This window comes from Bradyrhizobium canariense (assembly GCF_019402665.1).
GTDB classification, from domain to species: domain Bacteria; phylum Pseudomonadota; class Alphaproteobacteria; order Rhizobiales; family Xanthobacteraceae; genus Bradyrhizobium; species Bradyrhizobium canariense.
On the sequence record NZ_VSST01000037.1, the window covers coordinates 229,070 to 284,915 of the forward strand.

The following is a 55,846-nucleotide window of genomic DNA, read 5'->3' on the forward strand; positions in this document are numbered from 1 at the left end:
GCGGCCGCGTCACTCGCGCTCGCGCTCATTGCGGCCTCGGCCTCCACTGCATCGGCCCAGAAGAAATACGATACCGGCGCGACCGATACCGAGATCAAGATCGGCAACATCATGCCCTACAGCGGACCGGCCTCCGCCTACGGCATCATCGGACGGACGGAAGCGGCCTATTTCAAGAAGATCAACGACGAAGGCGGCATCAACGGCCGCAAGATCAACTTCATCAGCTACGATGACGCCTACTCGCCGCCGAAGACGGTGGAGCAGGCGCGCAAGCTGGTCGAGAGCGACGAGGTGCTGTTCATCTTCAACTCGCTCGGCACGCCGCCGAACTCCGCGATTCACAAATACATGAACTCGAAGAAGGTGCCGCAGCTCTTCGTCGCGACCGGCGCCACCAAGTGGAACGACCCGAAGGATTTCCCCTGGACCATGGGCTGGCAGCCCAATTACCAGAGCGAGACGCAGATCTACGCGAAATGGCTGCTCAAGAACAAGCCGGATGCCAAGATCGCCGTGCTGTTCCAAAACGACGATTACGGCAAGGATTATCTCAAGGGCCTGAAGGACGGCCTCGGCGCCAAGGCCGCGTCGATGATCGTCATGGAGGAGAGCTACGAGACCTCCGAGCCGACCATCGACAACCACATCGTCAAGCTGAAATCGACCGGTGCCGACGTCTTCATGAACATCACGACGCCGAAATTCGCGGCGCAGGCAATCAAGAAGAATGCCGAGATCGGCTGGAAGCCGCTGCACTTCCTCAACAACGTCTCGGCGTCCGTCGGCAGCGTGCTCAAGCCCGCCGGGTTCGAGAACTCGCAGGACATCATCTCCGCCGACTACCTGAAGGACATTTCGGATCCGGCGTGGAACAGCGATCCCGGCATGAAGGACTTCGTCGCGTTCATGAACAAGTACTTTCCGGACGGCGACAAGCTCGACCACGGCACCATCGTCGGCTACGGCGTGGCGCAGACCCTGGTCCAAGTCCTCAAGCAGTGCGGCGACGATCTCACGCGCGCGAACGTCATGAAGCAGGCCGCCAGCCTGAAGAACTTCCGCACCGAAGTGCTGCTGCCGGGCGTGCAGATCAACACCTCTCCGACCGACTTCGCGCCGATCAGCCAGCTCCAGCTCGAGAAGTTCAAGGGCGACAAGTGGGAGCTGTTCGGTGACGTGATCAGCGCCGACGTCGGCGGCTAACCGCCTGATACCCACGACGATGAAAACCCCCTGCGAACCATCGCAGGGGGTTTTTGCTTGCGCGTCGATTATGATCACGCGATTGCACAATCGAATGATGGTGAAGCCGGCTTACGCTTTGGCGCATGATGCGGTAGGCAGGTGAGCGGCGCGTTTGCCGCCAGTCTTTCCTGTCCGCTCAAGGCCCTTCGTCATGTCCGATCGACGCCCCCTGCTCCGCGCGCTCTACGACGCCGCCGTTGCCGCCGCTCATCCGAGCACGATTCTGGCGCCGCACCTGCGGCCCGCGCCAAGGGGACGCGTGATCTGTCTCGCCGCCGGCAAGGGCGCGGCCGCGATGGCCGCCGCCGCCGAGCGGCATTATCTCGACGCGCTCGGGCTCGCACCGGAACGCCTGGTCGGCATTGCCACCACGCGCCACGGCTACGGCGTGCCGACCCGCCGCATCCGCGTGGTCGAGGCCGGTCATCCCGTGCCTGACGAAGCCGGCCTGAAGGGCGCGGCCGATACGCTCGCGCTCGCAGCCGAGGCAGGGCCGGACGATTTGCTCCTGGTGCTGCTCACCGGCGGCGGCTCCGCGAACTGGATCGCGCCCGTGGACGGCATCAGCTTCGCGCAGAAGCAGGCGGTCAACAAGGCGCTGCTTCGCTCCGGCGCGCCGATCGGCGAGATGAATGTCGTGCGCAAGCATCTGTCGCGGATCAAGGGTGGGCGGCTGGCGCGCGCGGGCAAAAATGCCGCCGAGATCGTGACGCTCGCGATCTCCGACGTGCCGCATGACGATCCCTCCGCGATCGCCTCCGGTCCGACCGTGCCCGATCCGACCACGCTCAATGATGCGCGCGCCATCGTCACCAAATACAAGCTCGATATCGACGATGCCGTCCGCCGCGCGCTGGATGACCCCGCCAACGAAAGCTGCAAGCCCGGTGATGCCGCCTTCGCGCGCGCGCATTTCGAATTGATCGCACGCCCGAAGCAATCGCTCGACGCCGCGGTGAAACTCGCGCAGGAGGCCGGTTACGAGACGATCGATCTCGGCGCCGACCTCGAAGGCGAGGCCCGCGACGTTGCCGCCGCTCATGCCAGGCTGGCGCTTCAGGCCCGTGCACAGGGCAAGCGCGTGGCGATCCTCTCCGGCGGCGAGCTCACGGTCACCGTGCGTGGCGATGGCCGCGGCGGCCCGAACCAGGAATACGCGCTGGCGCTCGCCGGCCTCTTGAAGGACACGCCTGACATCTCCGCGCTCGCCGGCGACACCGACGGCGCCGATGGCGGCGCCGGCCACCCCACCGACCCCGCCGGCGCGCTGATCGACGCGGCGACGTTCGCGAAGATGAGGGCGCAGGGGCTGCAGCCGCAGGCCTATCTCGACAACAACGATGCGACGACGTTCTTCGAGGCGACGGGCGACCTGTTGCTGCCGGGTCCCACGCTGACCAATGTGAACGATATCCGGGTGATCCTGGTCGACTGATCGGGCGGCATCGCCATCCCGCCGGCACCGCGCGCGGTTCGGCGGGACGACATGGTTAACGATCTCTGAATTCTTGTCGGCGTCCTCTTTTCCAGGGGGCGGGCATCGCCGCCCTTAACCTCGCGTTCGCCGCAGTTTCAGGAACATGTCCCGAAACTGGGCGAATTGTTGGGCTGATTCACCACCGCCTGCTCTAATCGCGTCGTTTCGGGGGCAAGGCGCATGGCGGAGAATGATCAGGAGGTCGCAAGCATTGATCCGCTCGTGCTCGGCGAGCTGCTCAAGTGCGCCGCCAATAATCTGTGGCTCGGGATCATCCTGTTCGGCAGCGACCGCAGGGTCATTTTCTGCAATCCGCGCTACCGCGAGATGTACGCGCTCTCGCCCGAGCAGGTGCACCCGGGCACGCCGATCAAGGACCTGATCCAGCATCGGCTCGAACTGGGCCTGAACATCGGCGGAGAAGCCGGCGCCTATGTCCGTGCCCGCACCGAGGGTTCGGTCGTCAGCGAGCAGACGGTTCAGCAGTTCGCCGACGGACGAATCATCGCCTACACCATCCATCCCCTGCCCGACGGCGGCGGCATGGCGACGCACGAGGACATTACAGAGCGCGAAGAGCTCAGTGCGCGGCTACAGGAACGCAATTTCCAGTTCGACATCGCGATCAACAACATGTCGCAGGGACTTTGCTTCTTCAGCGCCGACCATCGGCTGCTGGTCTGCAACACGCACTATATCGAAATGTACGGCCTGCCGCCCGACCGCGTTCGTCCGGGCACGCCACTCCAGGAGATCCTCGACCTGCGCTTCGAAGCCGGCAGCGTGCCGGCCATGACGCGCGAGGAATACGCCACATGGCGGACCGATGTCGCCACGTCGGCCGAGGCCATGGACAGCATCGTCGAGATGCGGAACGGGCGGACCTTCAAGATCAGGCACCGACCGATGCCCGATCTCGGATGGGTCGCGACCCACGAAGACATCACCGAGCAGCGCAAGGCGGAATTGCAGATCGCGCATATGGCGCACCACGACGCGCTGACGGACCTCGTCAATCGCGCCCTGCTCGGTCAGCGCCTCAAGCAGGCGCTCGAACAGGGTGGGATGTTCGCGATCCACCACATCGATCTCGACAAGTTCAAGGCCGTCAACGACACCCTTGGCCATCAGGCCGGCGACATCCTGCTGCAGGATGTCAGCCGCCGCCTCAAGCAGCTCGCCCGCGACAGCGATACCGTCGCGCGTATGGGTGGCGATGAATTCGTCATCCTCCAGTCGCCGATCTCCGATTCGAGCGAAGCGGACCTGCTGGCGCGCGATGTGGTCAGCACGCTGAGTGCTCCGTTCGGGCTCGACGGACACCAGGCTATTGTGGGCGCGAGCGTCGGGATCGCCATTGCGCCCGGCGACGGCTCGACGCCCGAGCAACTCCTGCACAATGCCGATCTGGCCCTGTATCGCGCGAAAAGCGACGGCCGCGGCATGCACTGCTTCTTCGAACCGGCCATGGGCGAAGAGGCGCAAAGCCGCCGCGCGCTGGAGCAGGACCTGCACAACGGCCTTGCCGCCGGCGAGTTCGAACTGCACTACCAGCCGGTCGTGAAGACCGACGGCGGCGAGATCAGCGGCTTCGAAGCCTTGATCCGGTGGCGACATCCACGACGCGGACTGGTCGCGCCGAACAGCTTTATCCCGCTTGCGGAAGAGATCGGCCTGATCGTGCCGATCGGTGAGTGGGTGATCCGGCAGGCCTGTGCCACTGCAAGCCGGTGGCCGGACCATCTGCACGTCGCCGTCAATATCTCGGCGGTGCAATTCCGCCAGCCGGGCCTGACCGAGGTGATCGTCGGCACCCTGGCGGCCTCTGGCCTCGATCCGCGGCGGCTGGAGATCGAGATCACGGAAAGCGTTTTGCTGCAGGACAGGCATGGGACGCTGACGACGCTGCACCAGCTCCGGGCACTCGGCATCAAGGTCGCCATGGACGATTTCGGCACCGGTTATTCGTCATTGACCTATCTGCAATGCTTCCCCTTCGACAAGATCAAGATCGACCGGTCGTTCGTCAGCGGCGTGGAAAACAATGCGGCATCCCTCAGCATCGTGCGCGCGGTGGCGGCACTGGCGCGCGGGATGGGCATGACGACGACCGCGGAGGGCGTGGAGACCGAGGAGCAAAGGGATCGGATCGCAGCGGAGGGCTGCACCGAAATGCAGGGCTATCTGTTCAGCCCGCCCTTGCCCGCCGTGGAAATCGAGCGCCGTTTCCTGTCCGCGGAAGCACCTGCCATGCCCGACCGGTTCGCTGCGGCATAACCGCGGCCAGCCCGCCCGCGCTTCCGGGTTTGATGCCCGGTCGCCGGGGCAATCAACCGTCAAAACTCGTTGGCGATCTTCGAGAGCATCCCGAGCAGGGCTGCGCGGTTGGACGGCCCGAGCACCTCGTTCAGCCGCGCCTCGTGCTTGGTGGCGACGAGCTTCTTGGCGCGGGCCAGCACGGCCTTGCCCTTGTCGGTCAGCACCAGGATGTGCGAGCGGCGGTCGTTGGTGGAGCGGATCCGCGCGCAAAGGTCGCGGCTCTCGAGATTGTCGAGCATCGCCACGAAGTTCGGGCGCAGGATGCCGAGGGTGGAGGCGATCTCGGTCTGGTTACGGCCGGGGTTTTTCTCGACCAGCAGCAGCACGGAGAACTGCGCCGGCGTGAGCTGGAGCGAGGCCATGCAGCGCAGGAAGTTCTCGAACACCTTGAGCTGTGCCCGCTTCAGGACATAGCCGAGCTGCTCCGAGAGCTCGCCGAGCTGGAGGGCTTCGCCAGGCCCGTCGGCCGCGTCCTTGCGGCCCTTGGCGGTCTCGGCGGGTTTTTCAGAGGACTTTTCAGCGGTTTTGGAAACGGTCATCGCCTCATGCTCGCAATCCCGTTAAGTTCGGGAGGATCGTTCGCCACTCTTGATGTTATATTTGATAATTGTTATGGACCATATCAAATATCGTCAGCGCTGTTCAATGGCTGTGAGCGGACCGTCCACCACAATCAGGGGACCGGTCCTGAATCTTTGAGGGGGAGCGTCCGGTCTTGAATACCACCATCATGCTGTTCCTGCTGCAGGACGGCATCACCAATGGCGCGATTTATGCGCTGCTCGGCCTGGCGCTGGTGCTGGTGTTCGCCGTCACCCGCGTCATCCTCATCCCGCAGGGCGAATTCGTCACCTATGGCGCGCTGACCTATGCCTCGCTGGCCGCGGGCCAGATGCCGGGTACGGCGAAACTCGCGTTCGCCCTGGGCCTTGGCGCCTTCGCGTTCGACCTGTTCGCCGCGCGCAAGGCGCTGCACGGGCGCCTGGTGCTGCGCAGCATCCTGACCAACATCGTGCTGCCGGCCATCGTGCTGGCGCTGACTGTCTACTACGCCGCTCAGAAGCCGCCGGTTGCGGTCTGCATCGCGCTGTCGCTGGTGATCGTGGCGATGATCGGCCTGTTTCTCTACCGCATCGCATTCCAGCCGCTGGCGCACACCTCCGTGCTGGTGCTGCTGATCGCCTCGGTGGGCGTCCATCTCGCACTTCAGGGTTTAGGCCTATTGTTCTTCGGCGCCGAAGGTCAGCGCGGACCTGCCGTACTGTCGGGATCTTTCACCACCGGCGCGCTGCGCTTCACAGGCCAGAGCATCACGGTCTACGGCATTACCATCGCCTTCATCGTCGGGCTGTGGCTGTTCTTCGGGCTGACACTCTACGGCAAGGCGCTGCGCGCGACCGCCGTGAACCGGCTCGGTGCCCGGCTCGTCGGCATCCGCACCACGCTATCCGGGCAGATCGCCTTCCTGCTGGCGTCCGTCATCGGCGCACTGTCGGGCATCATGATCGTGCCGATCACGACGCTCTATTACGACTCGGGCTTCCTGATCGGCCTGAAGGGCTTTGTCGCCGCGATCATCGGCGGGCTTGTCAGCTACCCCCTCACCGCGGTCGCGGCGCTGGTCGTCGGCATCGTCGAGGCGTTCTCGTCCTTCTATGCCTCCAACTACAAGGAGGTGATCGTTTTCATGCTCTTGATTCCCGTGCTGCTGCTGCGCTCGCTCGCAGCGCCTGCGGTCGAGGAAGAGAAGGACTGACGCCAAAATGCAGAGCCGGCTCCCCATCCTCATCTTCGCGCTGATTATGGCGGCGATCCCCTTTGTTCCGGGCATGCCCCCGTTCTGGATCGTGCTGCTCGACAATGTCGGCCTCACCGCCCTGGTCGCGATGGGCCTCGTGCTGCTGACCGGCGTCGGCGGCCTGACCTCGTTCGGACAAGCGGCCTTCGTTGGCTTCGGCGCCTACACCACCGCGGTGCTGTCAACGACCTACGGCATGTCGCCCTGGCTAACGCTCCCATTGTCGCTGCTGGTCAGCGGATTACTGGCGGTGCTGCTCGGCCTCGTCACGGTCCGTCTCTCTGGCCATTATCTGCCGCTCGGCACGCTCGCCTGGGGGCTCGGCTTGTTCTATCTCTTCAGCAAGCTCGAATTCCTGGGAAGAAACGACGGCATCTCGGCGATCCCGCCGCTGTCGATCGGCTCGTTCAAAATGCTCTCGCCCGGCTCGATCTACTACGCGATCTGGGTTGCCGTGATCCTCTCGGCGCTGCTCACGATGAACCTGCTGGACTCCCGCACCGGCCGCGCCATCCGCGCGCTCCGGCGCGGCCATGTCGCGGCCGAGGCGTTCGGCGTGCACACGCCGCGGGCGAAAATGCTGGTGTTCATCCATGCCGCCGTGCTCGCCGGCCTCTCCGGCTGGCTTTACGCCCATCTTCAGCGCGCGGTGAACCCGACGCCGTTCGGCGCGCAGGCCGGCATCGAGTATCTCTTCATCGCCGTGGTCGGCGGCGCCGGCTATGTCTGGGGTGGCGTCCTGGGCGCGGCGCTCGTCGTGGTCCTCAAGGAAGTGCTGCAGAGCTATCTGCCGCTGATCCTGCCCGGCTCCGGCCAGGTCGAGACCATCGTGTTCGGCATCATGCTGGTGGCGCTGCTTCAGCTCGCACCCGGCGGCGTCTGGCCCTGGCTGATGTCGTTCCTGCCCCAGCGCACCGGTGGCAAAAAGCCGGACACCTCGCTCAAGCTGGAGCAGCGCACCCGCTCCCCCGGCCAATCCAGCGTCCTGCTTCAGGTCGAGAAGGCCCGGAAGCAATTTGGCGGCGTGGTCGCGGTGAACAACGTCTCCTTCGACGTCCTGGCTCGCGAGATCGTCGCGCTGATCGGCCCCAACGGCGCCGGCAAGAGCACCACCTTCAACCTGATCACCGGCGTGCTGTCGGCCACCTCAGGCTCGATCTCCGTGCTCGGCAACAAGGTCGACAGGGCACCGCCGCAGGAGATCGTCAAGCTCGGCATCTCCCGCACCTTCCAGCACGTCAAGCTGGTGCCTGACATGACCGTGCTGGAGAACGTCGCGATCGGCGCCCATCTGCGCGGCCATTCGGGGCCGATCTCCTCGATGCTGCGGCTCGACCGCACTGATGAGGCAAAGCTGCTCGCCGAAGCCGCCCGCCAGATCGAGCGGGTCGGACTTGGCGAGCAGATGCATCAGCTCGCAGGCTCGCTTTCGCTGGGACAGCAACGGATCGTCGAGATCGCCCGTGCGTTGTGCGTCGATCCGATGCTGCTGCTGCTCGACGAGCCGGCCGCCGGCCTGCGCCACATGGAGAAGCAGCGGCTCGCGAGCCTCCTGCGGGAGCTGCGCGACGGCGGCATGAGCGTGCTGCTTGTCGAGCACGACATGGGCTTCGTCATGAACCTCGCCGACCGCATCGTGGTGCTCGATTTCGGCACCAAGATCGCAGAAGGAACGCCGGCCACGATCAAGACCAATCCCGAAGTGATCAAGGCCTATCTCGGAGTGGCGGCATGACCGCGCTGTTGTCCGTCGCCGACGCCCATGTCGCCTATGGCAAGGTCGAGGCCGTGCGCTCGGTCTCGCTCGAAGTCGGCCAGAACCAGATCGTCACCATCGTCGGCGCCAATGGCGCCGGCAAGACCACGCTGCTCTCCGCCATCATGGGCATCTTTCCGCTGAAGGGGCGCGTGGCATTCGCAGGTCAGGATCTGTCGCGACTCGACATCGAGGACCGCGTCGCCATGGGACTTGGCCTCGTTCCCGAGCACCGCGAATTGTTCGTGACCATGAATGTCGAGGACAATCTCGAGTTGGGGGCCTTCCGCATCGAGAGAAGCAAGGCGAAAGCCTCGATGGAGCGGGTCTACGCGCTGTTTCCGCGGCTCAAGGAACGGCGCAAGCAGCTCGCCGGCACGCTCTCCGGCGGCGAGCAGCAGATGCTCGCAATGGGCCGCGCCCTGATGGGCGAGCCCAAGCTCCTGATGCTGGACGAGCCGAGCCTCGGCCTCGCCCCGATCATCGTCGCCGACATTTTCCGCATCGTCACCGAACTGCGCGCCGCCGGCGTCTCCGTACTGCTGGTCGAGCAGAACGCGCAGGCCGCATTGAAGATCGCGGATCAGGCCTATGTCATGGAGCTCGGCGAGTTCGTGCTCAGCGGTAAGGCCAGCGACATTGCGGCGAACGAGCGCGTCGCCGCCAGCTATCTCGGCTTCCAGCACGAAGGCGCGAGCGGGCTGTAAGTTCGAGAAATTGCTGACGCCGCACGCGCTGTCTTCTTCCCTTCTCCCCTTGCGGGAGAAGGTGGCGCGAAGCGCCGGATGAGGGGTATCTATCTAAACGGAAAGTGCTTCATTCGTGGAGAGAGACCCCTCACCCGTCTCGTCGCTCCGCGACGAGCCACCCTCTCCCGCAAGGGGAGAGGGTGCACGCCGCAAGTCGCTCTAGCTTTCATTGGCAGGTAAGCTCAACTCGCGGCCTTCTCCCCCTTCAGCGCCGCGACCTCCGCCTCCAGCTCCGTGATTTTCGCATCTCTTGCCGCCAGCGCCGCTGCCACATCCGTCGCGTCGAACTTCTGCGGGATGTGCTGCGGGCAGTTCGTGTCCCACGCTTCGATCTTGAACAGGATCACCTGCTCCGGCCGGGCGCGATAGCCTTTCGGCATCAGCGATGTCGTCAGCGCCTCGTCGTCCTCGACCACCCGCGCCTCGCCCCAGATCTTCACCCGGCGGCGATGGGCGTAGTCCATCACGAAGATGTAGGCCTTGGGATTTTCGGACAGATTTCCCTGCGTGATGTATTGCCGATTGCCGGCGTAGTCCGTGAAAGCCAGCGTCTGCTTGTCCAGCACCTTCAAGAAGCCCTTCGGGCCGCCGCGATGCTGGATGTAGGGCTGTCCGTCGGCCGAGGCCGTGGCAAGATAAAAGCTGTTGGCGTCGGCCAGGAACGCCGCGAGGTTTTCATCGACCTCGGTGCGCCAGCCGCGCTGCTCGGCATGCGCATAGCCTTCGCGGGATCCCTTTCGGGTCTGGATCGACTTCACCGCCGGCGTGAATGCGACGTCGCTGGCATAGGTGTGAGTTGCCGTCATCGGACCATCTCCTGAAATCCCGGCGCATCCCTGCGTCTTCGCCACCTAAAATGGACTTTTCGCCGGCTAAAACAATCGGCCCGCTTGACACTTCATCATTGCGGTATATGCAACAATACCATGGATCGCCTCGAAGCCATGCATGTTTTCGTCACCGTCGCCGATTTGCACGGCTTCGCGCCGGCGGCACGAAAACTGCGGCTGTCCCCCTCCGCGGTGACGCGGCTGATCGCGGCGCTGGAGGAGCATCTCGGCGCGAGGCTGTTGCAGCGGACCACCCGTCAAGTGACCCTGACCGACGTCGGCACGCGCTATCTGGAGCGTGCGCGTCGCATCCTGGCCGATGTCGAGGAGGCCGACGGCTCGGCACGGGAGGAGCGCAACCGGCCGAGCGGGCGGCTGGTGGTGTCGGCGCCGGTCGGCTTCGGCCGGCTCCATGTCGGGCCTGTCATGACCGCCTACCTCAAGCGCTATCCCGAGGTCGCCTGCGAATTGCGGCTGTCCGACAACCTCGTCAATCTCGTGGAAGACGCCGTCGACGTCGCGGTGCGGATCGGCCATCTCGCCGACTCCTCGCTCGTCGCGCGCCAGGTCGGCGAGATGCGTCGGATCGTGGTGGCGACGTCGGGCTATCTGAAGCGCCATGGCGAACCGAAGACGCCGGAGGCACTGCTTACGCACCAGACCATCGCGTTCGGTCCATCCGCCAACTGGCGCTTCGTGCAGGACGGCCGCGACATCGAGGTGGCGCCGAACCCACGCTTCGCCAGCAACAGCGCCGACGCCGCCCTGCAATATGCCGAGGCCGGCGGCGGCGTGACCCGGGTGCTGGCCTATCAGGCCGCCGAGGGCTTGCGGCGCGGGCGGCTCAGAATCGTGTTGGCGAACTACGAGCAGCCGGCGCTGCCGATCCACATCGTCTACCCAACCTCGCGCCTGCTCTCCGCCAAGGTGCGCGCCTTCGTCGATCTCGTGGTGGAGACCGCGGAGTGGAAATTCGGGTAACAACTGTCATTCCGGGGCGGTCCGCAGGACCGAGCCCGGAATCTCGAGATTCCGGGCTCTCGCTTCGCGAGCCCCGGAATGACGACTACCCCTTTTTCGGCACGACGCGAAAGGTGCCGCTGGCGCGCGCGATCACGGCGCCGTCGGCCTTCGCGAGGCACTGCGCGAAACAGATCGTGCTGCCGGTCTTGATCGCCTCGCCCTCGACCGCGAGCCATTGGCCGATCTCGCCGGCGCCGACATAGTCGACCGACAGCGAGATCGTGACCAACGAGGTGGTCCAGCCGGTCGCCTGCGCGCAGCTGTAGCCCATGGCGGCATCGGCCAGCGCTGCGATCAATCCGCCATGGATCAGCCCGCGCGCGTTGGTGTGCGGTGTTGCGAGCCGCAATCCCACGGTGACGCCGTTGTCGGTCTTCCTGGAGTAAAGCGGCTCCCAGGGGTCGGTGAGCGGGGCTTTGCGGAAATGCGGCTCGAAGCCGGCGGGGATGTCGGTGCTGGTCATGTCCGTCTCGCGTTGGTGGCTGCCGCCATTGAACGCGAGGGACGTGACGGTTGCACCACCTACAAAGTTTTAAACGGAATTTGCGCGGGTGTTTGAAAGAAGTGGCGAGCACTCGTAGGGTGGGCAAAGGTGCGCAGCGCCGTGCCCACCATCTCGCGCGAAGACAACGCTGGTGGGCGCGCTTCGCTTTGCCCACCCTACAGCACCGTCCTAAAACGGCAGCCCCACATAGTTCTCCGACAGTGATGTCATCGCGGCTTGGGACTGCGTGACGTAGTCGAGCTCGGCGAGCTGGATGCGCGCCCCAATCGTACCGGTGTCCGGAAATTTGTGCAGCATCGAGGTCATCCACCAGGAGAACCGCACGGCTTTCCAGACCCGCGCCAGTGCCTTCGCCGAATAGGCGTCAATGCCGGCGCTGGATTTTTCGTCGTAGAACTCGCGAAATGCGCTCGACAGATAATGCGCATCGCTCGCGGCCAGATTCAGCCCCTTGGCGCCGGTCGGCGGCACGATATGGGCGGCATCACCGCACAGGAACAACTTGCCGAAACGCATCGGCTCGGCGACGAAGCTGCGCAGCGGCGCAATGCTCTTCTCGATCGAGGGGCCCGTGATCAGGCTGTCGGCGGCGTCCCGGTCGAGGCGGCGCTTGAGCTCGTCCCAGAATCGATCGTCCGGCCACTGGTCGACATGGTCGTCGAGCGCGCACTGCACATAGTAGCGGCTGCGCCTGGTCGAACGCATGGTGCACAGCGCAAAGCCGCGGACGTGGTTGGAATAGATCAGCTCGTGGCTGACCGGCGGCGTCTCGGAGAGGATGCCGAGCCAGCCGAACGGATAGATGCGCTCGAACTCCTCGATGGCCGAAGCCGGAACGCTGGCGCGGCTGACGCCGTGAAACCCGTCGCAGCCGGCGACGAAGTCGCAATCGATCGTGTGGGTGACGCCATCTTTCATGTAGGTTACGCGCGGGTGACCGCCGTCGAAATCGTGCGGTTGTACGTCCTTGGCCTCGTAGACCGAGGTGAGACCGGCGGCGTTGCGCGCATCCATCAGGTCGAGCGTGACCTCGGTCTGGCCGTAGATCATGACCGTCTTGCCGGTCGCAGCCTTCATGTCGATGCGGTGCCGGCGCCCCGAAAAGGCGAGCTCGATCCCTTCATGCACCAGCCCTTCGGCATGGGCCCGTGCGCCGGCGCCGATCTGGTCGAGCAGCGCGACTGTTCCCTCCTCCAGCAGTCCGGCACGGATGCGGCCGAGCACATAGTCCGGGCTCTGCCGCTCCAGAATGACATTGTCGATGCCATAGCGGTGCAGCAGTTGCCCAAGCAACAATCCAGCCGGCCCTGCCCCGATGATTGCGACTTTTGTCCGCAATACTTGCTCCTCCCGATCCGGTAGGCTTTCGGCGTGGCTCGCTTGTCGCAGCTGTCCGCACACGATAATTATATCATATAACGGTTGGGCAAAAAGGGAGTGCGCGGCGGCACGTCACGCCAGTTCCGGCTTGAACGCGCCGGCCAATTAGATAACATGTTAAATAACGAGACCGGGCCATCGAAGCCCGCCGTCAAAAGAGGGAGAGACGCGTGATGAGGAAAGCCTGTCTGGCGTTGCTGCTGGCAGCAAGCGTGAGCCCTGCGTTCGCGCAGGACAAGACCTTCGATTTGAAGATCTCGCATTGGGTGCCGGCCTCGCATCCGCTGCAGAAATCGCTCGAGGATTGGGCCGCCGCGGTCGAGAAGGATTCCGGCGGCACCATCAAGGGCAAGGTGTTTCCGGCCCAGCAGATGGGCAAGGCCTTCGACCATTACGACATGGCGCGCGACGGCATCGCCGATGTCACCTATGTCAATCCCGGCTACCAGCCCGGGCGCTTCCCGATCATCGGCGCCGGCGAATTGCCGTTCCTGATCTCGGATGCCAAGGGCGGCTCGATGGGGCTCGACGCCTGGTACCGCAAATACGCCGAAAAGGAGATGAAGGACGTTAAATACTGCCTCGCCTTCGTCCACTCACCCTCCTCGTTCCATTCCAAGACCAAGAAGATCGTGATGCCGGAGGATGTGAAGGGCCTGAAGATCCGCCCCGCCCACGCCACCATGGCGAACTTCGTCACCTCGCTCGGCGGCACCAATGTGCAGTCCTCCGCGCCTGAAGTGCGCGACATCATCGAGCGCGGCGTCGCCGACGGCGTCACCTTTCCCTGGGGCTCCCTCGTGCTGTTCGGCATCGACAAGGTGACAAAGTACGACATGGAGGCGCCGCTCTACACCACGACCTTCGTGTTCGTCATGAACAAGGACAAGTACAATGCGATGTCCGACAAGCAGAAGGCCGCGATCGACAAGAATTGCACGGTCGAGATGGCCGGTGTGGTCGGCGAGCACTGGGGCAAGTTCGAGGATGCCGGCATCGACAAGGTCAAGGCGGAGTCCAGCCACGAGGTCTACAAGCTGACGCCCGAGCAGACCGCCGCCTGGAAGAAAGCCGCCGAGCCCCTGGTGAAAACCTGGAGCGACGGCGCGAAGAAGACCGGCGCGGATCCGGACGCGGCGCTTAGCGAGCTGAAGGCATCGCTGAAGAAGTACAACGCGCTGGCGGAGTGACGCTGAATCGGAGCCGCAGACTCGCTGCACCTCTCCCGCTTGCGGGGGAGGTCGGCGCGAAGCGCCGGGTGGGGGCTCTCTCCACTCGGGGTCCGTTCATTGCGGCGACACCCCCACCCCAGCCCTCCCCCGCAAGCGGGAGAGGGAGCGCAGCATCGCTGTTGATGCAACTCGCACTCATCTCGAGCAGAAAGCTCCCATGAAGCGCAACTGGATGGATCGCGTTATCGATTCGATCGAATGGATCGCAGCCGCCTTCGTCGGCATTGTCGCGCTCGACATCTTTCTGTCGGTGCTGCTGCGCAACACGCTGAACTATGCGATCCCCGATAGTTTCGACATCGGCCGCATGCTGCTCGGCATCCTCATCTTCTGGGGCATCGCCGCGACCTCCTATCGCGGCACCCACATCACGGTCGATCTGGTCTGGGGCAATGTCGGGCCGCGCTACCAGCGCTGGATCGACGTGTTCGCGACACTGGTGCTGCTGTTCGTCGTGACGGTGCAGACCTGGACGCTGTTCGACAAGGTCCGCGGCACGTACAACGACAACGTCCAGACCTTCGACATGCACATGCCGACCTGGCCGTTCTTCGCGATCGCCTGGATCGGCGACGTCTCCGCCGTGCTGCTGATCGCGATCCGCACCTACCGGTTGATCTTCCATCCCGAAGAGATGCACGACCCCAAGCTGAAGGCGACGGAGTAATCATGAGCACCGATGCCGTCGCCGTTATCGGCTTCGTTTCCCTGTTCGCCCTGATGCTGCTGCGCGTGCCGGTCGGCATGGCCATGGGCCTCGTCGGCGTCTCCGGCTTCTCCTATCTCGTCGGCGCCACGCCGGCGCTGAAGCTGGTCGGCCAGACCTCCATGCGCACGGTGACCGACTACACCTTCGGCGTCATTCCGATGTTTCTGCTGATGGGCTCCTTCGTCAGCAATTCCGGCATGAGCCGCGAGCTATTCCGCGCCGCCAACGGCTTTGTCGGCCATTTGCGCGGCGGGCTCGGCATCGCCACCGTCGGTGCCTGCGGCGGCTTTGCCGCGATCTGCGGCTCCTCGGTCGCGACCGCAGCGACCTTCTCGGCGGTCGCTTACCCCGAGATGCGCCGTTTCGGCTACCCGCAGTCGTTTGCCACCGGCGTGATCGCGGCCGGCGGCACACTGGGCGCGATGCTGCCGCCCTCCACCGTGCTCGCCGTCTACGGCATCATCACCGAGCAGGACATCGGCAAGCTGTTCATCGCCGGCATCATCCCGGGCATTCTGGCGATGACCATGTACATGATCACGATCTTCCTGATCGGCTATTTCCGGCCGGACTTTCTGCCCAAGGGCAAGGTGCTGCCATGGCGCGAGCGCTTCGCCGGCCTGAAGGACATCTGGGCGCCGGTGCTGCTGTTCGTGTTCGTGATCGGCGGCCTTTACGGTCTGCCCTATTTGCCGCGCTTCGCGCCGACCGAAGCCGGCGGCGTCGGCGCTGCCGGCGCCTTCATCATCGGCGTGGCGACGGGCCGCCTCGACCGCGAGAAAATTCTGGCGTCGCTGCTGCAGGCGACGCGCACGGCGGCCGCCGTGTTCACCGTGCTGATCGGCGCCTTGATCTTCGGCTATTTCCTCACGGTGACGCAGACCCCGCAGAAGGTGACGGAATTCCTCACCGGCCTTGGCCTCGGCCCCTACGGCGTGCTGGCGCTGATCATGGTGATGTATCTCGTGCTCGGCTGCCTGATGGACGCCATGGCGATGATCATCCTCACCGTGCCGATCATTTTCCCCGTGATCATGCATCTCGGCTTCGACCCGATCTGGTTCGGCGTCATCATCGTCATGACGGTCGAGCTCGGCCTGATTCACCCGCCGGTGGGCATGAACGTCTTCGTCATCAAGAGCGTGGTGAAGGACGTTTCCTTCTCCACCATCTTCAAGGGGGTAATTCCGTTCGTGGCGACAGACCTCGTGCGCCTCGTGATCCTGATCGCCTTCCCGCTGCTGGCGACATGGCTGCCGACGCGGATGATGGCGCATTGAGGAGGCGAAGCGATGACCACGCCGGCGCTCGAAACCAGATACGTCTTCACCGTCACTGCACGTATCGGCGACGTCGTCACCGCCGGCGAGACCGGCATCGGCGTTCGCCGCATCATCCCGATCATCGGCGGCGAGGTCTCGGGCGCGATCACCGGCAAGGTGCTGCCGTTCGGCGCCGACTTCCAGACCATCCGCCCCAACGAGCTGATTGATCTCGAAGCGAAGTACGCTTTCCAAACCAACGACGGCGCCATCGTCTATGTCGAGAACAAGGGCATGCGCTTCGGCCCGGTCGAGCTGTTACAAAAGCTCAAGCGCGGCGAGCCGGTGGATCCTAAACTGATCTATTTCCGCACCGTGCCGAAGTTCGAGACCGGGCATGAGAAGTACCGCTGGCTGATGCAGCACATTTTTGTCGGTTCAGCGGCGCGGCATGCGGACCGCGTCGTGATCGACGTGCATCAGGTGATGTGAACGCGTGGCGCCGCACCAAGGGCCGGCTGGTCCATTGACATTGCCACTTATGTAGCGTATACGCTACAAATGCCGACGATCAAGAGAACCGACGAATTCTCTGACTGGCTTAGAAACCTGCGAGACCGGAGAGCGAAGGCAAAAATCCTGGCCCGGATCGATCGGCTGGCGCTCGGCAATCCCGGAGACGTTGCTCCGGTCGGAAGCGGCATCAGCGAAATGAGAGTTCACGAGGGCGCTGGATACCGGATCTACTACGTTGCCTGAGGCGAGGAGATCATCATTCTTCTTTGCGGTGGCGATAAAGGCTCTCAGCCAGGGGACATAGCGTTGGCAAAGAAGATCGCGAGCGAATTGGAGGTCTGAGCAATGGCAAAAGTGAAATCCTTTGATACTGCGGAGTACCTCGACAGTCCGGAGATGGTTGCGGCCTATCTCACCGAAGCCTTTGAATCCGACGATCCGTCCGCAATAACGATGGCAATCGGCGCCGTAGCGCGCTCTCAGGGCATGGGCGCCATTGCCGAAAAAGCCGGTCTATCCCGTGAGAACTTGTATCGCTCGCTTGGCGGCGAGGCCAAACCCGAATTCGGCACTGTGATAAAGGTTCTCCACGCCATGGGTATCAATCTTGTGGCGCAACCCCAAAGCGGAACCAAGGCGGCGTAGCGGCCGGATAGCATCGGCGTCGGTGATATTCATCCCAATCTTGCGCATCGGGCATTCGGGTACGGGCTCTGTACCCGGACTGTCGTCCCATTTCCGGACGATGCATCGGCTTCCCCGCTGCCAGCCGTATTGACTCCCCCTGAATTCGTTATACAACATAACTATTCTGACAAGGACGCAAATGACACAGGGAAACGCCGAGACCGCCGACGCGGGCGCCTCCGGGCTTTTGAAGATCGAGCGGGCGGACCGGGTTTTGACCGTCGGCCTCAATCGGCCGGCCAAGCGCAATGCGCTCAACGACGGCATCATCCTGGAAATCGGCGAGTGTTTTGCGTCCCTTCCCGAGGATATCGGCGCGGTCGTCATCCACGGCATCGGCGACCATTTTTCCAGCGGTCTCGACCTCTCCGAACTGACCGACCATGATGCCACCGGCGGCCTTCTCCATTCCCAGATGTGGCACCGGGTGTTCGACCGCATCCAGTACAGCCGCGTGCCCGTGATCGCGGCGCTCAGGGGCGCCGTGATCGGCGGCGGGCTGGAGCTCGCCTGCGCGGCGCATATCCGTGTCGCCGAACCGTCGACCTATTTCGCGCTGCCGGAGGGACAGCGCGGCATCTTCGTCGGTGGCGGCGGTTCGGTGCGCCTGCCGCGCCTGATCGGCGTCGCCAGGATGATGGACATGATGCTGACCGGCCGCGTCTATTCCGCGACCGAAGGCACCTCCTACGGCTTTGCGCAATATGTCACGGAAGCCGGCAACGGCCTCGGCAAGGCGATGGAGCTTGCGACCAAGGTCGCCTCCAACGCGCCGCTGACCAACTTCGCCGTGCTCCAGGCGCTGCCGATGATCGCGGAAGCCAATCCGCAGACCGGCCTGTTGATGGAATCGCTGATGGCGACGGTGGCGCAGAGCGACAAGGAAGCCAAGCGCAGGATCCGCGAATTCCTCGAGCACAAGACCGCAAAGGTGAAGCCGAAATCATGAGCGCGCAGCCGTCCTCTTCCAGCATGGAGCGCGGCGCGAGCACTTCCCCGCTGCGGCCCATTTCATTCGGCGATCCCGTCGTGAATATCGAGCGGCGCGACGACGGCACGATTTACCTGCGGCCCAAACAGCCGCTCGGAGACTATCCGGCCCGCATCACCGACCGCCTGCATCACTGGGCGAATACGACGCCGGATCGGGTCTTCATGGCCGAGCGCGAAGGCGGCCGCGGCTGGCGCAAGATCAGTTACACCGAGCTGCTCGCCGCGAGCCGGCACATCGCCTCAGGGCTCATTGCGCGCGGGCTGTCGGCGGAGCGGCCGGTCGTCATCCTCTCCGGCAATTCGATCGACCATGCATTGCTGGCGTTCGGCGCGTTCTATGCCGGCATTCCGTTCTGCCCGGTGTCGCCGGCCTATTCGTTGGTTTCGAAGGATTACGGCAAGCTCTCCTACCTGATGAAGCTCCTGACGCCCGGCCTCGTCTTCGCCGAGGACGCCGACAAGTTCGCCGACGCGCTCGCGGCCAACGTCTCGCTCGGCACCGAAATCGCCGCGTCCTACGGCCACGTGCCGGGCCGCGACGTCACCTCGCTCGCCGACCTCATGGCAACCCCGATCCGCGGCGATCTGGACGAAGTCCACGGCAAGATCGGTCCCGACACCATCGCGAAATTCCTGCTGACCTCGGGCTCGACCGGCAACCCCAAGGCGGTCATCAACACCCAGCGCATGATCTGCGCCAACCAGGTGATGCTGCGCGAGACGCTCGCCTTCCTCAAGGACGAGCCGCCCGTCATCATCGACTGGCTGCCCTGGAATCACACTTTTGGCGGCAACCACAATATCGGGCTGACGCTCTACAATGGCGGCTCGATGTATCTCGATGCCGGCAAGCCGGTGCCTGGAGGCATCGACGAAACCGTGCGCAATCTCCAGGAGATTTCGCCGACAGTCTATTTCAACGTCCCCAAGGGATACGAGTCGCTGCTTCCTTATCTGCGCGACGACCAGGGCCTGCGCGCGAAATTCTTCGACCGGCTGCACGCGATGTTCTTCTCGGGCGCGGCGCTGTCGCCGTTCGTCTGGAACAGCCTCGACGAGCTCGCGGTCAAGGAAAAAGGCTACCGCGTGCCGATGCTGACCGGCCTCGGTGCAACCGAGACCGCGCCGTTCTTCATGTCGGTCAACCCGCGCACCAGCCGCTCCGGTCATGTCGGGCTTCCCGTATCCGGCAACGACGCCAAGCTGGTGCCGAACAACGGCAAGATGGAAGTTCGTTGCAAGGGACCGAACGTGATGCCCGGCTACTGGCGCCAGCCCGACATCACCGCGAATTCGTTCGACAAAGAAGGCTTCTACAAGCTCGGCGATGCGCTCAAGCCTGTCGATCCCGACGATCTCAACGCCGGCTTCGATTTCGACGGCCGCATCGGTGAGGATTTCAAGCTCGGCAGCGGCACCTGGGTCAGCGTCGGCCCGTTGCGCGCGCGCTTCGTTGCGGCCTGCGCACCGCTGGTGCGCGACGTCGTCATCGCCGGCATCAACCGTGACGAGGTTTCCGCGCTCGTCGTACTCGATCTCGACGGCTGCCGGCTGATCAACCCGACGCTGCCGACCGACGATCTCGTCGTCGCGACCCGCGACCGGCTGGTGCGCGAGGCATTTCGCGAACGGCTGACCCGCTTTCTCGGCGCGGCCACGGGATCCTCGACGCGGATCACGCGCGCGATCCTCATGGACACGCCGCTCTCGATCGACAAGGGCGAAGTCACCGACAAGGGGTCCATCAACCAGCGCGCGGTGCTCGAGCATCGCAGCCTGCTGATCGAGGAGCTCTACGCTGCCAATCCATCGGACCGTGTGATATCGGTCGGCTAAGAAAACATCGCTACAGGGAGAACGCCATGTTGTTGAAGGATCAGGCAGTCATCGTCACCGGCGGCGCATCGGGACTGGGCGCGGCGACCGCGCGTAAGCTGGCGGCGCAGGGCGCCCGGGTGGCGGTGTGCGACCTCAATGCCAAGCTCGCGGAAACCGTGGCCGCCGAGATCAAGGGCGTCGCGGTGACCTGCGATGTTTCCGATGCGGCCTCCGCGGAAGCTGCGATCGCCCAGGCGACCAAGGCCCATGGACCCGCGCGCGTGCTGGTCAATTGCGCCGGCATCGGCGTTGCCAAGCGCGTCGTCGGCCGCGACGGCCCGATGGCGCTCGCGGATTTCGACAAGGTGATCAAGGTCAACCTGATCGGCACCTTCAACATGCTTCGCCTTGCCGCGAACGAGATGTCCAAGCTCGAGCCGCAGGCAACCGGCGAGCGCGGCGTCATCATCAACACGGCGTCGGTTGCCGCTTATGACGGCCAGATCGGGCAATCGGCCTATTCGGCATCGAAGGGCGGCATTGTCGGCATGACGCTGCCGATCGCGCGCGAGCTGGCGCAGTTCGGCGTCCGCGTGCTGACGATCGCGCCCGGCCTGTTCCTCACGCCGCTGCTCGCCAACCTGCCGCAGGAAGCCCAGGACTCACTCGCCGCCGCAATCCCGTTCCCGCGCCGGCTCGGCCACGCCGACGAGTTCGCGGCATTGGCGCTGCACATGGTCGAGAATTCGTATCTGAACGGCGAAGTCGTGCGCCTCGACGGATCGCTGCGCATGGCACCGAAATAGGGCGCGACATATGTTCGTGAACCGGCGCGACGTCCAGATCCAGTGGGGTGACTGCGACCCCGCCAACATCGTCTATTACCCGCGCTATTTCGCGATGTTCGACGATTCGACATCGACCCTGTTCGAAGTCGCCGGGTTCTCCAAGCAGGACCTGGTCCGCAAATACGGCCTGGTGGGTATTCCCATGGTCGACACCCGTGCCAAGTTCTACATCCCCTCGACTTATGGCGACTGGATCACCATCGAAACGAAGGTCGAGAGCATCAAGCGCTCGAGCTTCGAGGTGAAGCACAACGTCTTCAAGGGCGAAGCTCTGGCGATCGAAGGTTTCGAGACGCGCGTGCTGGTCGGCCGCGACCCCGTTAACCCCGACAAACTGAAATCGGCACCGTTTCCCGCGGAAATGGTAGCCAAATTCACGGGGAGCGAGGCCCGGAGCTAAATCGCCACATCACCAAAAGAGGGGGCTGAATTACCCCCCGATTTCTGCTTTCAAAGAAACACATAAAGGGAGGAATAGATGAAACGCTTTTACCTGACCGCCGCCGTCACCGCGGCCGCGCTTGCGCTGCCGGCCGTGCCCGCGCTGGCCCAGACCGCCGAGGTCACCATCGGCATCACCACCACCACGACCGGCCCGGGCGCAGCGCTGGGGATTCCCGAGCGCAATGCGCTGGAGTTCGTGCCGAAGGAGATCGGCGGCGTGCCGCTGAAGGTGATCGTGCTCGACGACGGCGGCGATCCCACCACCGCGACCACCAACGCCCGCCGCTTCGTGACCGAATCCAAGGCCGATATCATCATGGGCTCGGCGCTGACGCCGCCGACCATCGCGGTGTCGAACGTCGCCAACGAAGCCGGCATTCCGCATTTCGGCCTGGCGCCGTTCCCGATCACGCCGGAGCGCATGAAGTGGTCGGTGGCGATGCCGCAGCCGATCCCGATCGTGGGCAAGGTGTTGTACGATCACATGAAGGCCAAGGGCGTGAAGACCATCGGCTATATCGGCTATTCCGACTCCTATGGCGACCTCTGGTTCAACGATTTGAAGGCGCAGGCCGTGCCGATGGGCATAACCATCGCCGACGAGGAGCGCTTCGCTCGCCCGGATACGTCGGTGACCGGACAGGTGCTGAAGCTCGTGGCTGCGAATCCCGACGCCATTCTGGTCGGCGCTTCCGGCACCGCAGCCGCGCTGCCGCAGACCGAGCTGCGCGAGCGTGGCTATCAGGGCCTGATCTACCAGACCCACGGCGCCGCCAGCATGGACTTCATTCGCATCGCCGGCAAAGCGGCGGAAGGCGTGCTGATGGCGTCGGGCCCGGTGATGGACCCGGAAGATCAGCCGGACGAAGCCGCCACCAAGAAGCCGGGCCTCGCGCTCAACTCGGCCTATGAAGCCAAGTACGGCCCGAACAGCCGCAGCCAGTTCGCCGGCCATTCCTACGACGCCTTCGAGATTCTCAAGCGCGTCATCCCGACGGCACTCAAGACGGCGAAACCCGGCACGCCGGAATTCCGCGAAGCAATTCGCCAGGCCTTGCTGTCGGAGAAGGAGCTGGCCGCAAGTCAGGGCGTCTACAATTTCACCGAAAAGGATCGCTACGGCCTCGACGACCGTTCGCGGATTTTGCTCACGGTGAAGAATGGCAAGTACATGCTGGTGAAATAGGCGCGACCGCAGGATTGAGACGACGAGAGCCGGCCCCGATGGGCCGGCTTTTCTTTTGGCCGCATAGGCGAGCTGCACCTCCGGTGTCGCTGCGCCCCCTCTCCCGCTTGGGGGAGAGGGTGCCTCCGCAGAGGGACAGTCCGAAGCTCGCGGAAAAAATCCCCTAGAGGAGAGAACCCTCACCCGGCGGTTCGCGCCGACCTCTCCCGCAAGCGGGCGAGGTTGCAGCGAGCGCGCGGAGAGGGCGCGTGCTTAAGCCGCCTGCCGCAGCGGAGTCCAGGCGAACTCCGGATAGTAATTGTCCATCATCCGGTCGACATAAGCAGTGAGGTTCGGAAATCCTTCGGCGCGACGGCGCAGGGCGGATTCGAAGAACGGCGTCAGGATCCCAGCGAGTGCGCCGAAGGCGGTGGCATCGACGCCGCAGGGCTTGTTGCTCATCAGATAGGATTTGTCGCCGAGCTGCACCGAGAGCGCAAACAGCGAGCGCACGGCGAGATCGACGTCGTCATCGGGCGCGTGGCGGCCTAGTCCGGAAAGGAGGTAGTTCTCGGCGACGCGGAATTGCGCGTCCTCGCGCAACTTCTCGCGATTGTGCTCCGGCGCGCCGTCGAAGAAATGCGCGGGCCCCTTGGCGAAGTTGACCGGGTCGACCCAGCGCGCCCCGACCAGCGCAAAATAAACGTGATGCTCGATCATGCGCTCGAATGCCCAAGCCTGCGCGCGCTCGACGAGCGACAGACCGGCGTCGAAATCGAAGCCGTAGCGGCGCTCGATATGGGCGCGGATGAAGGTGGAATCGGCCACCGCCTCGCCGCCATCGTCGATGAAAGGAAGCTGCCCCTTGGGAGAGGCGGGCGGCATCGCCCGCTCCTTCCGGTAGGGCAATCCCGCCATCTTGAGCTGCACCTCCGTCTTGGTGACGAAGGGGCTGATTTCCGGCAGGCCGAAACCGGCGCCAAAGCCGTAAAGCGTGATCATGAAGGCTCTCCTGAAACGACCGAAAGAGTTGAGGGAACTTAGCCGCGGGCTGCTGCCACCATGGTGGCAGCAGCCGTGATATCTTCTGCGAAACGGGCCCCCCGCCAGGCGCGGGCCATGACATGACGAACCAGCCCGTCCGCGGCCTGGACCAGGAAGCGAGCCACCACGGTCGCGAGCGCAAGGCGGAGGTCGAGCACCATGAGATCAAGGGATACGAGGCGTCCGAACGCCCATGCGTACCAGGCTCGGACTTGCAAACGCGGGACTCGCAAAGGCTGGACCTGTAAAGGCTGGGTCCGCCACAGCGCAGCGGCCGGGCCGAAATGAGTTGGAATGATCATGGACAAATCCTCTTCAGTCGACGTGTTGACCCGGTATAGAACTCCCCTGCTGCCAACATCCTGTCAGCAGCCGCGCGCTACCTTCTGAAAAAACCACCGATAAGAGACCCGTCATGAGACGCGCCGACCGGCTGTTTCAAATCATCCAGGTGCTGAGGCGCACGCGTAAGCCGCTGACGGCGGACGCCATCGCGGCCGAGCTCGAGACCTCGAAGCGCACGATCTATCGCGACATCGCCACGCTGATCGGCCAACGCGTGCCGATCCGTGGTGAAGCCGGCATGGGCTACATCCTGGAGAAGGGCTTTGACCTGCCGCCTTTGATGCTGACACCGGACGAGATCGAGGCGGCGGTGCTGGGCGCGCAATGGGTCGCCGGCCATGCCGATCCCGCGCTGGCGCGCGCGGCCGAAGACTTGATGGCCAAGATCGCCGACACTGTCCCCGAACGCCTGCGTCCCTTCGTGCTGGAGCCGGCAAGCCGGGCCCGCCCGAGCTGGAACAGGGAGCCGGACCGCCTGGACATGGCACGGACGCGCACCCAGATCCACGAAGGGAAGAAGATCATGCTGCGCTATCGCGACGAGCAGGGCCGCGCCAGCGAGCGCATGATCTGGCCGATTTCGATCGGCTATCTCGAAGCCGTGCGCCTGCTCGCGGCCTGGTGCGAGCTGCGCGGCGACTTCCGCAGCTTCCGCACCGACCGCGTGGTGGATGCGAGCTATCCCGACGAGCGATATCCTGAAAGGCGCGACGTGCTGCGCGCGAAATGGCGGCAAAGCCTGGTCTGGGGCCCGCCCAAGGATACGTGAAGGACACGTGACGATGGACGAGAACGCCCCCGTCGACCTGTCGAGCTGTTGCCAGAGTTGCGGCGCCTGCTGCGGCTATTCGGCGAACTGGCCTCGCTTCTCGATCGAGAGCGACGAGGAGCTCGCCGCGATTCCCGAAGCGCTCGTCAACACGCGTCAATCCGGCATGCGCTGCGAAGGCGATCGCTGTTCGGCGTTGCAGGGAGAAATTGGAAAAGCGACCGCGTGCGGCATCTACGCAGTGCGGCCGGAGGTGTGCCGCACATGCATGCCGGGCGATGCCGAATGCGCGATGGCGCGACGAAAATTCGGGCTGCCAATAATCGCGAGCGTTTAGGCCGGGACGGCTTCGCTGATCTCGTCGTCGATCTCGTCGTCCAGCGGCGCGAGCACCGAGAGCGGCTTGGTCGACAGCGTGATCGGCTTGCGGCCACCGGACAGCGACGGCGAGGATTTCGCCGCACCTTCGCGCGCGAGCGCGTAGAGCGTCGAACCGACACGGCCGCCGTTCTCGATCAGGTCGCGCTCGTTACAGCTGCTTGCGATCGCGACCGCCAGCGAGTGCAGATGGCTGCGGCGATAGCAGAACAGCGCCAGCCTGGCGCGTGCGTCAGGGGAAACACTTTCAACCAGCCTCGGCAGGCCACTCTCGCTGGCGCGGTACATCTCGCCAAGGAGCTCGTCGCGGACCGGGCACGAATCGCCTTCAAAGGTATCGCGGCTTGAAAACATTGCAGTTCTCCCTCATGGGCGAAGATGCAGTGCAATTCTCTAATGAAAGGTTAACCACGCTGCCCGGTAGTCGCCCGGGGTGCTTGCTCGTGGGCCGCGAATCAATGCGCTGGAAAGGGTTTCTCTGTGGCCTTCCTTCGAGACGCCCGCCTTCGGCGTGCCCTCAGGGTGAGGTCTGTTTTCTGCTGAAAGATTCTCACCCTCATGGTGAGGAGGCGCGAAGCGCCGTCTCGAACCATGCAGGCCCGACAGCCACTTCAGAGGGCCGTCGTCCGTCAGTTCGCCGCCATGAAGATGGAGAGGCCGAAGCCGGTCAGATGGTGCAGGGCCTGGTCGACACCGATCAGGGTCCAGAACCAGGGATGCGCAAGGTCGACGCCGAAATTGGCCGAGACGAGGCCCTTGGCGCGGTCGATCGTGATGTGGATCACGAAGTCGATCAACGCCACAAACCAGAATCTCGGCGCCACGATCAGGATCAGCGGCAGCGCAACCGCGAGGTGAACCAGGCAGTGCACCAGGAGCGGCAGCGCCCAGCCGTGCTTCTGGTCCTTGCCGTGCGCCATCCAGGCGGTCTGGAGGACGAAATCGGCGATGATGTGCTTGAAGGTGAGCAGCAACATCCAACCAATGAGCACTTCGACCGGAGCCGCCGATGACAGGGGTGGAAACGACAAGGCCGACGCCCTCATTGACGTGACAGGAAGAATCGGAGCGTTCAGCGCAACCTCTTCCTGGACCGGTCAAATCGCCGGGACCTGCGATTTATGACATCTCCCGCGACGGAATGCAGCCGGGGGGAACCGGAAAATCGCCAACTGTGGCTAACTGGTGATAGGATGGCCAATCGCCGCGGCCGACTTGAGTAAGGTTACCTTCGGCTCGGAATTTGCATTCCGCGGGCTGCGCGCTATCATCGCCGGTAGAGAATATCGTTCTTTTTTCAGACGTTTACGAATTGCAGGGCGACCGCAGCGATCACATCCGCGAGCCGCCCGCCACCGGAAGCATAAGGCCAGAGTGCTGCCATGAGTACTGAGGGCCCGACCTCATCGCCGATCGAGCCACCGCCCCGGCGAGCCAAGGTGATCAAGACCAACCAGCAGCAGGTCTTCCTCTACGTCGTGCTGACCCTGCTGTTGTCGCTTGCCACCGTCTGGGGCGGCCGCATGCTGGTGCACAATTCGGAAACGCTGACCTTTGCCGTCGGCGCGCCCAACAGCGATGAGGCGCTGTTCGCAGCCAAGCTCGCCGCCGTCCTGAAGAACAACGCCTCGCGCTTCCGGATCAAGATCGTCAACAACGCCGACAACGCCAAGGCGATCGCCCAGTTCGACCGCAAGCAGGCCGACCTCGCGGTGCTCCGCACCGACGCCAAGGTGCCGCTGCGGGCACGCACGCTCGCGATCCTCGAGCACGATCTCGTGCTGCTGCTCGGGCCCGGCAACAAAAAGATCAAGTCGCTCGCCGAGCTGAAGAAGAAGAAGGTCGCCGTCCTCGCCGACAGCGAATCCTCGCTCGCCTTCGTCCGCGGCATCCTCGACATTCCCGACGGTCCGGACGCGGCGAAGATCCAGATGGCGCCGCAGGGCGCAACGCTCGACAAGCTGTTCGCGCCGGCGAGCGGCTTTGGCGCGGTCGTCGCCATCGTTCACGCCTCGCGGGCGGTGCGGGACAAGGCGTATGAGCAGGTCGCCAGGCGTGGCGGCTTCACACTGAACGCGATCGACGAGGCGAAAGCGCTGGCGCGCAGGATCCCCGGCATTTCCAGCGAGACGCTGACGGCGGGGACGCTGTCTGCATCGCCGGAAATTCCCGACGACGATCTCGACACGATCGGTCTCGAATGGTTGCTGGTCGCCCAATCCAGGATGTCGCCGACGGCGGCCGGGGAACTCGCGCGCACCGTCTACGAGAACAAGTCCGCGCTCGGGCTCGACAGCGGCTTTGCCAGCAGAATCGAGCCCGCCTCCGTCGAGAAGGACGCCTTCGTGATGGCGCATCAAGGGGCGGCCGACTACATCAACGACGACACCAAGTCGTTCATGGATAAGTACAGCGACCTGATGTATCTGGGCGCTGCCGCGCTCAGCGTCATCGGCTCGATCTTCGCCGCGATCTACGCCAAGATCACCCGGATCGCGCCGGAGAAGGCGAGCGAGCTCTCCACCGCCATTCTCGACATCGGTGAGCGGATCGAACACGCTCATTCGCTGGACCAGCTCGAATGTCTCCAGGACGAGCTGGAAGGCATTTTACGCGGCGCCGTCATCGGCCTCAGAGACGGCACGATCAGTACCGACGGGCTCGACACGTTCAAGCTCGGCTACGAATTCGTCCGCGACGAGATCGGCATGCGCCGCGACTACCTCAAGCGCCATGCCGGCGAGGGCGAGAAGGCAGCTCAGGATGTGGCCCCTCCCCACCACGACGAGAGCAATGTCGTGGTGGTGAAGACAGCTCAGAGTGCCTGACCTATCGAAGCTCGACTGCGGCCATCCTTCGAGACGCCCGCCTGCGGCGGGCCGAGCGACCGGGGGGCCCTAGTCCGGGAACCGTCCCCGTCCACAACCGTTTGTTCTCGGATCAACCGGAGACCGCGCCATGCGTGCACTCCTCATCATCTTCCTGCTGGGAATGTTGGCGGCGGTTGGCTATTTCGCTTATTCCGCGATGACGGTCGAGGGCGAGCCGATCCCGACGGAAGGCTATGTGGCGCTGGCGCTGGGGGCCGGGTTTTCCGTTGTTGTCGGCATCGGCTTGATGGTGCTGCTGTTCTTCAGCAGCCGTCGCGGCTACGACGAACCGCCGCATTTCAAGTAGCGGCGCGTGGCCGGCGGACGCGCCCGTCGTTGACGACCTCGGCCCGGGCAGGCACTTTGGCACCGAGGTTCCAGCCGGGGACCGCAAAGACAAAACCGAGCCGCCGTCCCGCATGTCCAAGCCGCTGATCTCCGCTATGGCCCAGTTCGCGGCCGCCACAGCCGGCCGCAACATGACCAGGGCGGCCTACGTGGCCGTCGCCGTCGGCGTGCTCGCCATGGTGCTGCTGACGGTCAACCCGGCCTATGAGACAGCGCATCGCTGGGTCGATGCCCTGCTTTGGACCTGCCTCGTCTACTTCGTGTTCGAATGGGTGGTCCGGCTACGCCATATGGCGCGACAGGGGCGCCTTGCACTCTACATGTCCTCCTCCGCCGGGCTGGTCGACACAGTCGGAGCGTTGGCTGTGCCGGCCGCGTTGATTCTCGGGATCGAGCCCAGGACGGCGTGGCTGCTCAGCGTGCTCTGGGTGCTGAAGGTGGTGCCCGGCATTCCCGGCCTGCGGCAGCTCCGCCGCGTGCTGGTGCTGGAATCGGGACCGCTGGTCAGCGTGCTCGTGATCTTCCTGATGGTGGTCTTCCTGGCCTCGGTCGCGGAATATTTCCTGGAGCGGGACGTGCAGCCCCAGACTTTCGGCAGCGTCCCCGCCGCACTGTGGTGGGCCGTCGCAACCCTGACGACGACGGGCTATGGCGACGTCGTGCCGGTGACGCCGCTGGGCCGCATGGTGGCCGCGCTGGTGATGATCTCCGGCCTCGGTGTGTTCGGCCTCTGGACCGGCATCCTGGCGACCGGCTTTGCCGCCGAGACCCGGCGTGACAACTTCCTCAAGACCTGGGAATCCGTCAGCAAGGTGCCGTTCTTCGCGGCGCTTGGGCCGGCCGCCATCGCCGACGTCACCCACATGCTGCGCACCATGGAGCTGCCGGCGCGCACCATGATCATCCGCAAGGGTACGCAGGGCGACTGCATGTATTTCATCGCCGCCGGCGAGGTCGAGGTCGACCTGCCCGGCAAGAAGGTGCAGCTCGGCGACGGCGCCTTCTTCGGCGAGATGGCCTTGCTCGGCAACAATTTGCGCGGCGCCAATGTCTCGACCACCAAGGTGTCGCGGCTCCTTGTGCTCGACCTCGTCGACTTCCGCGTGCTGATGGCACGGCATCCCGATCTCGCCGAGACCATCGATGCAGAGGCGAAGCGGCGCACGCTCGAAAACAAATAAATGGAGACAAGAATGTCGGATATCACCGACGCGGCCTCTGGCCCCGTGCTCGAAATCACCGGCGCACGCGCCACCATTCGCCTCAATAGGCCCCAACATCTCAACCGGCTCCAGGCCGAGGATCTCGGCGAGCTGGTCAGACTGTTCGACCGGGTCGAGGCCGATCCCGCCATCCGCGTGCTGGTGCTGACCGGCACGGGACGGGCCTTCTCCGCGGGCTACGATCTCAATTCCGTTGCCGAGCGTGCCGTCAGTGCCAACGAGCAGCAGAGCGCGGGCTCGGCGTTCGAGGTCGTCGTCAACCGGCTGGAGGATCTCGGCGTACCCACGATCTGCCGGCTCAATGGCGGCGTCTATGGCGGCTCGACCGATCTCGCGCTCGCCTGCGATTTCCGCATCGGGGTCGATACCGCGGAGATGTTCATGCCCGCGGCCCGGCTCGGGCTGCACTATTACAGCAGCGGCATCAAACGCTACGTGACGCGGCTCGGCGTCGACAATGCAAAAAAACTGTTCCTGACCGCGCAAAAGATCAGCGCGCCGGAGATGCTGCGGATCGGCTACCTCACCGATATGGTGGCGGTCGAGTTTCTGGACGAGGAGGTCGACAAGCTCGCCAACATTCTCGCCGGCAACGCTCCGCAGGCGATGCGCGGCATGAAGCGGGCGATCAACGAATTCGCCCGCGGCGAACTCGACCAGCAAGCCGCCGACCACCGTCACCGCGACAGCATGCGCGGCGACGAGATCAAGGAAGGCATCAAGGCGTTCGCGGAAAAACGACTGCCTCGGTTTTGAGTGAGATGGACATTATTTCGCAACAGCGCGCCACACCCTCAGTGTCGTCCCGGCCTAGTGCGCCTTACCCACCGGCAGCCGCAGCATGCTGCGCAGCCATCTCGGCATCGGCCGCAGTGATACGCTGGAACGCCGGCCGCGCCGTCATCCGTTCGGCATAGCGGACGAATACATCCTTCTTCGGCACGATACCGAACATCATGGTCCAGCTAAACGCAACACCCCAGAGAACATCCGCGGCCGTCATGCGTTCGCCGAGCAGATACGGCCCCTTCGACAGCTGCGCCTCGAGCGCGCCGAGCATGACGTCATAGTCGGCATACGGCGATTGCGTGATCGGTGCCGGCTCGCGCTGCATGAACTTGTCGATCAGGGCCGGCTCGAAGGATGAGCCGTAATAGGCGATCCAGCGCAGATAGGGGCCGCGCAGCGGATCGTTCAGCGCAGGCGTCAGCCCCGCCTCCGGAAAAAGATCGGCGAGGTAGATGGTGATCGCGACCTGCTCGGTCACAAGCTGCCCGTGGTGGCGGATCGCTGGCACCTTGCCGAGCGGGTTGATGGCGAGATAGGCCGGCTGGCGCTGCTCGCCGGCCTTCATGTTGAGGACATGAAGATCATAAGGCGCCCCCAGCTCCTCCAGCAGCACCCGCGTGCCGGTGGCCCGGGTTTGCGGCGAATAATATAACGTGATGCGGTTCGGATCGGTCATAGCGGTCTCCATCTGGCCGGCTGGCGATGGCGTTGTAGCGGACCATACCTGACATCCTGTGTCAGGTATGGTTTAAAGGATCATGCGCGCGAGCCGGATGCTGTCGATCCTCACCACCCTGCAGGCCAAGGGGCAGGTCACCGCGCCCGAGCTCGCGGAGGCCTGCGAAGTCTCGGTGCGCACGATTTACCGCGACATCGACGCGCTCGCGGCGTCCGGCGTCCCTGTCTATGCCGACCGCGGTGCGGAGGGCGGCTATCGCCTGCTCGACGGTTATCGCGTGCGGCTGAATGGTTTGTCGCAAAGCGAGGCGGAAGCGCTGTTTCTGGCGGGATTGCCGGGCCCGGCGGCGGCGTTCGGGCTGGATGCGGCGATGATCGCCGCACAGAATAAGCTGATGGCCGCCCTGCCCGCCAATTTGCGCGAAGACGCGGGACGGATGCAGGAGCGTTTTCATCTCGACGCGCCGGGCTGGTTCGGCGAGGCGGAAGAACCCAAGCATCTGCGCACCATCGCCGCCGCGACCCTGCGCGGGACACTGATCAAGATCCGCTACCAGAGCTGGCGCGCCGAGAAGCACCGCCGCGTCGCGCCGCTCGGTCTCGTGCTGAAAGGTGGCAGTTGGTATCTCGCAGGTCTGGTCGACGGCAGCGTGCGGACCTATCGCGTCGCGCGCGTGCTCGACTGCACCGCGCTTGACGATCGCTGTGAGCGGCCCGCCGGCTTCGATCTCGCCGCCTATTGGCGGGACGCAACGCTGCGTCTCGAGGCCGAGATGCATCCCAATGTCGCGGTCGTTCGGCTGTCGCCCTTCGGCGTGAAACTGCTCGACGCGCTGAGCCAGCCTTACGTCAGGGCGCGTACGCAGCTCGAAGAGACCTCGGATGCGGACGGCTGGCGCATTGCCAGAGTGCCGACCGGCAAGACGTCATGGCATGCCGCCGCCGAATTGTTGCGGCTCGGGCCCGAGGCCGAAGTACTGGACCCGGCCGATCTGCGCGAGAAGATGGCCGAGCTGACAGAGGCAATGGCCGTGCGCTATCGCGCGGCGCGGAAAACAGGACGGCGGCGCAATGCTCCGCGACCGACGAAACACTCCTGAAACACGATTCTCCCCTCCCTTCATGAACGCATCCGCGTTTCGGCTCGACCGAGATGCAGGGACACAACAACGGCCCTTTGCGCCATACTGGAGAATGAAGATGTTTCGTAAGCTTGCACTTGGTCTGATCGCCGCCGGCTCGCTCGGCGTTGCCGCTCTCGCCCCCACTGCCGCGTCGGCCCACGGCTTTCACCATCACTGGGGTCCCAGCTGGGGCTTTGGCGGCGTCTACGTCAACAGCGGCGTCAACAATTGCTATCAGGAGCGCGTCGTCCAGACCCGCCACGGCCTGCGCGTCCGCGTCGTCAACGTGTGCGCGTACGGGATCTACTGATATCTCGTATTCACGACAAAGCCCCGATCGCACCGCGATCGGGGCCTTTGCGCGTCAACTTTCTTCGGCTAGCCGGCCTGTCTATGTCGCCGAAACCAGGCCCACGTCTCGCGCGTCGTCCTGATGTAGCCGCGGCCACGATGGACGATCTCGCCGTCGACGATCCCGTTCAGCTTCGGCAGCGCGTGGAACGGGATCGAGGGATAAGCGTGGTGCTCGACATGATAGGGCATGTTCCACGCGATCCATTTGACGATCGCGCCGGTGTAGGTGGTGCGCGTGTTCTGGAATGCGCTGCGGGTACGCTCGCAGCCGGTGTGCTCGGCGTAGAGATAGGGCCGCAGGAAGAACTGCCCAATGATCAGCGGGACGATCCAGACCCAGAGCAGCAGCGCCGACGAGAACCACAAGGACAGAACGAGCAGCAACGCATAGAGCGCGGCATAGACGCGCGCCTCGGTGACGATGATGGCGCGCCTGTTCTCGGGAATCCAGGGCACGACGACCTTGCCGGTGACGGCATGGCCGAGCATCAGCCGCAGGCGTCCGGCGACCTGAAGCACGCCGCTATAGGCGAGCGCGAGCTGCGTGTCGGATTTCGGTTTCACGCCGACGACCAGTTCAGGGTCCTTGTCCGGATCCTGGGTGTAGCGGTGATGGTCCCAGTGAAACAGGCAATAATATTCGTAAGGCAATCCGATGATGAAACCCGAGAGGTAGCCGACCACGAGGTTGAGACCGCGGCTCTTGAACGCCGTCTTGTGCGCGGTCTCGTGCACGGCCATGAACAGGAAGGCGACGAGATAGCCCTGCACCGCTATCAGCGGCAGCGCCCAAAAGACACCCCAGGTCGAAGAGACCCTCCAGATCAGCGCGCCGACTAGTACGACGAGGCCGTAATGGCTGAGGCTTTGCGCGGCACCTCTGAGATTGGAGCGCACCGACAATTCCCGCAGCATCGTCGGCGCCAGCGGCTTCAAGCGATGGCCGGACTCTGAAATCGTTGCGTCGCTCATGATCGGATGCCTGTCCTACTTGCTGAGGAGCTCCGCGATCTCGGCCTTGATGAAGGCCTGATCGCGCGGATTGTTGACGGGGTTGCCGGCGCGATGGCCGTGCAGCGACGGGATCGGATGCAGCACCGCAGAGCGCGCATTGACCAGCCGGCCGAGTTCGTCCTCGTTGTCGCGCACGTCGAAATAGCGGTCGGTCGCACCGGGCATCAGCAGCATGTGGGCCGTGATCGCACCGAGCGCGCGATCGAGATCGCCGTCGAATGTGGCGCAGCGACTGATATCGCCGTTCTGCCAGATCCCAATCTGCGCCAGGAGATCGTTGGCATCGCGCCGGGCAAACGCCGCGTCCCAGCTGCGGGCGAGATAGTCGTCCAGCGAGGTGAAGCCCGCTTCGCGCCAGATCTCGTCGCGATAGAAACCGTGCGACATCGCCCAACCCGCGTAGACGCGCCCCATGGCGCGATAGCCTGCGACGGGCTTCTCGGCGAAGCGGCCGTCGCGGAAGGCGGGGTCGGCGGTCAGCGCGGCCTTCACGCTTTCCAGGAAGACGTAATTATAGGCCGCGCAGCGGGCACTGCCGCAGACGACGGCCGCCCGCTCGACCATATCGGGATGCAGCGCCGCCCAGTGATAGGCCTGCATGCCGCCCATCGACCAGCCATAGACCAGGGCAAGCTTCGAGATGCCGAACCGCTCGGTGAGCAGCCGGTGCTGGACCGCGATGGCATCGTGATAGGTCAGGATCGGGAACGGCGCGGCGGTATTCGACGGCGAGGACGACAGCCCGTTACCGAACAGATTCGGGATGATGATGAAGTACCGCGTAGGGTCGAGCATCCCGTCGGGGCCAATCAGCCACTCGGTGTCGGCGTGCTGCGCGCTGAACGAGGTCGGATAGAGAATCACGTTGTCCTTGTCCGGACTGAGCGTGCCGTAGGTCTTGTAGGCGAGCTTGAGCGAAGGGACGACGACCCCGGACCGGAGCGCGACGTCGCCGGCCTCGAAGATCTCGTAGTCGCGCCCTGCCGTCATGGACCGAACTCCCGCTCACGCGGCAAGCGCGCCGCGGAAACAGCGATGCATCGATCATGCCGGTCCCGCAGACGCATCGTCGCGTCACGCTTAATAACTGTACTTATAGTCCATTTATTGTGGAACAGCAAGATAAATGCGGTCTCGCGCCGGCTCATGCGATGGCGGCCAGATAGCGCGCGACAGAGGCCGCGAATGCGGCCTTGGCGCCTGCGGCGATATTGCGATCCCACCAGGCGCCGTAGACGCGGTCGAAGGCCAGCGGCTCGATGGCAGCCGCAATCCGTCGCACCGCGGCGGCGTTGAGCGGCATGTAGTTCGGATAGGAGTACATGAAGCTGACGAAGCGGCGATCCATCGTCACCTGCGCGATATCGCCGGTGAGCAGCGCACCCCTGCCGTCCGCACCACTCGCGTGGTGCAGCATGGTGGCGCCGGCGAAATGACCGCCGGTGCGCAGCAGCAGCACATCGTCGGAGATGCGATGGCTTTCGCCGGTCCAGTGCACGATCGAGGAATGCGGACGCGTCACCCATTGGCGATCATCGGCGTGCAAATAGACCGGCACGCCCCCGAACGCCTCGCTCCAGTCGGCGAGCGCGCCATAATAATGCGGATGCGAGATCGCAATCGCCTTCAACCCGCCGAGCGACCGCACATGCGCGATCGCCTCCGGCGTCGCCAGCGGGATGCAGTCCCACATCAGCCAGCCGTCCGCGAGCGGCACCAGCAGCGCGCGCTGACCGATGGCAAAGCTTGGCTCGAGCGCGATGCCGGTCAGGCCGAGATCGTCGCGCCAGACCATGCGGTGACGTTCCGAGAGCGCCTCGCGCGTCAGGAAAGTCTGGCCGTTCCAGCCGACGAATTGCCGGTCGTCCTCGCAAATTTGACAGGACGTTGGCGGATCTTCGCCCGAAAATTGCGCGCCGCAGGTTTCGCAGGTCCAGAGGGGCATGCCGTACTCCCGACAAAGACGGTCCAACGTCAATAGGGAATTGCTGGCCGTGATCGCAAGCCCCGCCGACCGGGCGAAACCTGGAACCAACCCGATCAGCGCTCGTTAAACTCTCGTCCGCGCCAGAACGATTGGCTGAAAGGATCATGTCCCACCCGCCGTATCCCGGCTGAGACCAATTTTTGGTATCGATGACATCGCGGTCCCCCTCCTCGTCTCGTATCTGGCCCCTGTTCGCTCTCAACTTCTTCATGGCCGACATGCAGTCGGGCATCGGCCCTTTCGTCGGCGTCTTCCTCCAGGAGCGCGGCTGGGCGAGCGGGTTGATCGGTACCGCGATGACGATCGGCAATGTCGCGGGCATGCTGATCACCACGCCGATCGGCGGCTTCATCGACGCCAGCCGCAACAAGCGCATGTGGGTCGTGATTCCCGGCATCTGCGTGGTGCTCGCGTCCGCGATCATCCTGATCTCGCAGAATTTCTGGGCAGTGACGTTCTCGCAAGTCGCACAATCCCTTGCGAGCGCCGCGATCGTGCCGGCTGTCACAGGCATCACGCTCGGCATTGCCAAGCAGAAGGGCTTCAACGCGCTCAACGGCCGCAACCAGGCCTTCAACCACGCCGGCAACATGGTCGGCGCCGCGCTGTCGGGCTATCTGGGTTACAAGTTCGGCTACGTCTCGGTGTTCGTGTTGGCGGCTGTGTTCGGCGCCATCGCGATCGCCTGCGTGATGATGATCCCGGCCAAGGCGATCGACGATCGCGCTGCGCGCGGCAGCAAGGAGGACGATCCCGACAGCGCGCCAGACGCGTTCACGATGCTGCTCAAGCACCGCGCGCTGCTGGTGCTGGCATTGGCGCTCGCGCTGTTTCATCTCGGCAATGCCGCCATCGTTCCGCTCTATGGCCTGGCGGCGGTCGCGGAAGGCCAAGCCAATGGCCCGAGCTTCGTGGCGACCACCGTGGTGATCGCGCAAGGCGTCATGATCATCACATCGCTGATCGCCATGAAAGCGGCGAGCAAGCGCAACTACTGGCCTGTCATCCTCGTCTCCTTCATGTTCCTGCCCATCCGCGGCGTGCTCGCCTTCTTCGTCACGGGCTGGTGGGGCGTCGTACCGATGCAGGTGCTCGACGGCATCGGCACGGGACTCCAGACGGTTGCCGTCCCCGGCATGGTCGCGCGCGCGCTCAACGGCACCGGCCGCATCAATCTCGGCCAGGGTGCCGTGATCACTGTGCAGGGCATCGGCGCGAGCCTCAGTCCCGCGCTTGGTGGCTGGATCGCGCAATGGATCGGCTACGGCCCGACGTTCCTGCTGCTCGGCGGTTTTGGCCTCGCGTCGATGGCGCTGTGGTTCGCGTTCGGTGCCCATGTGAAGAAGTATTGAGGCGTCCTTTTTCGCTCTCCCTGTTCTTGCGGGAGAGCGAGAAGAGGAATGCGTCAAGTCCCAAAATTCTTCTGGATCGCCTTGTCGAGCGTTCACCGCCGACGAAGCGCTGGCGCAGCTCGCGCTTGCCCGCGATCCAGATCGTCGGCGGCGCGAAGAACGACGTGACCTTGTGCGCCTGGATCAATGAGAGGATGTTGTCGGCCGCAGGCTTGCCCGTGATCACGCCGGAGGCGCCGAGATAGATTTGCGGCCCCAAGAACACGTCGAGCCGCGCGGGCGCTGGCCGCGTCAATCAGCCAGCGAGCGCGGCAAGCTCAGAGCTTGTGCCCCTTCTGGCGCAGCGCCTCGATGAGACGCTGCTTCAATTCGTCGGCCGTCTTCTGGCCGACGTCCTGGCCGATCTGCGCGCTTGCCTGCGCCAGCGCATCCGACTTCTCCAGAAGCTTCTTCCCGGCCGGCTGGACATAGAAGGCCTCGATCTGGCGCAGCTCGTCGATGCTGAAGCTCTGGGCGTAGAGAGCGGCGACCTGGTCGATCATCGAGGTGAGGGCCGGAGTGTAGATCTCGGAGCCGGGTGCCGTCACTGCGTCATAGTCGCGTTCGATCTCCGGCCTGTCCTGCGCGACCACGGGCCTCAGCTTGAGCAGGAGCTGCGGCAACAGCGCGCGATACTGATCCGCGATCTTCAGGGTGACCACGAGCTTGCGCGCCGCGCTCATCGCCTCCGGCGAGGGTGCTTGCGCCGATGCACCCGAGATCAGAAGCAGGAGGGTGCCGGCGATCGTCAACACAAGTCTGGACATAAACTTCTCCGTTGGATCTCTCCACGAAAATGCAGGCCGGCGATCCTCAATGACCCGCGGGCGCCACGGCAGACCTGTCCGCGGGCGCGCTTTCCAGGACGGTGTCGGCCTCCTCGATCTCCGTCACCTTCACGAACAGGTTCGGCACCCGTTCGGCCCGGTCGAGCAGCCAGGCGGCGGCGATCATGATGACGATGCCGACGACGGAGACCGCGAGCTGTTCCCAGACGCCCTTGGTGTATTGCGTCAGGATCCAGTGCGCCGAGAACGACAGGAAGACGCCGAGGCAGAAGATCGGCAGCGAATGCTGACCGCAGAGGATCACGGGGCGCAGCCAGGCCCCGTGCAGGGTCCGCCATTTGCGCGAGATGAGGTGCGTCACCCAGATTGCCAGCGCCAGGAAATGCGTGAAGCGCAGCATGTCGAGGTCGGTCTTGTCGATCGGGTAGATCGCCTTGATCATCCATTTCGGGATCAGGGCATCGAGCGAGGGGACGTGCCAGGTCATCACGATCAGCAGCGCGAACGCCAGCCAGGCCGCGGCCAACGTCATTGCCGCCTTGGACCACACCCATGTCGCGATCTTGTCGATCTGGCCGATGCCGCACCAGGCAGCGAACACGAACATCAGCTGCCAGCAGAACGGATTGAAGTACCAGTGCGTGCCGGGCGGATAGGAGGCGACGTTCCAGTCGAACCAGCGCGCCAGCACGTAGAGCACCACGGACGCGGCGAGCGTCAGGTTCGGCCGCCGCACCAGGCACCACACGATGAAAGGCGAGGCGAACACCAGCGTGATGTAGAGCGGCAGCACGTCGAGATTGACCGGCTTGTATTTCAGCAGGATCGCCTGCCCGATCAACTCGTCCGGATGCGACAGGAAATTGAACACGTTGAACTCGTGCTCGTACATCGGGTTGTCGAAGCGGCGCGCGGTGCGGGCGATCTGTGCCGTGAACAGCAGGAACAGCATGATGTGGGCGACATACATCTCGACCGCGCGCCGCCACAGCCGCTTCAGCGCGGCGACAAACCAGCCGCCCGCGACGATCGGGCCGTAGATCCAGCCGACCAGATAACCGGAGATGAAGACGAAGAATTCGGCGGCGTCGCTGAAGCCGTAATTGCGCAAGGTCAGCCAGGCCACGACGTCGTGCGGGATGTGGTCGAGGAAGATCATCCACAGACCGATGCCGCGGAAGAGATCGAGCCGCAAATCCCGCTCGACCGGCGCGAGCAGCGCTGACTGGTCCCGTGTGATCATGGCCCCGCCTCGTTCGGTGGGCGTCGCGCCGTCGCGGCGCCGGAAAATCGGATGCTAAAAAATTGAAATCAAAAGTCGCCTGGCCGTGTGGCCAGGGCCGACGGTAGCCGACCTTGCTGCGCGTGCAAGGGCATAGTCATCGGAGCGGGCCGCACCAGCGTGCCGTCCTCCGCGCTGCACCATGGGGGGCCCTTCAAAATAAAAGAGCGAAAACAACCCCATGCACAGTAGCTAAGTCCTTGCGACGCCTACTGAATTTATTTGACGCGTCGGGCAGATTTGGCCCGCGACGGGGGTCCGGCCGCGGCTCCCGTCAGCTGAGCTCGTCACCCGTCGCCTGCATTTCGTTGAGCATCGCCTCGGCTTTGTGCCGCAGCGGCAGCGCGCCGCTCTCGGCGGCGATCGCGATGGTCGCGCGCAGGGCGCCAAGGATCGCCGCCTTGGCCTCCGCATCCGACGGCGGCGTCACCACGGCCTCGCCGAACAGGGCCTCCGCCTCCAGGCCGGAGAACCCCTGTTGCCGCGCGGTGTTGCGGGCCTCGCGCAGCATGTTCTGCGCGGCCTGGACGTCGCCGAGACGGTGGGTGGCGAGCGCCAGATAGATCGAGCTGCGCAGCACCGCCGAGGTATAGCCGACCGCCTTCGCCTCCTCACGCGCTTCCGTCAGCATGCCGCGCGCCCGGTCGAACAGCCCCTGCTCCAGATAGGCCATGCCGAGATGGCAGGCGAGCACCGGCACGAACAGCCGGATGCCGTGCTTCTGCGCCAGGACAAAACCGTCCTCGAGAATGGCCGCGGCCGCCGCCGGCTCGCCGCGGCCGAGCATCAGCCAGCCGCCGCTATAGGCCGCCGCGACGCGGTCGTAGGGGCGGCCGGTCTCCTCCGCGATCGCGGCGGCTTGCTGCTGGAGCTGCTCGGCGGCCTCGAACTCACCCATCACGGTGTGGGTGAAGCTCTTCATCATGCAGCAGAGCAGGAGCACATATTTAGGCATGGTGCTCTTGGGGGCGTCGGCATTTGGCCCCTCTAGTCGATAGCAGGCTCTTGCGACCGTCCGCTCTGCTTCCCGGTAGCGTCCGGCGAGGAAATAGGCCTGCCCTAAGCCATACAGCGCAACGTTGAGCCATCCGAGATCTCCTCCGTGCTCCGCAAGGCTGACGATCTGTTCACCGGTTGCAACCGCCTCTATCGGCGTACCGTAAAAGTTCTGGGCGGCCGCTCTGACGGTCATGGCGGCGATCTTTCTTGCGGTATCATCTATGACATTAGCCCGCCGTTCCGCTTCTCTTCCAAGCTCAAACCATTCGGCCACCAGTCCAGACGCCATGAAGGCCGAGCGTGCTTCGATACGAACATCTATCGCGCGAGCTTCACGCGAAGGCCCCGTCGGCATCATATCCAGCGACTTCATCGCGGTTTGGAAGTAGGTGGCAGCATCTGAAAACGCAGAACGAGCCAGACACTTTTGCGCTGCCGCCCGGCCGTGGACAAAGGACCTGTCCCAATCCTTTGCACGAGTCGCATGATAACAAAGCTCGTCAGAATCGCTGGGTTTTCGTCCGTCGGACTCTAGCGCCGATAGAATGCGCGAATGAATGCTTTCACGTACTTTTTCGACCATCGATTCGTAGGTCACTTGGCGGACCATGTCGTGCCGAAACTCAAGAACACTCTCCAATTCGCTATCGATCCTGACCAGCAGATCGACTCGATCAAGCGCCGCCAAGGAGGTCTGAAAGACGTCTTCGGGGAGCGCCGCGACGCTCCGTAATATGGCTTCGCTGGATCGTCGCCCCAGAGTAGCCGCGATCTGCAAGATTTGGCGTTCCGGCCTCGCCAAGCGATCGAGCCGCGCAGCAATGACCCCCTGGATACTCGTGGGAATTCCAAGCTCGTCGATCGGACGGACCAAAGCGAGGTCGCCCCACTGGCCCCGAAGCGTGCCGTTGTCCTTGAGGCCACGGCAGACCTCCTCGATAAAGAGTGGGACGTTGGCCGTATGAGAAATGATCCGGTCTTTCAGATCGGCATTGTCCGATGACCCGAGCATGTCGCCCAGCATGTCCCGACTGGAATCATCGTCCAATGGGCGCATCGCAACGACTTCAGCCTGGCAGCGCGCGACCCAGAATGGCATGCCGTCCGGCCTGCTTGTAAGGAGCACAAGAAGACCGGCGGCCTGTAGTGACGACAGAGCAGCCACCACAGTATCGCTGGCCCGATCGATCCAATGCAGGTCCTCGATCAGGAGCACTGTGCGCTGGTGACGCGCTACACTCCCGACAATGGCGCAGCTCGCGTCGGAAATTGCACGTCCTCGCGCGTGAGGCTCCAGTTCATCCCACTGCGGATGCGAGATCGGAAGGTCCAGCACTGCCTCGACGGCGCATTGTTCGATCACCGGCAAATCGGACCGAGGGTCGCGTGCGCTGCCCATTTCCCTTGCTGTCGTCTCAAAAATCGAAAGCAGCACGCGTTTGAGCGTGCTGAATGGCGCTCCCTGCAAATTCGGGCTGCACTCCGCATCGATCAGGCGCCAACCCGCGGCCTTCAGGTCCTGGGCAAATTCGTGCGCCAGTCGTGACTTTCCTATGCCAGCGTCCCCCAGCAGAAGAACGGTCTGTCGGCTCGAGCCGGCATTATCCGCCGTGCGTCTCAACAAGGCGCGCTCGACAGTTCGATCGACGAACCGAGAAATACTGCGTGCCCGCCGCACTCTCCAGCTCGAAAGGTCGCTCGCGCCCATGACCCGGTAGACCGGCAGGGGCTCCGCGAAGCCACGCAATGCCTTGCGGCCCAGAAAATCGAAGCGGACGTGCCCGTCCGCGAGTTGCTGGCAAGCTTCGGACACGTAGATCTGGTTGGCCTCTGCCGCCGCTTCCAGCCGCGCGGCCAGATGTTGGGCGGCGCCGCCGATCTCGTAGACTTTGGAGAATTCGCTGGCGACCATATAGGCGACGACGTGTCCGGAATGGAGGCCGATCCGGACCTGAAGCCCGGCATCCCCCAGGCCTGCAACCCGCCGGACGAGCTCGATCGCCGCATGGCACGCCAGCGGGGCATGATTGTCATCGGCGATCGGGGCACCAAACACCGCTGCCACTCCGTCGCCAAGCTCCTTGCTGACGATGCCTCCGAACTGACGCACCGCGCCCCTCATGGCCGCCAGTGCGGGCTCCAAGCGAGAGACCGCTTCCTCCGGCTCCAATTCGGCAACAAGACCGGTGGAATCGATGACGTCCGCACGAAGGATCGTCACAAACCGTCGCTCGCTATCCGGTTCGACGCGGTGACGCACGGCCGCCCCGCATTTGGCGCACCAGCTGTCGCCCGGGGTGATCGTAGACTGGCATGTAAAGCAGTGCATTCCAGCGCCTTCGAACGGTTGCGGCCTGGCTCGTGCAAGAGGCCGCGAGCAACGAATGTAAGACTACTCGATGACGGCTGCCAAGCAATCAGCCCACTGGCCCACAATCGACAGATCGCAGTTGACGAAGGCTCCTTGGATGGACGAGATGCGCTGCCGGGTGGTAACTTCATTCCGCGCACGGCGGGCGATGGGGTGGGTCGGTGTTGCCGGACAGCCAAATACTGCGCCCGGCGACGCCAGATTTGGAGGAAAGACAATGGGCGCGAGAGTATATAGCGAAGAGCCATTCAAAGATTTGATGAACGACAACTATTTCCCGCTGGAAAACATGCAGCGGAGCGTGGACATCCTCAAGGCGTCCCCGGACATCCACCTGCCGACGCTGGAATACGGGCAGTATCACCTGATCCTGACGCCGGCGGACAAATGGCCGGATGGGAGCGCGGCGTACTGGCACAAGGAAAAGGGCCGGGCTCGCGTCGATCTCAGCACCCAACCCAACACGATCCCCTTGTCCAAAGACGAGCCGGGCGTCATCCCCTTGACGCGATGCGATCTGCTCGATGCCTGCGTGCGGAAATGCTTCAACTCCGAGCCGCCGATCCCGATGAAGACGAAGATCGTCACGCACAAGGCGAGCGACGCCTATGCGCACCGGCATGAGATTCGGCTGGAGTGGGAATATCGCGATGGCGACGACAAGGCGCCGACGCTGCTCTATCTGACGATGGTCTGTCCGCACAGACCCTGAACTTCGGATGCATTCGACGCGTCAGAATGGCTGCCGCACCTCCCGCGCTCGCCGACAGGCACGCGGGAGGCAATGACTCCCGGATCTCCCCGCACGCCGAGGCGCTGTCGATCCTGGTCGGCGGCGGACGGGAAGGCTATTGCGCAGTTCTGAGCTGCCTTTGCGCTCCGAGCAAAAATGGCGCGCGCAAGGCGCGCCATTTCCTCCTAAAGCCGACAAGTTCAGCGAAGGCCGCCGGTGACGTGAAGCGTCTCGCCCGTGACGTACGATGCGTCGTCCGAAGCGAAGAAGGCCACCGCGGCAGCGATCTCCTCGACCTTGCCGATGCGGCCGAGCGGGGTGGTGGATTCGATCCAGTTGCGCATGTCACCTTCGTGCAGGCCGGCCGAGACGACGCCTTCGGTCGCGATCATGCCCGGGTTGACGGCGTTGACGCGGATCTTGCGCGGCGCCAGCTCCTTCGCCAGGACGGCGGAGATTGCATCCACCGACGCCTTGGTCGCGGTGTAGACGGCTGTGTTCGCCGGCGCGATGGTCGATACGCCGGAGCTGATGTTGATGATGCTTCCGCCATTGGCGTTGAAGTGCTTCGACGCTTCGCCCGAGACCAGCAGCAGGCCAAGCACATTGAGGTCGAATTGCCTATGGAAATGCTCAGGCGTGATGGCCTCCAGCGGGGCGAATTCGTAAATGCCCGCGTTGTTGACGAGGATATCGATCGCGCCGAACGCCTTTACGGTCTCTGCGACCACGCTTGTCACGTCCTTGGCGTCGGCCAGATTGCCGTGGACCGCGACGGCTTTGCCACCCTTGGCGACGATGGCGGCAACCACGCGGTCGGCGGCCTGCTTACTGGAGCTGTAATTGACGGCGACCGCCGCGCCCTCGGCCGCGAGCCGGGCGGCGATTTCGGCACCGATGCCTTTGGATGCGCCGGTCACGAGCGCAACTTTTCCTTCGAGTCTCTTGGTCATCACATGTTCTCCACCGTCCGGCACGACGCCGATATTCAATAGTTCAATATTAGTGAACTATTGAATGAGTTCAAGGGAGGTGCTATATTTTGTTCATGGTGCAGTTCGTTCACCCACCGCGGAGCGAGATTTCACTGGCTGGGGTGCTGGGAGCGCTCGCGGACCCGATGCGGCTGAGGATCGTCAAGAGCCTGGCCGCACAGAACGATTGCATGTCGTGCACCGAGGCGGCGCCTTGCCCTGACATGGCCAAGTCGACCCTGTCGAACCATTTTCGTATCCTGCGCGAGGCCGGCCTGATCCGGACGTCCAAGCAAGGCGTCCAGCACCGCAATGTCCTGCGCGAGGAGGACATCAATGCGCGGTTTCCGAAGTTGCTGAAAATGATTTTGAGTTATCCGGAGTGAGGGCAGTCGCCTGCTCAAGCATCATGAGAGGCCGAAGTCTCCACAGGACGAATGCAAAACAAAAATGGCCCGCATGAAGCGGGCCATTTTCATATCGGGACCGGTAAGGTCCGAACTTGGTTGCGGGGATAGGATTTGAACCTATGACCTTCAGGTTATGAGCCTGACGAGCTACCGGGCTGCTCCACCCCGCGTTAACCGTTGCTTTGCCTTCGTGAAAGTGCCGGGGACGGTGAATGAAGGGCCGGCGCTGTTCGCGTGGCTTGCTTCGTTCGTCCCGAAGGCTTCCTTGGAAGGCAACCCCGAGCAAAGCCCGTTGGGTGCGGGCGGTATGTACCAACCCGGGGTGGCTTTGGAAAGGGCTGCGGGGACGTTTTTTTCGACTTTATGACAGCGCGGTGGACGAATTTGCGGCCTGTTTGGCCCGCCCTTGCCAGAAGTTCCACAAGGGGCCAGCTTGCGGCAACAAAACCAGGCGGAAACGCCACTTAAAAGGGGGAGAACGCCATGGACCACGCCTTGGACCAGCCCCCGGTGACCGCCCCGCTTGGGGCCCTCGAAGACGCCTTCCATACCATGGTCGCGCGGTCGCGGGCCGAGCCGGCGGCTGGCCTTGCCGAGCGGCTCGACCGGCTGGCACGGCTGCGCACTGTCGTCGCCGACAACGAGGAGCGCTTCCGGCAGGCGATCTCGGCGGATTTCGGCCACCGCTGCGCGGTCGAGACCAATATCGCCGAGACTATGATGGTGTTCTCCGAGATCCGTCATGCCAGCAAGCACCTCAAGAGCTGGATGGCGCCGCAGCGCGTTTCGACGGCGCTGCAATTCATGCCCGCGCGCAACCGGCTGATGCCGCAGCCGCTCGGCGTCGTCGGCATCATCGCGCCGTGGAATTATCCGCTGCAGCTGACGCTCGCGCCCGCCATCGGCGCGCTTGCCGCCGGCAACCGCGTCATCATCAAGCCGAGCGAACACGTCGCCCATTTCTCAGCGCTGCTGAAGGAGACGGTCGCCGCGCGGTTCGACGCTGCGGAAGTGCTCGTCACCGGGGTCGAGGACGAGATCGCAAAAGCCTTTGCATCGCTGCCGTTCGATCATCTGGTGTTCACCGGCTCGACCCGGGTGGGACGACTGGTCGCTGAAGCCGCGGGGCGCAATCTGACGCCGGTCACGCTTGAGCTCGGCGGCAAGTCGCCTGTTATCATCGACGTCTCGGCCGACTTCGAAGAGGCCGCCGAACGCATCGCCTACGGCAAGCTGCTCAATGCCGGGCAGACCTGCATCGCGCCCGATTATGTGCTGGTGCCCGAGCGCGCGTTGCAGGCCTTCGCCGAAAAAGTCCGCGCGCAGATGCGGCGCATGTTCGGCACCGATCCCGCCAACAAGGACTACACTTCCATGATCTCCGACCGGCATTATGCGCGGCTGGAAAATCTCGTCGCGGATGCGACACGTCGCGGCGCAAAGATCCTGCAGCCGGCGAAGGCGGACGATCCCAACTGGAAGGCACACCGCAAATTCCCGCCGACGCTGATCGTGGGCGCAACCGCAGACATGGCGGTCATGCAGGAGGAGATTTTCGGCCCGGTGCTCCCCGTGCTCGGCTATCGCGAACCGGCCGATGCCATCGCCTTCGTCAACGCCCGCGACCGGCCGCTGGCGCTGTACTGGTTCGGCAAGGATCGCATTGCGCGCGACGAGGTGCTGGCGCGCACCGTCTCCGGCGGCGTCACCATCAACGACTGCCTGTTCCACTTCGCGCAAATCAACCAGCCGATGGGCGGCGTCGGCGCATCCGGCACCGGCGCCTATCACGGCGAATGGGGCTTTCGCACCTTCAGCAAGCTGAAGCCGGTGTTCTATCGCTCGAAATTCAACCGGCTCGCCGACCTCTATCCGCCCTACGGCGGCAAGATCGCGCGGCTGGAGAAGATGATGCGGTTCATGTCGTAATTGCTCGTCATTGCGAGCGCAGCGAAGCAATCCAGACTGTCTCCGCGGTGGGATTCTGGATTGCTTCGCTTTGCTCGCAATGACGAGAAGAAAAATGCAAGAGGGGGAAACATCAGTGACGGACACATTCGATTTCGTCGTCGTGGGCGCGGGCTCCGGCGGCTGCGCGGTGGCGGGGCGGCTGTCGGAGGACGCGGGAACATCCGTGGCGCTGCTCGATGCCGGCGGACGGAACGACAATTGGCGGATCACCACGCCGTTCGGACTCGCCTTGCCGTACAAGGCGGCGAACTGGGGCTTCGATACCGTGCCGCAGAAGGGATTGAACGGCCGTATCGGCTATCAACCGCGCGGCAAGGGGCTCGGCGGGTCCTCGGCGATCAACGCCATGGTCTATATCCGCGGCAACAAATGGGACTACGACCATTGGGCCTCGCTCGGCAATGCCGGCTGGTCGTATGCGGACGTGCTGCCCTATTTCAAGCGCTCGGAGAACAACGCCGATTTCGACGGCGAATATCACGGCAAGGGCGGCCCGCTGCATGTCAACAGGCTGCGCTCGGACAATCCGATCCACGACGTCTTCCATCAGGCCGCCCGCGAGGCGCAGTTCCGCATCCGCGAGGACTTCAACGGAGAGGACCACGAAGGGCTCGGCAGCTACCAGGTGACCCAGCACAATGGCGAGCGCTGGAGCGCGGCGCGCGCCTATCTGCATCCCCACATGGACAAGCGCGCCAATCTGCGTATCGAGACGCAGGCGCATGCCACGCGCATCCTGTTCGAAGGCGGGCGCGCGGTCGGCATTGAATATCTACAGGGCAAGCAGACAAAACAGCTGCGCGCGCGGCGCGAGGTGATCCTCGCCTCCGGCGCCTTCCAGTCACCGCAATTGCTGATGCTGTCAGGCATCGGCGACGGCGAGGCGCTTGCCGCGCAAGGCATCGGCGTCGCGCATCATTTGCCGGGCGTCGGACGCAATCTGCAGGACCATCCGGATTTCGTGTTCGTCTACGCCTCCGACTATCCGCACTTCGTCCATTCATCGATCGGACGGCTGCCATCCCTGCTCCGCGCCATCCAGCGCTACCGCCGGGAGCGGCGCGGGCTGATGACCACCAATTTCGCCGAGTGTGGCGGCTTCCTGAAGACCCGAGCCGACCTCGATGTGCCCGACATCCAGCTGCACTTCATCATCGCGATGCTCGACGACCACGGCCGCAAGAAGCACAAGGAGGCGGGCTTCTCATGCCATGTCTGCCTGTTGCGGCCGAAGAGCCGTGGCAGCGTCTGGCTGAAAAGCGCCGATCCGCTGGCAGCGCCGATGATCGATCCGAATTTTCTGGGCGAGGCGGAGGATCTCGAGACGATGGTCGCGGGCTTCAAGACCACGCGACGGCTGATGGAGACGCCCGCGATGCGCGCGTTGCAGAAGAAGGACATGTTCACGTCCGATGTGAGAACGGACGACGACATCCGCGCCATCCTGCGCGCGCGTGTCGACACCGTCTATCACCCCGTCGGCACCTGCAAGATGGGCACCGACGCGATGGCCGTGGTCGATCCGGCGCTGAAGGTGCACGGCATGGAAGGCCTGCGCGTCGTCGACGCCTCGATCATGCCGACACTGATCGGCGGCAACACCAATGCGGCGACGATCATGATCGGGGAGAAGGCGGCCGATATGATCCGGGCGGAGATGCGGTAGTGTCTCCTGAGCTGTCGGAGCCAGGAAAAGTACAGACGATTTTAACGATCTGAAACCGGAATGATTGGTTCTGCGTTCACTCGTTCCATGGCAGGCTCCCGCGCATGAACAGTTTCGATCTCGCCGTCTATGCGGCGTTCGTCATCGCGATCGGCTTCGGCTTCAGGACCGGCCTGCTCGGCAGCGCCATGACGATCCTGGCCTATCTCCTCGCCGCCCCCATCGCCGTCGCGTTGATGCCGCTGATCGTCCCTCAGGTCGCGGGCAATCCGAATGCGCCGCTGTTGCAGAACTGGCTCTGGTTCTTCAGCATCTTCGTGGTAGTCGGCATGCTGTTTGGACATCTCGGCCGGCTGGCGCTGAGCGACACGATACGGCAGGCCGGCATCGGCGACCGGCTTGGCGGCGCAGCGCTCGGCGCCATCAGGGTCGGCCTCGTCGCCACCACCCTGGTGCTGGTGTTCGACCAGATCGTGCCGGCTAACCGCGAGCCGCCGTTTCTCGCCGGTTCGCACCTGCGGCCGCTGTTCTCGACGGTCGGCCGGATGGGCTTCAAGTCGCTGCCGCCGGAGGCGGCCTCCGCGATCGACCGTCTCAAGCAGGAGCGGCACATCTGATGATGCCCGCACATTTGCATCGCCGCGCGAGCGTGCATGCATTTTGATGCGAGCCAATCCCTTATCAGCGGCGCCAAGGTTGGCTAGAATAGCGGCTCTAAAAACCTAGCTGACATTACGGGAGTGAAACAGTGGATCTTGGGATCAAAGGTCGCCGCGCCATCGTCTGCGCATCCAGCAAAGGCCTCGGACGCGCCTGCGCCATCTCGCTGGCCGAGGCCGGCGTTCACGTCACGCTGACCGCGCGCGGCGCCGAGGCCCTGAAGAAGACGGCGGACGACATCCGCAAGGCCTATCCTGATGTGACCGTCACCGAGATCGTCGGCGACATCACGACGCCGGCGGGCCGCGAGGCCGTGCTGAAGGCCTGCCCCGAGCCGGATATCCTGATCAACAATGCCGGCGGACCGCCGCCCGGCGATTTCCGCAACTGGACCCGCGACGACTGGATCAAGGCGATCGACGCCAACATGCTGACCCCGATCGAGCTGATCAAATCGACCGTGGACGGCATGATGACGCGCAAATTCGGCCGCATCGTCAACATCACCTCGGCCGCGGTGAAGGCGCCGATCGACATTCTCGGTCTCTCCAACGGAGCGCGCGCCGGCCTCACCGGCTTCATTGCCGGCCTGTCGCGCAAGACCGTGATCAACAACGTCACCATCAACGGCCTGCTGCCGGGCCCGTTCGAGACCGACCGCCTGCGCAGCACCGCGAAAGGCGAATCCGAGAAGCGCGGCATCACGCCGGACCAGGTTCTGGCCGAGCGCGCCAAGCTCAATCCCGCGGGCCGCTTCGGCGACCCCGACGAGTTCGGCTACGCCTGCGCCTTCCTGTGCGGCGCCAAGGCGGGCTTCATCACCGGGCAGAACCTTCTGCTCGATGGCGGTGCATTCCCAGGAACGCTGTGAGAGCAGTCTGGTACGAGGAGACAGGACCGGCGGCGGACGTCCTCACCTATGGTGAGATGGCGACGCCGGTCGCAGGTCCAGGCGAAGTTCGTGTTCGCCTGGAAGCCTCCGGCGTCAATCCGGCCGATGTCGGCCGGCGCGGGGGCAGCTATCGCACGAAGGAATTTTCGCGTGTCATTCCGAACAGCGATGGCGCGGGCTTTATCGACCAGATCGGCGATGGCGCGACGGGGTTCAAGATCGGCGACAGGGTCTGGCTGTTCAACGGCCAGCGCAACGGCCGCGCCTTTGGCACCGCGGCCGAACATATCGCGCTTGCCGAGCACCTGGTGACGCCGCTGCCGGACAATCTCTCTTTTGCGGAAGGCGCGACGCTGGGCATTCCCGCAATGACGGCGTGGTGCTCCCTGTTTGCGGACGGGCCGATCGTCGGCAAGACCGTGCTGGTCACCGGCGGCGCGGGTGCCGTCGGGCATTACGCCGTGCAACTCGCGAAATGGGGCGGCGCGCAGGTGATCGCGACCGTCAGCTCGGCGATGAAGGGCGAGCAGGCGCGACAAGCCGGTGCCGATCTCGTGGTCAATTACAGGGACGAAGATGTCGTTGCCAAGGCGATGGCCTTCACCGGCGGACGCGGGGTCGACCACTTGGTCGATGTCGATTTCGGCGGCAACATTGCGACGACGCTGAAGTTGATGGCCATGAATTCGACCATCGCGGTCTACGCCACGAATGGCAACCGCACGCCGACCGTGCCGATACGCGAGTTGATGGAAAAGTGCATCACGCTCCGCTCGCTCGTCTTGTTCGCGCTGCCGCCGGCGCTGCTTGCGGCGGCGCAGGCCGACATCTCGAAATGGCTGGCGGCGGGACCGCGAATCCACAATGTCGCGGCGCAGTTTGCGCTGTCGGAGACGGCGCAGGCCCATATCGCCGTCGAGAAAGGCGACAAGCTCGGCACCGTGGTCGTCGACTGCGCGCGCTGATATCGGCCGGGATCACCGCTGTTGCTTGGTGGGCTCGTCTTCGTCCCGCTGGCTCGGACTGGATGAATCGGCGACTGGGTTTCCGTCGGTCCAGTCGACGCCGAATTCGTCGAGCCCGTCGGCGAGCAGATCGCCCAGCATCGGCTCACCGAGCAGATAATGCGCCGTCTCGCGCCGGGGACTGCGATACTCGGCGCGCGCCTCCACCGCGCGTGCGCGCAAATCGTCCCAATCGTCGATCGTGCCGTCGCCGCGGCCGAGCCAGGTCAGTGTGACGAGATCGATCTGCTCGTCCTCGTTCAAGGCCACGATGAAACTTCCGAGTTCGTTGACGACGGGATCGGAGCCGTCATCCTCGAGGACGTCGACCGCATCGTCATCAGTCGCATTCGAGCCGGAATCCGGATCGGAATCCGCCTGCTTGACGTCGAATTCACGCGCCTTTTCGATGATGAAGGCGACCTTCTCCGCGGAAATCGCAAGCTCTGGCATGGCTGGCCCTTTGTCTTTCCCTGGGTTCCCGCGATAACGCCGCACCGCGTCAGATGATCCATTGCGCCTGACGGCGAAACTGCGCATGTTCCCCGCCAAAGCAAGAACATGAGGATGCGCCGGATGCAGTGGAAGGTCGGCAGGGTCAAAATCACTGAGGTCGTGGAATTAGAGACGGTCGGCTCGACCCGCTTCATTCTGCCCTTGGCGAGCAATGCAGAAATCCAGAAGCTGCCTTGGCTGATCCCGCATTTCGCCACCGAAGAGGGCCGGCTGAAAATGTCGATCCATTCGCTGCTGGTAGAGACGCCGACGCGCCGCATCGTGGTCGATACCGGGCTTGGCAATGACAAGCAGGGCCGCAACGTCCCGACCTGGAACAATCGCACCACGCCGTTCCTGGAGACGATGATTGCGGCGGGCTTTCCCCCTGACAGCATCGATACCGTGCTGTGCACGCATCTTCATGTCGATCATGTCGGCTGGAACACGAGACTGGTCGACGGCAAATGGGTGCCGACCTTCCCCAACGCGCGCTATGTCTTCGGCAAGACCGAGTATGAGCATTGGCGCGACCATTCCACCGAGCCGGACAAGTGGGCCGTGTTTGCCGATTCCGTGAAGCCGATCGTCGATGCCGGCCGGGCCGAGTTGGTCGCGAGCGACCACCGGCTCAGCGAGGAGATCAGCATGATCCCGACCCCCGGCCACAGCCCCGGGCATATGAGCATTCTGATCCAGTCGGACGGCGAGCAGGGACTGCTGACGGGCGACGTTGCCCATCATCCCTGTCAGATGGCGCATCTCGGCTGGTCCTCGACCGCGGATTCCGACCAAAGCCAGTCGGCGACGACGCGGCGCGAATTGTTCGGCCGGTTTGCCGACACCCCGACGCTGGTGATCGGCGGGCATTTTTCGGCCGGGCATATCAAGCGGGACAGGGACGCATTCAGGTTCGAGGCGCTGGCCTAGTCTCGTGCCCCGGACGAACCTCCCGAATTGAGAGGGCTGCAATGCGCCCCTCTTTGAGCGGTTGAATTTCCCGCCGCCCTGTTCCATGAAGCTGTTCAACCGATCGGTCCAGTCCAGGGAGAAACGAGAATGAAGCTTGTTCGTTATGGCGAGAAGGGTGCGGAAAAGCCCGGCCTGATCGACAAATCCGGCCAGTTGCGCGACCTTTCGGCGCATGTGAAGGACCTGACCGGCGAGGCCTATTCGCCCGAGAGCCTGAAGAAGCTGGCGGCGCTCGATCCGGCCTCGCTGCCCGCCGTCTCCGGCAAGCCGCGGTTCGGCGCCCCCGTCACCGGCATGTCGAAATTCGTGGCGATCGGCCTCAACTACAGCGACCACGCCAAGGAGACCGGCGCGGAGATCCCGAGCGAGCCGATCATTTTCATGAAGGCCAACACCTCGCTGTCCGGCCCGAACGACGCCGTCGAGAAGCCGCGCGGCTCGACCAAGCTCGACTGGGAGGTCGAGATCGCCGCCATCATCGGCACGCACGCAAAATACGTCTCGGAAGCCGACGCGCTCAACCACGTCGCCGGTTACTGCGTCTGCAACGACGTCTCCGAGCGCGCCTTCCAGATCGAGCGCCTGGGTCAGTGGACCAAGGGCAAGTCGCACGACACGTTCGGCCCGCTCGGCCCCTGGCTCGCCACCAAGGACGAGATCAAGGACGTGCAGAACCTGCCGATGTGGCTCGACGTCAACGGTCAGCGCCATCAGACCGGCTCGACCAAGACCATGATCTTCTCGATGGCCAAGTGCATCTCCTATGTCTCGCAGTTCATGACGCTGCTGCCCGGCGACATCATCACGACGGGCACCCCGCCCGGCGTCGGCCTCGGCATGAAGCCGCCGACCTTCCTCAATGTCGGCGACGTCATCACGCTCGGAATCGAGGGCCTCGGCGAGCAGCGCCAGGAGATCGTCGCGGCGTAAGCCGCGATCATCACTGTCGCCACGCCGTCATTGCGAGCGAAGCGAAGCAATCCAGAGATCGTCCGGCGGAGACAGCCTGGATTGCTTCGTCGCTTCGCTCCTCGCAATGACGAACTAAAACTTTCATTTTTTGGATACTCGCCATGAAGCTCACCTTCTCCCCCGCCTCGCCCTTCGCCCGCAAGGTGCGCATCGCCGCGATCGAGCTCGGGCTGATCGACAAGATCGAGTTCACGCCGGCAGCCGTCGCGCCCGGCACGGCCAACGAGGACTATTCGAAGATCACGCCGCTGAAGAAGCTACCGGTCCTGATCACCAATGACGGCGACGTTATTTTGGACTCGTACGTCATCGTCGAATATCTCAACGAGATGGCCGGCGGCAGCCTGATCCCGGACTACGGTCCGCGCCGCTGGAAGGCCAAGACCAATCATGCCCTGATCAACGGCATGCTCGATTCCATGCTGCTGTGCCGCTACGAGAAGATGGTGCGGCCGCAGGGCCTGCAATGGCAGGCGTGGTCGGACGACCATTGGAACCGGGCCTGGACCGGAATGGCGCGCTTCGAGAACATGCCCGAGGTGCTGAACGGCCCCTTCGACATCTCGCAGATCGGCCTCGTCTGCGTGCTCGGCTATGCCGACTTCCGCTTTGCCGATTGCGGCTGGCGCAAGGCCTATCCGAAGCTCGACGCGTTCCACCAGAAGATGCTGGAGCGGCCCTCCGTGAAGATCTCGGTGCCGCCGGCGGCGTAGTATCGCGACTGCGGGAGAAGGATGATGCGCGATCGCTTCCCCCGCCTCAGCATTCTCGGCGCGAGCCTCATGCTCGCGTTGACCGTCTCAACCACTTCCGTGCAAGCCGACGGCATGGTGCCTGGACAGCGAAACCTCGCCTGCGAGCCGCCATCGTCAACCGACGACGGCTGGACGACTGCGTCGCCCGACAGCGTCGGCATGGACGGCGCAAAACTTTGCGGGATCGCCGCACGACTCGAACAACGCGCGACTTCGGTTCATTCGGTTGTCGTCGCGCGCCACGGCAAGCTCGTCTTCGAGCAATACTTCGCCGGCTACGATCAACCCTGGGGACAGCCGGAAGGCCAGCACGAATTCACCGCGACGACGAAGCACGACATGCGTTCGGCATCGAAGAGTGTCGTTTCGCTGCTCATCGGTATCGCGATCGATCGCAAGCTGATCGAAGGCGTCGACGAACCTGTGCTCAAATTCTTCCCCGACCATCAGGCGGTGAAGCAGGCGGGCTGGGAGGCCATCACGCTGCGCCATCTGCTGACGATGTCCTCGGGAATGAAATGGGACGAGGCGCGGGCATGGACCGATCCGAACAACGACGAGCCGCATCTCACCTTTGAAGCCGATCCGATTGATTATGTGCTCGGAAGGCCGGTCGCCGCGCCGCCGGATGTGCTCTGGACCTATAATGGCGGCGGGACTGAACTGCTCGGCAATATCCTTGAACGCGTCTCGGGCAAGCCGCTGGAGACGTTTGCGCGCGAGGCGCTGTTCCAGCGGCTCGGGATCGCCGATTTCGCGTGGAAGGCCTACCCGAAGAACGGCAAGATCGCGGCGGCCGCCGGCCTGCGCTTGCGTCCGCGAGATGCCGCCAAGCTCGGCCAGCTCGTGCTCGATCGCGGCCAGTGGAACGGCCAACAAATCGTCTCGGCCGATTGGATTGCACAATCGATCGCACCGCGCTTCCAGGCGATCGGCTATTTCGGCGGCACGCTGTTCTACGGCTATCAATGGTGGATGGGCCGCTCGCTGGCCGGCGGGAGGGAAATCAAATGGGTTGGCGCCTTCGGCTGGGGCGGACAACGCATTTTCATCGTGCCCGAGCTTGATCTCGTCATGATGACCACCGCTGCCCAATACGGCCAGCCGAAGGAAGGGCTGGCCGCGATCGACGTCCTCTCCAACATCGTCATTCCATCCGTGCGTGACGCACGCTGAGTGCAAGGAAGCGAGCATGAGCCTGAAATACGCGGTTGGCGACCTCACCATCCATCGCGTCGTCGAGCAGGAAACCTCGTTCGTGCCGGCGCTGGAGATGTTGCCGGGGCTGACACCGGAGCTGCTGGCTGAGAACCGGGCGTGGATGAGGCAGGCGAAAGCCCTGGATGACAGCGACACGTTGATGCTGTGCTTCCAGTCCTATGTGATCAAGACGCCGCACCACACCATTCTGGTCGACAGCTGCATCGGCAACGACAAGCCGCGGCCGCAGCGTCCGAAATGGAACATGAAGACCGACGACACCTATCTGCGCGGACTCAACGCTGCCGGATTCTCGCCTGACGACATCGACTTCGTGATGTGCACGCATCTGCATGTCGATCACGTCGGCTGGAACACGCGGCTGGAGAACGGCCGCTGGGTGCCGACCTTCCCGAAAGCGCGCTACGTCTTCGCCAAGCAGGAATTCGATCATTGGACCGAGCAGAATGCGAAGGCGGAGGTGCCGCCGTTCGTGGACAGCGTGCTGCCGGTGGTCGAGGCCAAACGCCACGAGCTTGTCGGCAACGATCACCAGATCGGCGATCACGTTCGTATTCTGCCGACGCCGGGCCACACGCCGGGCCATATCGCCATCACGATGGGACACG

55 protein-coding genes, 1 tRNA gene and 1 pseudogene (2 of these 57 cut by a window edge) are annotated in these 55,846 nt (G+C 64.0%); 39 read left to right on the forward strand and 18 right to left on the reverse strand.

What is annotated here, in order from left to right; all coding sequences use genetic code 11:
- From FXB41_RS20100 to FXB41_RS20110, 3 genes are all read left to right on the forward strand, one after another.
- Positions 1-1,206, forward strand: the 3' portion of a protein-coding gene (locus FXB41_RS20100) for an ABC transporter substrate-binding protein (protein ID WP_007599704.1). It extends 24 nt beyond the left edge of the window; 1,206 of the gene's 1,230 nt are visible here — the last part of the coding sequence; the start codon falls outside the window, past its left edge; its stop codon occupies positions 1,204-1,206.
- 193 nt (positions 1,207-1,399) lie between these two features.
- Positions 1,400-2,683 (forward strand): glycerate kinase type-2 family protein, encoded by a 1,284-nt coding sequence (locus tag FXB41_RS20105; protein ID WP_219682931.1) that lies wholly within the window; start codon positions 1,400-1,402, stop codon positions 2,681-2,683.
- Positions 2,684-2,905: 222 nt separating this feature from the next.
- On the forward strand, positions 2,906-5,002 hold the full coding sequence (locus FXB41_RS20110) for a putative bifunctional diguanylate cyclase/phosphodiesterase (protein WP_219682932.1): 2,097 nt from the start codon (positions 2,906-2,908) through the stop codon (positions 5,000-5,002).
- 59 nt (positions 5,003-5,061) lie between these two features.
- Here the strand turns inward: FXB41_RS20110 and FXB41_RS20115 are convergent, their stop codons facing one another.
- A complete protein-coding gene (locus FXB41_RS20115) occupies positions 5,062-5,583 on the reverse strand; it encodes a MarR family winged helix-turn-helix transcriptional regulator (protein ID WP_219682933.1) in 522 nt (173 codons plus the stop codon).
- 176 nt (positions 5,584-5,759) lie between these two features.
- On the opposite strand from FXB41_RS20115, the gene FXB41_RS20120 reads away from it, so the two are divergent.
- Genes FXB41_RS20120 through FXB41_RS20130 form a run of 3 tightly spaced genes read left to right on the forward strand, consistent with a single transcriptional unit; the run spans position 5,760 to position 9,305 of the window.
- Positions 5,760-6,800, forward strand: a complete 1,041-nt coding sequence (locus tag FXB41_RS20120) for a branched-chain amino acid ABC transporter permease (RefSeq protein ID WP_219682934.1) — start codon at positions 5,760-5,762, stop codon at positions 6,798-6,800.
- A 7-nt stretch (positions 6,801-6,807) separates the two neighbouring features.
- Positions 6,808-8,577 carry a branched-chain amino acid ABC transporter ATP-binding protein/permease gene (locus FXB41_RS20125; protein ID WP_007599692.1) on the forward strand — a complete coding sequence of 590 codons (1,770 nt, stop codon included), beginning with the start codon at positions 6,808-6,810 and terminating at the stop codon, positions 8,575-8,577.
- The gene (locus FXB41_RS20130) at positions 8,574-9,305 is read left to right on the forward strand and encodes an ABC transporter ATP-binding protein (RefSeq protein ID WP_007599691.1); all 732 of its coding nucleotides are present in this window, start codon (positions 8,574-8,576) and stop codon (positions 9,303-9,305) included. Before FXB41_RS20125 ends, FXB41_RS20130 begins: the two co-directional genes overlap by 4 nt.
- 224 nt (positions 9,306-9,529) lie before the next feature.
- On the opposite strand, the gene FXB41_RS20135 is transcribed toward FXB41_RS20130, so the two are convergent.
- A complete protein-coding gene (locus FXB41_RS20135; protein ID WP_007599689.1) occupies positions 9,530-10,153 on the reverse strand; it encodes a pyridoxamine 5'-phosphate oxidase family protein in 624 nt (207 codons plus the stop codon).
- A gap of 120 nt (positions 10,154-10,273) precedes the next feature.
- On the opposite strand from FXB41_RS20135, the gene FXB41_RS20140 reads away from it, so the two are divergent.
- Entirely contained in the window at positions 10,274-11,158 is an 885-nt protein-coding gene (locus FXB41_RS20140) for a LysR family transcriptional regulator (protein WP_219682935.1), read from the forward strand.
- Positions 11,159-11,243: 85 nt separating this feature from the next.
- On the opposite strand, the gene FXB41_RS20145 is transcribed toward FXB41_RS20140, so the two are convergent.
- Together FXB41_RS20145 and pobA are read right to left on the reverse strand one after the other, a co-directional pair.
- The gene (locus tag FXB41_RS20145) at positions 11,244-11,663 is read right to left on the reverse strand and encodes a PaaI family thioesterase (protein ID WP_007599679.1); all 420 of its coding nucleotides are present in this window, start codon (positions 11,661-11,663) and stop codon (positions 11,244-11,246) included.
- 210 nt (positions 11,664-11,873) lie between these two features.
- Positions 11,874-13,043: a 4-hydroxybenzoate 3-monooxygenase gene (gene pobA / locus FXB41_RS20150; protein WP_219682936.1), complete on the reverse strand. Its 1,170-nt coding sequence runs from the start codon at positions 13,041-13,043 to the stop codon at positions 11,874-11,876.
- Positions 13,044-13,258: 215 nt separating this feature from the next.
- On the opposite strand from pobA, the gene FXB41_RS20155 reads away from it, so the two are divergent.
- The 11 genes and pseudogenes from FXB41_RS20155 (at position 13,259) to FXB41_RS20205 (ending at position 22,780) form a co-directional block, all read left to right on the forward strand.
- A complete protein-coding gene (locus FXB41_RS20155) occupies positions 13,259-14,275 on the forward strand; it encodes a TRAP transporter substrate-binding protein (protein ID WP_219682987.1) in 1,017 nt (338 codons plus the stop codon).
- A 199-nt stretch (positions 14,276-14,474) separates the two neighbouring features.
- The gene (locus tag FXB41_RS20160; RefSeq protein ID WP_219682937.1) at positions 14,475-14,984 is read left to right on the forward strand and encodes a TRAP transporter small permease; all 510 of its coding nucleotides are present in this window, start codon (positions 14,475-14,477) and stop codon (positions 14,982-14,984) included.
- Between the two features lie 2 nt (positions 14,985-14,986).
- On the forward strand, positions 14,987-16,306 hold the full coding sequence (locus FXB41_RS20165; protein WP_219682938.1) for a TRAP transporter large permease: 1,320 nt from the start codon (positions 14,987-14,989) through the stop codon (positions 16,304-16,306).
- Between the two features lie 12 nt (positions 16,307-16,318).
- Positions 16,319-16,780, forward strand: coding sequence for a DUF3237 domain-containing protein (locus tag FXB41_RS20170; protein ID WP_007599665.1), 462 nt, complete (start codon positions 16,319-16,321; stop codon positions 16,778-16,780).
- A 69-nt stretch (positions 16,781-16,849) separates the two neighbouring features.
- A pseudogene (locus FXB41_RS20175) lies at positions 16,850-17,146 on the forward strand (type II toxin-antitoxin system RelE/ParE family toxin).
- Positions 17,147-17,149: 3 nt separating this feature from the next.
- Complete coding sequence (locus FXB41_RS20180; protein ID WP_007599661.1) at positions 17,150-17,449, forward strand: addiction module antidote protein; 300 nt, start codon at positions 17,150-17,152, stop codon at positions 17,447-17,449.
- A gap of 181 nt (positions 17,450-17,630) precedes the next feature.
- Positions 17,631-18,440: a crotonase/enoyl-CoA hydratase family protein gene (locus FXB41_RS20185; RefSeq protein WP_007605285.1), complete on the forward strand. Its 810-nt coding sequence runs from the start codon at positions 17,631-17,633 to the stop codon at positions 18,438-18,440.
- Positions 18,437-20,320, forward strand: a complete 1,884-nt coding sequence (locus FXB41_RS20190; protein WP_219682939.1) for a feruloyl-CoA synthase — start codon at positions 18,437-18,439, stop codon at positions 20,318-20,320. Before FXB41_RS20185 ends, FXB41_RS20190 begins: the two co-directional genes overlap by 4 nt.
- A 26-nt stretch (positions 20,321-20,346) precedes the next feature.
- Positions 20,347-21,108, forward strand: coding sequence for an SDR family NAD(P)-dependent oxidoreductase (locus FXB41_RS20195; RefSeq protein WP_219682940.1), 762 nt, complete (start codon positions 20,347-20,349; stop codon positions 21,106-21,108).
- A 10-nt stretch (positions 21,109-21,118) separates the two neighbouring features.
- Positions 21,119-21,550: an acyl-CoA thioesterase gene (locus FXB41_RS20200; RefSeq protein ID WP_219682941.1), complete on the forward strand. Its 432-nt coding sequence runs from the start codon at positions 21,119-21,121 to the stop codon at positions 21,548-21,550.
- Positions 21,551-21,628: 78 nt separating this feature from the next.
- Positions 21,629-22,780: an ABC transporter substrate-binding protein gene (locus FXB41_RS20205; RefSeq protein WP_219682942.1), complete on the forward strand. Its 1,152-nt coding sequence runs from the start codon at positions 21,629-21,631 to the stop codon at positions 22,778-22,780.
- Between the two features lie 252 nt (positions 22,781-23,032).
- Here the strand turns inward: FXB41_RS20205 and FXB41_RS20210 are convergent, their stop codons facing one another.
- Together FXB41_RS20210 and FXB41_RS20215 are read right to left on the reverse strand one after the other, a co-directional pair.
- Entirely contained in the window at positions 23,033-23,761 is a 729-nt protein-coding gene (locus FXB41_RS20210) for a glutathione S-transferase family protein (protein WP_219682943.1), read from the reverse strand.
- A 38-nt stretch (positions 23,762-23,799) separates the two neighbouring features.
- Positions 23,800-24,105: a hypothetical protein gene (locus tag FXB41_RS20215; protein WP_219682944.1), complete on the reverse strand. Its 306-nt coding sequence runs from the start codon at positions 24,103-24,105 to the stop codon at positions 23,800-23,802.
- Between the two features lie 113 nt (positions 24,106-24,218).
- Here FXB41_RS20215 and FXB41_RS20220 point away from each other — a divergent pair, with 113 nt between their 5' ends.
- Together FXB41_RS20220 and FXB41_RS20225 are read left to right on the forward strand one after the other, a co-directional pair.
- Positions 24,219-24,917: a helix-turn-helix transcriptional regulator gene (locus tag FXB41_RS20220; protein WP_007599649.1), complete on the forward strand. Its 699-nt coding sequence runs from the start codon at positions 24,219-24,221 to the stop codon at positions 24,915-24,917.
- A 13-nt stretch (positions 24,918-24,930) separates the two neighbouring features.
- Positions 24,931-25,254 carry a YkgJ family cysteine cluster protein gene (locus FXB41_RS20225; protein ID WP_219682945.1) on the forward strand — a complete coding sequence of 108 codons (324 nt, stop codon included), beginning with the start codon at positions 24,931-24,933 and terminating at the stop codon, positions 25,252-25,254.
- Here FXB41_RS20225 and FXB41_RS20230 read toward each other — a convergent pair.
- Complete coding sequence (locus tag FXB41_RS20230) at positions 25,251-25,649, reverse strand: hypothetical protein (RefSeq protein WP_219682946.1); 399 nt, start codon at positions 25,647-25,649, stop codon at positions 25,251-25,253. The genes FXB41_RS20225 and FXB41_RS20230 overlap by 4 nt on opposite strands.
- A 275-nt stretch (positions 25,650-25,924) precedes the next feature.
- Entirely contained in the window at positions 25,925-26,272 is a 348-nt protein-coding gene (locus FXB41_RS20235; RefSeq protein WP_219682988.1) for a DUF3307 domain-containing protein, read from the reverse strand.
- Positions 26,273-26,677: 405 nt separating this feature from the next.
- On the opposite strand from FXB41_RS20235, the gene FXB41_RS20240 reads away from it, so the two are divergent.
- The 4 genes from FXB41_RS20240 (at position 26,678) to FXB41_RS20255 (ending at position 30,492) form a co-directional block, all read left to right on the forward strand.
- Positions 26,678-28,123, forward strand: coding sequence for a TAXI family TRAP transporter solute-binding subunit (locus FXB41_RS20240; protein ID WP_219682947.1), 1,446 nt, complete (start codon positions 26,678-26,680; stop codon positions 28,121-28,123).
- 130 nt (positions 28,124-28,253) lie between these two features.
- Positions 28,254-28,472, forward strand: coding sequence for a hypothetical protein (locus FXB41_RS20245; protein ID WP_007599638.1), 219 nt, complete (start codon positions 28,254-28,256; stop codon positions 28,470-28,472).
- A gap of 112 nt (positions 28,473-28,584) precedes the next feature.
- Positions 28,585-29,694 carry a cyclic nucleotide-gated ion channel gene (locus tag FXB41_RS20250; protein ID WP_007599633.1) on the forward strand — a complete coding sequence of 370 codons (1,110 nt, stop codon included), beginning with the start codon at positions 28,585-28,587 and terminating at the stop codon, positions 29,692-29,694.
- Positions 29,695-29,706: 12 nt separating this feature from the next.
- Positions 29,707-30,492 (forward strand): enoyl-CoA hydratase/isomerase family protein, encoded by a 786-nt coding sequence (locus FXB41_RS20255; RefSeq protein ID WP_219682948.1) that lies wholly within the window; start codon positions 29,707-29,709, stop codon positions 30,490-30,492.
- A gap of 64 nt (positions 30,493-30,556) precedes the next feature.
- On the opposite strand, the gene FXB41_RS20260 is transcribed toward FXB41_RS20255, so the two are convergent.
- Complete coding sequence (locus FXB41_RS20260) at positions 30,557-31,201, reverse strand: glutathione S-transferase family protein (protein ID WP_219682949.1); 645 nt, start codon at positions 31,199-31,201, stop codon at positions 30,557-30,559.
- An 82-nt stretch (positions 31,202-31,283) separates the two neighbouring features.
- Between FXB41_RS20260 and FXB41_RS20265 the strand changes: the two genes are divergently transcribed.
- Complete coding sequence (locus FXB41_RS20265; RefSeq protein WP_219682950.1) at positions 31,284-32,303, forward strand: helix-turn-helix transcriptional regulator; 1,020 nt, start codon at positions 31,284-31,286, stop codon at positions 32,301-32,303.
- A 100-nt stretch (positions 32,304-32,403) separates the two neighbouring features.
- Complete coding sequence (locus tag FXB41_RS20270) at positions 32,404-32,637, forward strand: hypothetical protein (protein WP_007599629.1); 234 nt, start codon at positions 32,404-32,406, stop codon at positions 32,635-32,637.
- 68 nt (positions 32,638-32,705) lie between these two features.
- Here the strand turns inward: FXB41_RS20270 and FXB41_RS20275 are convergent, their stop codons facing one another.
- The 3 genes from FXB41_RS20275 to FXB41_RS20285 form a co-directional block, all read right to left on the reverse strand.
- On the reverse strand, positions 32,706-33,653 hold the full coding sequence (locus FXB41_RS20275) for a fatty acid desaturase (protein ID WP_219682951.1): 948 nt from the start codon (positions 33,651-33,653) through the stop codon (positions 32,706-32,708).
- 15 nt (positions 33,654-33,668) lie between these two features.
- Positions 33,669-34,685, reverse strand: a complete 1,017-nt coding sequence (locus FXB41_RS20280; RefSeq protein ID WP_007599625.1) for an alpha/beta fold hydrolase — start codon at positions 34,683-34,685, stop codon at positions 33,669-33,671.
- A 154-nt stretch (positions 34,686-34,839) separates the two neighbouring features.
- Positions 34,840-35,640 (reverse strand): MBL fold metallo-hydrolase, encoded by an 801-nt coding sequence (locus tag FXB41_RS20285; RefSeq protein WP_219682952.1) that lies wholly within the window; start codon positions 35,638-35,640, stop codon positions 34,840-34,842.
- Between the two features lie 191 nt (positions 35,641-35,831).
- Here FXB41_RS20285 and FXB41_RS20290 point away from each other — a divergent pair, with 191 nt between their 5' ends.
- On the forward strand, positions 35,832-37,034 hold the full coding sequence (locus tag FXB41_RS20290; protein ID WP_007599621.1) for an MFS transporter: 1,203 nt from the start codon (positions 35,832-35,834) through the stop codon (positions 37,032-37,034).
- Between the two features lie 317 nt (positions 37,035-37,351).
- Here the strand turns inward: FXB41_RS20290 and FXB41_RS20295 are convergent, their stop codons facing one another.
- The 3 genes from FXB41_RS20295 to FXB41_RS20305 all read right to left on the reverse strand — a co-directional run bounded on the left by FXB41_RS20295 (position 37,352) and on the right by FXB41_RS20305 (position 42,471).
- Positions 37,352-37,840 (reverse strand): DUF2059 domain-containing protein, encoded by a 489-nt coding sequence (locus FXB41_RS20295; RefSeq protein WP_219682953.1) that lies wholly within the window; start codon positions 37,838-37,840, stop codon positions 37,352-37,354.
- Positions 37,841-37,886: 46 nt separating this feature from the next.
- Positions 37,887-39,104 (reverse strand): OpgC domain-containing protein, encoded by a 1,218-nt coding sequence (locus tag FXB41_RS20300; protein WP_219682954.1) that lies wholly within the window; start codon positions 39,102-39,104, stop codon positions 37,887-37,889.
- Positions 39,105-39,417: 313 nt separating this feature from the next.
- Positions 39,418-42,471: an ATP-binding protein gene (locus tag FXB41_RS20305; protein WP_219682955.1), complete on the reverse strand. Its 3,054-nt coding sequence runs from the start codon at positions 42,469-42,471 to the stop codon at positions 39,418-39,420.
- A gap of 259 nt (positions 42,472-42,730) precedes the next feature.
- Between FXB41_RS20305 and FXB41_RS20310 the strand changes: the two genes are divergently transcribed.
- Positions 42,731-43,225 carry a hypothetical protein gene (locus FXB41_RS20310; protein WP_219682989.1) on the forward strand — a complete coding sequence of 165 codons (495 nt, stop codon included), beginning with the start codon at positions 42,731-42,733 and terminating at the stop codon, positions 43,223-43,225.
- 221 nt (positions 43,226-43,446) lie between these two features.
- On the opposite strand, the gene FXB41_RS20315 is transcribed toward FXB41_RS20310, so the two are convergent.
- On the reverse strand, positions 43,447-44,199 hold the full coding sequence (locus FXB41_RS20315; protein WP_106942175.1) for an SDR family NAD(P)-dependent oxidoreductase: 753 nt from the start codon (positions 44,197-44,199) through the stop codon (positions 43,447-43,449).
- Between the two features lie 95 nt (positions 44,200-44,294).
- On the opposite strand from FXB41_RS20315, the gene FXB41_RS20320 reads away from it, so the two are divergent.
- Positions 44,295-44,606, forward strand: coding sequence for an ArsR/SmtB family transcription factor (locus tag FXB41_RS20320; RefSeq protein ID WP_035973552.1), 312 nt, complete (start codon positions 44,295-44,297; stop codon positions 44,604-44,606).
- 117 nt (positions 44,607-44,723) lie between these two features.
- Here the strand turns inward: FXB41_RS20320 and FXB41_RS20325 are convergent.
- A tRNA-Met gene (locus FXB41_RS20325) sits at positions 44,724-44,800 on the reverse strand.
- A gap of 313 nt (positions 44,801-45,113) precedes the next feature.
- Between FXB41_RS20325 and FXB41_RS20330 the strand changes: the two genes are divergently transcribed.
- The 5 genes from FXB41_RS20330 (at position 45,114) to FXB41_RS20350 (ending at position 50,784) form a co-directional block, all read left to right on the forward strand.
- Positions 45,114-46,559, forward strand: a complete 1,446-nt coding sequence (locus FXB41_RS20330; protein WP_219682956.1) for a coniferyl aldehyde dehydrogenase — start codon at positions 45,114-45,116, stop codon at positions 46,557-46,559.
- A gap of 115 nt (positions 46,560-46,674) precedes the next feature.
- On the forward strand, positions 46,675-48,267 hold the full coding sequence (locus FXB41_RS20335) for a GMC family oxidoreductase (protein WP_219682957.1): 1,593 nt from the start codon (positions 46,675-46,677) through the stop codon (positions 48,265-48,267).
- Between the two features lie 104 nt (positions 48,268-48,371).
- Positions 48,372-48,884, forward strand: coding sequence for a CvpA family protein (locus tag FXB41_RS20340; RefSeq protein WP_219682958.1), 513 nt, complete (start codon positions 48,372-48,374; stop codon positions 48,882-48,884).
- A 131-nt stretch (positions 48,885-49,015) separates the two neighbouring features.
- A complete protein-coding gene (locus FXB41_RS20345) occupies positions 49,016-49,798 on the forward strand; it encodes an SDR family oxidoreductase (RefSeq protein WP_007599602.1) in 783 nt (260 codons plus the stop codon).
- Positions 49,795-50,784, forward strand: coding sequence for an NADPH:quinone reductase (locus FXB41_RS20350; RefSeq protein ID WP_007599601.1), 990 nt, complete (start codon positions 49,795-49,797; stop codon positions 50,782-50,784). Before FXB41_RS20345 ends, FXB41_RS20350 begins: the two co-directional genes overlap by 4 nt.
- Positions 50,785-50,796: 12 nt before the next feature.
- On the opposite strand, the gene FXB41_RS20355 is transcribed toward FXB41_RS20350, so the two are convergent.
- Entirely contained in the window at positions 50,797-51,276 is a 480-nt protein-coding gene (locus tag FXB41_RS20355) for a DUF3775 domain-containing protein (protein ID WP_007599599.1), read from the reverse strand.
- A 123-nt stretch (positions 51,277-51,399) separates the two neighbouring features.
- Here FXB41_RS20355 and FXB41_RS20360 point away from each other — a divergent pair, with 123 nt between their 5' ends.
- The 5 genes from FXB41_RS20360 to FXB41_RS20380 form a co-directional block, all read left to right on the forward strand.
- Positions 51,400-52,248 (forward strand): MBL fold metallo-hydrolase, encoded by an 849-nt coding sequence (locus FXB41_RS20360; RefSeq protein ID WP_219682959.1) that lies wholly within the window; start codon positions 51,400-51,402, stop codon positions 52,246-52,248.
- A 129-nt stretch (positions 52,249-52,377) separates the two neighbouring features.
- A complete protein-coding gene (locus FXB41_RS20365; RefSeq protein ID WP_219682960.1) occupies positions 52,378-53,220 on the forward strand; it encodes a fumarylacetoacetate hydrolase family protein in 843 nt (280 codons plus the stop codon).
- Between the two features lie 143 nt (positions 53,221-53,363).
- A complete protein-coding gene (locus FXB41_RS20370) occupies positions 53,364-53,975 on the forward strand; it encodes a glutathione S-transferase family protein (RefSeq protein WP_007599593.1) in 612 nt (203 codons plus the stop codon).
- 24 nt (positions 53,976-53,999) lie between these two features.
- Positions 54,000-55,193 (forward strand): serine hydrolase domain-containing protein, encoded by a 1,194-nt coding sequence (locus FXB41_RS20375; protein WP_007599590.1) that lies wholly within the window; start codon positions 54,000-54,002, stop codon positions 55,191-55,193.
- 16 nt (positions 55,194-55,209) lie between these two features.
- Positions 55,210-55,846 carry the 5' portion of an MBL fold metallo-hydrolase gene (locus FXB41_RS20380; RefSeq protein WP_007599589.1) on the forward strand. It continues 233 nt past the right edge of the window, so 637 of the gene's 870 nt are visible here — the first part of the coding sequence; its start codon is at positions 55,210-55,212; the stop codon falls past the right edge of the window.

Bases quoted from the DNA above. Each gene is read 5' to 3' on its own strand.
- FXB41_RS20105 (WP_219682931.1), top strand. From the start codon at position 1,400: ATGTCCGATCGACGCCCCCTGCTCCGCGCGCTCTACGACGCCGCCGTT.
- FXB41_RS20110 (WP_219682932.1), top strand. From the start codon at position 2,906: ATGGCGGAGAATGATCAGGAGGTCGCAAGCATTGATCCGCTCGTGCTC.
- FXB41_RS20115 (WP_219682933.1), bottom strand. From the start codon at position 5,583: ATGACCGTTTCCAAAACCGCTGAAAAGTCCTCTGAAAAACCCGCCGAG.
- FXB41_RS20125 (WP_007599692.1), top strand. From the start codon at position 6,808: ATGCAGAGCCGGCTCCCCATCCTCATCTTCGCGCTGATTATGGCGGCG.
- FXB41_RS20130 (WP_007599691.1), top strand. From the start codon at position 8,574: ATGACCGCGCTGTTGTCCGTCGCCGACGCCCATGTCGCCTATGGCAAG.
- FXB41_RS20135 (WP_007599689.1), bottom strand. From the start codon at position 10,153: ATGACGGCAACTCACACCTATGCCAGCGACGTCGCATTCACGCCGGCG.
- FXB41_RS20140 (WP_219682935.1), top strand. From the start codon at position 10,274: ATGGATCGCCTCGAAGCCATGCATGTTTTCGTCACCGTCGCCGATTTG.
- FXB41_RS20145 (WP_007599679.1), bottom strand. From the start codon at position 11,663: ATGACCAGCACCGACATCCCCGCCGGCTTCGAGCCGCATTTCCGCAAA.
- FXB41_RS20155 (WP_219682987.1), top strand. From the start codon at position 13,259: ATGAGGAAAGCCTGTCTGGCGTTGCTGCTGGCAGCAAGCGTGAGCCCT.
- FXB41_RS20160 (WP_219682937.1), top strand. From the start codon at position 14,475: ATGAAGCGCAACTGGATGGATCGCGTTATCGATTCGATCGAATGGATC.
- FXB41_RS20165 (WP_219682938.1), top strand. From the start codon at position 14,987: ATGAGCACCGATGCCGTCGCCGTTATCGGCTTCGTTTCCCTGTTCGCC.
- FXB41_RS20170 (WP_007599665.1), top strand. From the start codon at position 16,319: ATGACCACGCCGGCGCTCGAAACCAGATACGTCTTCACCGTCACTGCA.
- FXB41_RS20180 (WP_007599661.1), top strand. From the start codon at position 17,150: ATGGCAAAAGTGAAATCCTTTGATACTGCGGAGTACCTCGACAGTCCG.
- FXB41_RS20185 (WP_007605285.1), top strand. From the start codon at position 17,631: ATGACACAGGGAAACGCCGAGACCGCCGACGCGGGCGCCTCCGGGCTT.
- FXB41_RS20190 (WP_219682939.1), top strand. From the start codon at position 18,437: ATGAGCGCGCAGCCGTCCTCTTCCAGCATGGAGCGCGGCGCGAGCACT.
- FXB41_RS20195 (WP_219682940.1), top strand. From the start codon at position 20,347: ATGTTGTTGAAGGATCAGGCAGTCATCGTCACCGGCGGCGCATCGGGA.
- FXB41_RS20200 (WP_219682941.1), top strand. From the start codon at position 21,119: ATGTTCGTGAACCGGCGCGACGTCCAGATCCAGTGGGGTGACTGCGAC.
- FXB41_RS20205 (WP_219682942.1), top strand. From the start codon at position 21,629: ATGAAACGCTTTTACCTGACCGCCGCCGTCACCGCGGCCGCGCTTGCG.
- FXB41_RS20210 (WP_219682943.1), bottom strand. From the start codon at position 23,761: ATGATCACGCTTTACGGCTTTGGCGCCGGTTTCGGCCTGCCGGAAATC.
- FXB41_RS20215 (WP_219682944.1), bottom strand. From the start codon at position 24,105: ATGATCATTCCAACTCATTTCGGCCCGGCCGCTGCGCTGTGGCGGACC.
- FXB41_RS20220 (WP_007599649.1), top strand. From the start codon at position 24,219: ATGAGACGCGCCGACCGGCTGTTTCAAATCATCCAGGTGCTGAGGCGC.
- FXB41_RS20225 (WP_219682945.1), top strand. From the start codon at position 24,931: ATGGACGAGAACGCCCCCGTCGACCTGTCGAGCTGTTGCCAGAGTTGC.
- FXB41_RS20230 (WP_219682946.1), bottom strand. From the start codon at position 25,649: ATGTTTTCAAGCCGCGATACCTTTGAAGGCGATTCGTGCCCGGTCCGC.
- FXB41_RS20235 (WP_219682988.1), bottom strand. From the start codon at position 26,272: ATGTTGCTGCTCACCTTCAAGCACATCATCGCCGATTTCGTCCTCCAG.
- FXB41_RS20240 (WP_219682947.1), top strand. From the start codon at position 26,678: ATGAGTACTGAGGGCCCGACCTCATCGCCGATCGAGCCACCGCCCCGG.
- FXB41_RS20245 (WP_007599638.1), top strand. From the start codon at position 28,254: ATGCGTGCACTCCTCATCATCTTCCTGCTGGGAATGTTGGCGGCGGTT.
- FXB41_RS20250 (WP_007599633.1), top strand. From the start codon at position 28,585: ATGTCCAAGCCGCTGATCTCCGCTATGGCCCAGTTCGCGGCCGCCACA.
- FXB41_RS20255 (WP_219682948.1), top strand. From the start codon at position 29,707: ATGTCGGATATCACCGACGCGGCCTCTGGCCCCGTGCTCGAAATCACC.
- FXB41_RS20260 (WP_219682949.1), bottom strand. From the start codon at position 31,201: ATGACCGATCCGAACCGCATCACGTTATATTATTCGCCGCAAACCCGG.
- FXB41_RS20265 (WP_219682950.1), top strand. From the start codon at position 31,284: ATGCGCGCGAGCCGGATGCTGTCGATCCTCACCACCCTGCAGGCCAAG.
- FXB41_RS20270 (WP_007599629.1), top strand. From the start codon at position 32,404: ATGTTTCGTAAGCTTGCACTTGGTCTGATCGCCGCCGGCTCGCTCGGC.
- FXB41_RS20275 (WP_219682951.1), bottom strand. From the start codon at position 33,653: ATGAGCGACGCAACGATTTCAGAGTCCGGCCATCGCTTGAAGCCGCTG.
- FXB41_RS20280 (WP_007599625.1), bottom strand. From the start codon at position 34,685: ATGACGGCAGGGCGCGACTACGAGATCTTCGAGGCCGGCGACGTCGCG.
- FXB41_RS20285 (WP_219682952.1), bottom strand. From the start codon at position 35,640: ATGCCCCTCTGGACCTGCGAAACCTGCGGCGCGCAATTTTCGGGCGAA.
- FXB41_RS20290 (WP_007599621.1), top strand. From the start codon at position 35,832: ATGACATCGCGGTCCCCCTCCTCGTCTCGTATCTGGCCCCTGTTCGCT.
- FXB41_RS20295 (WP_219682953.1), bottom strand. From the start codon at position 37,840: ATGTCCAGACTTGTGTTGACGATCGCCGGCACCCTCCTGCTTCTGATC.
- FXB41_RS20300 (WP_219682954.1), bottom strand. From the start codon at position 39,104: ATGATCACACGGGACCAGTCAGCGCTGCTCGCGCCGGTCGAGCGGGAT.
- FXB41_RS20305 (WP_219682955.1), bottom strand. From the start codon at position 42,471: ATGCACTGCTTTACATGCCAGTCTACGATCACCCCGGGCGACAGCTGG.
- FXB41_RS20310 (WP_219682989.1), top strand. From the start codon at position 42,731: ATGGGCGCGAGAGTATATAGCGAAGAGCCATTCAAAGATTTGATGAAC.
- FXB41_RS20315 (WP_106942175.1), bottom strand. From the start codon at position 44,199: ATGACCAAGAGACTCGAAGGAAAAGTTGCGCTCGTGACCGGCGCATCC.
- FXB41_RS20320 (WP_035973552.1), top strand. From the start codon at position 44,295: ATGGTGCAGTTCGTTCACCCACCGCGGAGCGAGATTTCACTGGCTGGG.
- FXB41_RS20330 (WP_219682956.1), top strand. From the start codon at position 45,114: ATGGACCACGCCTTGGACCAGCCCCCGGTGACCGCCCCGCTTGGGGCC.
- FXB41_RS20340 (WP_219682958.1), top strand. From the start codon at position 48,372: ATGAACAGTTTCGATCTCGCCGTCTATGCGGCGTTCGTCATCGCGATC.
- FXB41_RS20355 (WP_007599599.1), bottom strand. From the start codon at position 51,276: ATGCCAGAGCTTGCGATTTCCGCGGAGAAGGTCGCCTTCATCATCGAA.
- FXB41_RS20360 (WP_219682959.1), top strand. From the start codon at position 51,400: ATGCAGTGGAAGGTCGGCAGGGTCAAAATCACTGAGGTCGTGGAATTA.
- FXB41_RS20365 (WP_219682960.1), top strand. From the start codon at position 52,378: ATGAAGCTTGTTCGTTATGGCGAGAAGGGTGCGGAAAAGCCCGGCCTG.
- FXB41_RS20370 (WP_007599593.1), top strand. From the start codon at position 53,364: ATGAAGCTCACCTTCTCCCCCGCCTCGCCCTTCGCCCGCAAGGTGCGC.
- FXB41_RS20375 (WP_007599590.1), top strand. From the start codon at position 54,000: ATGCGCGATCGCTTCCCCCGCCTCAGCATTCTCGGCGCGAGCCTCATG.